Source organism: Companilactobacillus jidongensis, assembly GCF_003946575.1.
Lineage (GTDB): Bacteria > Bacillota > Bacilli > Lactobacillales > Lactobacillaceae > Companilactobacillus > Companilactobacillus jidongensis.
In genome coordinates, this window is sequence record NZ_RHOP01000015.1 from 1 (window position 1) to 57,671 (window position 57,671).

General features: G+C 37.2%; 47 protein-coding genes. 41 read left to right on the forward strand and 6 right to left on the reverse strand.

Annotated features, from left to right (window positions below; genetic code table 11):
* The first annotated feature begins 176 nt into the window (after window positions 1-176).
* The 19 genes from EKM68_RS09580 (at window position 177) to EKM68_RS09670 (ending at window position 17,478) form a co-directional block, all read left to right on the forward strand.
* A complete protein-coding gene (locus EKM68_RS09580; RefSeq protein ID WP_404810803.1) occupies window positions 177-806 on the forward strand; it encodes a hypothetical protein in 630 nt (209 codons plus the stop codon).
* 225 nt (window positions 807-1,031) lie between these two features.
* Window positions 1,032-2,039, forward strand: coding sequence for an LCP family glycopolymer transferase (locus EKM68_RS09585; protein WP_225422993.1), 1,008 nt, complete (start codon window positions 1,032-1,034; stop codon window positions 2,037-2,039).
* A 145-nt stretch (window positions 2,040-2,184) separates the two neighbouring features.
* On the forward strand, window positions 2,185-2,430 hold the full coding sequence (gene mazE, locus EKM68_RS09590; protein ID WP_125590170.1) for a type II toxin-antitoxin system PemI/MazE family antitoxin: 246 nt from the start codon (window positions 2,185-2,187) through the stop codon (window positions 2,428-2,430).
* A complete protein-coding gene (locus EKM68_RS09595) occupies window positions 2,424-2,768 on the forward strand; it encodes a type II toxin-antitoxin system PemK/MazF family toxin (RefSeq protein ID WP_125590172.1) in 345 nt (114 codons plus the stop codon). Before mazE ends, EKM68_RS09595 begins: the two co-directional genes overlap by 7 nt.
* A gap of 133 nt (window positions 2,769-2,901) precedes the next feature.
* Window positions 2,902-3,180, forward strand: coding sequence for a helix-turn-helix domain-containing protein (locus tag EKM68_RS09600; RefSeq protein ID WP_164509416.1), 279 nt, complete (start codon window positions 2,902-2,904; stop codon window positions 3,178-3,180).
* Window positions 3,181-3,264: 84 nt separating this feature from the next.
* Window positions 3,265-4,317, forward strand: coding sequence for an acyltransferase (locus EKM68_RS09605; RefSeq protein WP_125590176.1), 1,053 nt, complete (start codon window positions 3,265-3,267; stop codon window positions 4,315-4,317).
* 101 nt (window positions 4,318-4,418) lie between these two features.
* On the forward strand, window positions 4,419-5,477 hold the full coding sequence (locus EKM68_RS09610) for an EpsG family protein (protein ID WP_125590178.1): 1,059 nt from the start codon (window positions 4,419-4,421) through the stop codon (window positions 5,475-5,477).
* A 167-nt stretch (window positions 5,478-5,644) separates the two neighbouring features.
* Window positions 5,645-6,424 carry a YveK family protein gene (locus EKM68_RS09615; RefSeq protein WP_125590180.1) on the forward strand — a complete coding sequence of 260 codons (780 nt, stop codon included), beginning with the start codon at window positions 5,645-5,647 and terminating at the stop codon, window positions 6,422-6,424.
* Window positions 6,425-6,426: 2 nt separating this feature from the next.
* Window positions 6,427-7,149 carry a CpsD/CapB family tyrosine-protein kinase gene (locus tag EKM68_RS09620; protein WP_125590182.1) on the forward strand — a complete coding sequence of 241 codons (723 nt, stop codon included), beginning with the start codon at window positions 6,427-6,429 and terminating at the stop codon, window positions 7,147-7,149.
* Window positions 7,150-7,196: 47 nt separating this feature from the next.
* Window positions 7,197-7,850 carry a sugar transferase gene (locus EKM68_RS09625; RefSeq protein WP_125590185.1) on the forward strand — a complete coding sequence of 218 codons (654 nt, stop codon included), beginning with the start codon at window positions 7,197-7,199 and terminating at the stop codon, window positions 7,848-7,850.
* 12 nt (window positions 7,851-7,862) lie between these two features.
* Window positions 7,863-8,942 carry a glycosyltransferase gene (locus EKM68_RS09630; RefSeq protein ID WP_125590187.1) on the forward strand — a complete coding sequence of 360 codons (1,080 nt, stop codon included), beginning with the start codon at window positions 7,863-7,865 and terminating at the stop codon, window positions 8,940-8,942.
* Entirely contained in the window at window positions 8,939-10,009 is a 1,071-nt protein-coding gene (locus EKM68_RS09635; protein WP_125590189.1) for a glycosyltransferase, read from the forward strand. The genes EKM68_RS09630 and EKM68_RS09635 overlap by 4 nt, the downstream gene beginning before the upstream one ends.
* Window positions 10,010-10,013: 4 nt before the next feature.
* Window positions 10,014-11,015 carry a glycosyltransferase family 2 protein gene (locus tag EKM68_RS09640; protein WP_125590191.1) on the forward strand — a complete coding sequence of 334 codons (1,002 nt, stop codon included), beginning with the start codon at window positions 10,014-10,016 and terminating at the stop codon, window positions 11,013-11,015.
* 16 nt (window positions 11,016-11,031) lie between these two features.
* Window positions 11,032-11,928 (forward strand): glycosyltransferase family 2 protein, encoded by an 897-nt coding sequence (locus EKM68_RS09645; protein WP_125590193.1) that lies wholly within the window; start codon window positions 11,032-11,034, stop codon window positions 11,926-11,928.
* Window positions 11,929-11,941: 13 nt separating this feature from the next.
* Window positions 11,942-12,880 (forward strand): capsular polysaccharide synthesis protein, encoded by a 939-nt coding sequence (locus EKM68_RS09650; RefSeq protein ID WP_164509417.1) that lies wholly within the window; start codon window positions 11,942-11,944, stop codon window positions 12,878-12,880.
* Between the two features lie 12 nt (window positions 12,881-12,892).
* Window positions 12,893-14,011: a UDP-galactopyranose mutase gene (glf, locus tag EKM68_RS09655; protein ID WP_125590275.1), complete on the forward strand. Its 1,119-nt coding sequence runs from the start codon at window positions 12,893-12,895 to the stop codon at window positions 14,009-14,011.
* Complete coding sequence (locus tag EKM68_RS09660) at window positions 14,008-15,432, forward strand: oligosaccharide flippase family protein (protein ID WP_125590197.1); 1,425 nt, start codon at window positions 14,008-14,010, stop codon at window positions 15,430-15,432. Before glf ends, EKM68_RS09660 begins: the two co-directional genes overlap by 4 nt.
* Window positions 15,433-15,438: 6 nt before the next feature.
* Complete coding sequence (locus EKM68_RS09665) at window positions 15,439-16,395, forward strand: LCP family protein (RefSeq protein WP_125590199.1); 957 nt, start codon at window positions 15,439-15,441, stop codon at window positions 16,393-16,395.
* Between the two features lie 9 nt (window positions 16,396-16,404).
* A complete protein-coding gene (locus EKM68_RS09670) occupies window positions 16,405-17,478 on the forward strand; it encodes an acyltransferase family protein (RefSeq protein ID WP_125590201.1) in 1,074 nt (357 codons plus the stop codon).
* On the opposite strand, the gene EKM68_RS09675 is transcribed toward EKM68_RS09670, so the two are convergent.
* Window positions 17,452-17,658 carry a hypothetical protein gene (locus EKM68_RS09675; RefSeq protein WP_125590203.1) on the reverse strand — a complete coding sequence of 69 codons (207 nt, stop codon included), beginning with the start codon at window positions 17,656-17,658 and terminating at the stop codon, window positions 17,452-17,454. The genes EKM68_RS09670 and EKM68_RS09675 overlap by 27 nt on opposite strands.
* 212 nt (window positions 17,659-17,870) lie before the next feature.
* Between EKM68_RS09675 and EKM68_RS09680 the strand changes: the two genes are divergently transcribed.
* The 11 genes from EKM68_RS09680 (at window position 17,871) to EKM68_RS09730 (ending at window position 29,678) form a co-directional block, all read left to right on the forward strand.
* Complete coding sequence (locus EKM68_RS09680) at window positions 17,871-18,590, forward strand: GntR family transcriptional regulator (RefSeq protein WP_125590205.1); 720 nt, start codon at window positions 17,871-17,873, stop codon at window positions 18,588-18,590.
* 227 nt (window positions 18,591-18,817) lie between these two features.
* Window positions 18,818-19,534, forward strand: coding sequence for a GntR family transcriptional regulator (locus tag EKM68_RS09685; protein WP_125590207.1), 717 nt, complete (start codon window positions 18,818-18,820; stop codon window positions 19,532-19,534).
* Between the two features lie 36 nt (window positions 19,535-19,570).
* The gene (locus tag EKM68_RS09690) at window positions 19,571-20,059 is read left to right on the forward strand and encodes a PTS system mannose/fructose/N-acetylgalactosamine-transporter subunit IIB (RefSeq protein WP_125590209.1); all 489 of its coding nucleotides are present in this window, start codon (window positions 19,571-19,573) and stop codon (window positions 20,057-20,059) included.
* Window positions 20,060-20,080: 21 nt separating this feature from the next.
* A complete protein-coding gene (locus EKM68_RS09695) occupies window positions 20,081-21,013 on the forward strand; it encodes a PTS mannose/fructose/sorbose/N-acetylgalactosamine transporter subunit IIC (protein ID WP_125590211.1) in 933 nt (310 codons plus the stop codon).
* The gene (locus EKM68_RS09700) at window positions 21,000-21,815 is read left to right on the forward strand and encodes a PTS system mannose/fructose/sorbose family transporter subunit IID (protein ID WP_125590213.1); all 816 of its coding nucleotides are present in this window, start codon (window positions 21,000-21,002) and stop codon (window positions 21,813-21,815) included. The genes EKM68_RS09695 and EKM68_RS09700 overlap by 14 nt, the downstream gene beginning before the upstream one ends.
* Window positions 21,816-21,828: 13 nt before the next feature.
* Window positions 21,829-22,254, forward strand: a complete 426-nt coding sequence (locus EKM68_RS09705) for a PTS sugar transporter subunit IIA (protein ID WP_125590215.1) — start codon at window positions 21,829-21,831, stop codon at window positions 22,252-22,254.
* Window positions 22,235-24,229 (forward strand): hypothetical protein, encoded by a 1,995-nt coding sequence (locus tag EKM68_RS09710; protein ID WP_125590217.1) that lies wholly within the window; start codon window positions 22,235-22,237, stop codon window positions 24,227-24,229. The genes EKM68_RS09705 and EKM68_RS09710 overlap by 20 nt, the downstream gene beginning before the upstream one ends.
* 29 nt (window positions 24,230-24,258) lie before the next feature.
* Window positions 24,259-25,428 carry an SIS domain-containing protein gene (locus EKM68_RS09715; protein ID WP_125590219.1) on the forward strand — a complete coding sequence of 390 codons (1,170 nt, stop codon included), beginning with the start codon at window positions 24,259-24,261 and terminating at the stop codon, window positions 25,426-25,428.
* Between the two features lie 148 nt (window positions 25,429-25,576).
* Window positions 25,577-26,731 carry an N-acetylglucosamine-6-phosphate deacetylase gene (gene nagA, locus EKM68_RS09720; RefSeq protein WP_125590221.1) on the forward strand — a complete coding sequence of 385 codons (1,155 nt, stop codon included), beginning with the start codon at window positions 25,577-25,579 and terminating at the stop codon, window positions 26,729-26,731.
* A gap of 116 nt (window positions 26,732-26,847) precedes the next feature.
* Window positions 26,848-27,597, forward strand: coding sequence for a glycerophosphodiester phosphodiesterase family protein (locus EKM68_RS09725; protein WP_125590223.1), 750 nt, complete (start codon window positions 26,848-26,850; stop codon window positions 27,595-27,597).
* Window positions 27,598-27,785: 188 nt separating this feature from the next.
* On the forward strand, window positions 27,786-29,678 hold the full coding sequence (locus EKM68_RS09730; protein WP_125590225.1) for a hypothetical protein: 1,893 nt from the start codon (window positions 27,786-27,788) through the stop codon (window positions 29,676-29,678).
* A 676-nt stretch (window positions 29,679-30,354) separates the two neighbouring features.
* Here EKM68_RS09730 and EKM68_RS09735 read toward each other — a convergent pair.
* From EKM68_RS09735 to EKM68_RS09745, 3 genes are all read right to left on the reverse strand, one after another.
* Complete coding sequence (locus tag EKM68_RS09735) at window positions 30,355-31,740, reverse strand: zinc-ribbon domain-containing protein (RefSeq protein ID WP_164509418.1); 1,386 nt, start codon at window positions 31,738-31,740, stop codon at window positions 30,355-30,357.
* A gap of 154 nt (window positions 31,741-31,894) precedes the next feature.
* Window positions 31,895-33,844, reverse strand: coding sequence for an ABC transporter ATP-binding protein/permease (locus EKM68_RS09740; protein WP_125590229.1), 1,950 nt, complete (start codon window positions 33,842-33,844; stop codon window positions 31,895-31,897).
* A gap of 52 nt (window positions 33,845-33,896) precedes the next feature.
* Window positions 33,897-34,649: a tyrosine-protein phosphatase gene (locus EKM68_RS09745; protein ID WP_125590231.1), complete on the reverse strand. Its 753-nt coding sequence runs from the start codon at window positions 34,647-34,649 to the stop codon at window positions 33,897-33,899.
* Between the two features lie 68 nt (window positions 34,650-34,717).
* Between EKM68_RS09745 and EKM68_RS09750 the strand changes: the two genes are divergently transcribed.
* The gene (locus tag EKM68_RS09750) at window positions 34,718-35,488 is read left to right on the forward strand and encodes a glycosyltransferase family 2 protein (protein ID WP_125590233.1); all 771 of its coding nucleotides are present in this window, start codon (window positions 34,718-34,720) and stop codon (window positions 35,486-35,488) included.
* 71 nt (window positions 35,489-35,559) lie between these two features.
* Here EKM68_RS09750 and EKM68_RS09755 read toward each other — a convergent pair whose 3' ends face one another.
* A complete protein-coding gene (locus tag EKM68_RS09755; RefSeq protein WP_125590235.1) occupies window positions 35,560-36,372 on the reverse strand; it encodes a LysR family transcriptional regulator in 813 nt (270 codons plus the stop codon).
* A gap of 107 nt (window positions 36,373-36,479) precedes the next feature.
* Here EKM68_RS09755 and EKM68_RS09760 point away from each other — a divergent pair, with 107 nt between their 5' ends.
* The gene (locus EKM68_RS09760) at window positions 36,480-37,502 is read left to right on the forward strand and encodes a YeiH family protein (protein WP_125590237.1); all 1,023 of its coding nucleotides are present in this window, start codon (window positions 36,480-36,482) and stop codon (window positions 37,500-37,502) included.
* On the opposite strand, the gene EKM68_RS09765 is transcribed toward EKM68_RS09760, so the two are convergent.
* A complete protein-coding gene (locus EKM68_RS09765; RefSeq protein WP_125590239.1) occupies window positions 37,499-37,738 on the reverse strand; it encodes a hypothetical protein in 240 nt (79 codons plus the stop codon). The two genes, EKM68_RS09760 and EKM68_RS09765, sit on opposite strands and share 4 nt — an antisense overlap.
* A gap of 83 nt (window positions 37,739-37,821) precedes the next feature.
* Between EKM68_RS09765 and EKM68_RS09770 the strand changes: the two genes are divergently transcribed.
* The 9 genes from EKM68_RS09770 (at window position 37,822) to EKM68_RS09810 (ending at window position 57,490) form a co-directional block, all read left to right on the forward strand.
* The gene (locus EKM68_RS09770) at window positions 37,822-38,202 is read left to right on the forward strand and encodes a YueI family protein (RefSeq protein WP_125590242.1); all 381 of its coding nucleotides are present in this window, start codon (window positions 37,822-37,824) and stop codon (window positions 38,200-38,202) included.
* 20 nt (window positions 38,203-38,222) lie between these two features.
* Window positions 38,223-39,206 carry a ribose-phosphate diphosphokinase gene (locus EKM68_RS09775; RefSeq protein ID WP_125590244.1) on the forward strand — a complete coding sequence of 328 codons (984 nt, stop codon included), beginning with the start codon at window positions 38,223-38,225 and terminating at the stop codon, window positions 39,204-39,206.
* A 329-nt stretch (window positions 39,207-39,535) separates the two neighbouring features.
* Window positions 39,536-42,634 carry a hypothetical protein gene (locus EKM68_RS09780; RefSeq protein WP_125590245.1) on the forward strand — a complete coding sequence of 1,033 codons (3,099 nt, stop codon included), beginning with the start codon at window positions 39,536-39,538 and terminating at the stop codon, window positions 42,632-42,634.
* A gap of 259 nt (window positions 42,635-42,893) precedes the next feature.
* Window positions 42,894-45,515 (forward strand): hypothetical protein, encoded by a 2,622-nt coding sequence (locus tag EKM68_RS09785; protein ID WP_125590247.1) that lies wholly within the window; start codon window positions 42,894-42,896, stop codon window positions 45,513-45,515.
* A gap of 148 nt (window positions 45,516-45,663) precedes the next feature.
* Complete coding sequence (locus EKM68_RS09790) at window positions 45,664-48,021, forward strand: L-type lectin family protein (protein ID WP_125590249.1); 2,358 nt, start codon at window positions 45,664-45,666, stop codon at window positions 48,019-48,021.
* A 194-nt stretch (window positions 48,022-48,215) separates the two neighbouring features.
* Complete coding sequence (locus EKM68_RS09795; protein WP_125590251.1) at window positions 48,216-50,921, forward strand: L-type lectin family protein; 2,706 nt, start codon at window positions 48,216-48,218, stop codon at window positions 50,919-50,921.
* 201 nt (window positions 50,922-51,122) lie between these two features.
* Window positions 51,123-51,953 (forward strand): L-type lectin family protein, encoded by an 831-nt coding sequence (locus EKM68_RS09800; RefSeq protein ID WP_125590253.1) that lies wholly within the window; start codon window positions 51,123-51,125, stop codon window positions 51,951-51,953.
* A 12-nt stretch (window positions 51,954-51,965) separates the two neighbouring features.
* On the forward strand, window positions 51,966-54,182 hold the full coding sequence (locus tag EKM68_RS09805; protein ID WP_125590255.1) for a Rad2 family DNA repair protein: 2,217 nt from the start codon (window positions 51,966-51,968) through the stop codon (window positions 54,180-54,182).
* A 221-nt stretch (window positions 54,183-54,403) separates the two neighbouring features.
* Window positions 54,404-57,490, forward strand: coding sequence for a hypothetical protein (locus EKM68_RS09810; RefSeq protein ID WP_125590256.1), 3,087 nt, complete (start codon window positions 54,404-54,406; stop codon window positions 57,488-57,490).
* The last annotated feature ends 181 nt before the right edge of the window (window positions 57,491-57,671 follow it).

Here is a 57,671-nt window from a genome sequence, read left to right on the forward strand (position 1 = left end):
AAGAATAGGTCTTCATGGCCTTTTTGTCTATAGTTGGTCTAGTTCATTGGGTGTTGCACTTCAATTGTAAACTCGGCTTAATATTTAATTTGAAATACTTAAAAAAGTATAGAAGCGTACAGCTAACGTATCTATTTTCATTTTCATGGTTTTTGATACATGGTGAACGAGCCGACATGGCTGGTCTGTTACTAGGAGTTTTATTTTATATACTTATGAGACAAAAAAAAGTTTTTTCTAAAAGAAATATAATTGTGGCAGTTGTTGGCTTGTTAAGTATTATTTTACTTAATACAATTGGCTACCTTAGGATAAATGGACAAGTGCCAAATGTAGCATTAGCACTTAAAAGTGTCATTACTACACCTACTTTGTCAGATGTTGCTTATTTGTGTAATGCGTCAATTGATTATGTATCTAGATTTTCTTTTACGAATGGTAAAATTTTGTTATCAAATATTGTCTCTGTCATTCCATTTATAAGTACAAATGGTGATTTTGGATCATTTATTTCATCTGTTTATAGTAATCCTGGTGGCGAACCATTGATTGGCGAACCATTGATGGATTTTGGGTTCATAGGAATACCAATTATAGCAATTTTTGATTTTTTGATACTTAGGTTAGCGGTTCAGTTTAAAAATAATTTTTTTAGATATGAATACATGGTTTTACTTTTTACTGTTCCTAGAATTGTTTGGTATGGTAGATCGTTTGTTTACACTAGTATAATATTCTTTGTTCCTTTCATGTATTTGACCACTTCACTGCTTAAAAGGGTGACAAAAAAAGATAGATCTATATAAGTGTTTTGTAAAGAAGGTATGTGATTATTCTCCTCAAACCAATACTTTTTATACCAATGGTACCATGGTAATTACCACCCAAAGGAGGCGGATAAAAAAATATATTAAATTCTTCATAAACGGTATAAAATCCGTAATAAAATCGTATAATGAAGATATGAATTGTCAAAAATTATGTTTTTAAATGAAGAATATGGTTTTTGAATCATATTAGGGGGAGAACATATGCAAAATAGACATAAGAGCCACAAGAACCGCAACTTAAGAACTTTGCTAATTGCATTTCTTTTGTTGTTCGTCTTCGGCGGGGCTGCTATGGGTATGTCAAAATACCGTAGCGTTAAAGAATCTGTCAACAGCTCATTCCAATCATCTGGTGTAAGTGCACATGATGTTGGTACTAAGCTAAGCTCGAAGAGACCTATCTCAATCTTGATCATGGGTACTGATACTGGTTCAGCAAAATTAACTAGAGATTACAAGGGTCACACAAACAGTATGATGGTTGTTACTATTAATCCTAAGACTAACAAGACAACTGTTGACAGTATTTCTGGGGAAACCGCCGTAAATATTCCTGGATACAAGAAGGCATCACCTGCACCATTGAATGAAGCTTATGAATTGGGACAAGCTGGAACTAGTGTCAAAACTGTTCAAAGCATGTTAAATGTTCCTATCGACTTCTACATGTTGCTTAATGTTGGTGGCTTGAACAAGGTTATAAATGAAGTTGGTGGAATCGATGTTACACCAACATTGTCATTCAGCTTCGGTGGATACAACTTCACTAAGGGTGTTAAGACACATATGAACGGTGCTAAGGCATTGGCATATGCTGGTATGAACAACGACAAACTTGATGGTGATTATGGTCGTCAAAATCGTCAACGTGACGTCTTGACAGCTATTGTTAAGCAATCAGGTTCAATTTCAACATTGTTGAACCAAGACTTCATCAATTCGTTAACTGACCAAGTCCTTACTGATCTAACATTCGATAACTTGAAGACAATCGGTACTGACTACCGTGACGCAACTAAGAATGTTAATGAAGATCACTTGCAAGGTACAGCTAAGACTGTTAATGGTCAAAGCTTACAAGTTGTAAGTAAGACTGAATTGCAACGTGAAACTAACGTTCTACGTAAGAGCTTAGATTTGAATAGTGCTAAGACTGGTACCATTGAATATGTACCAGCTACTACTACTACAACTAACTCAACATATTAATTTTTGATATTATATTAGCGTTTCTGCGTTGGCAGGGCGCTTTTTTTGTATTAATTTTCAGTTAAATCAAATTTATAAATCAAAAAACACTTACTAAAGTAATTACGCATGTTATAATAATTGTACAAAAAGGAGGCGGGAATTAATGACAGTAAAAGCTCGTAAACAAGGGAATTCACTTATGGTTACTTTACCTAGGTATTTGGAAGTTGAAGAAGGTACTAGTTTTACTGCACGTAAACTGAAAAATGGAACGATTGAACTTATTCCGGCAAAGAAGAAGCCCGCTTCAATGGAAGAACTATTTAAAGACTGGCACGGTGAATATAACTCTGACCCTGAGATGAAAGAGTGGGATAACGTTAAACCGGAAGGAAACGAGATATGGTAAAATATGTGCCCAAATTAGGTCAGATTATTTATATAAATTTTTCCCCGTCTGCTGGGAGTGAGATAGTCAAAAGAAGGCCAGCCGTTGTTTTGAGCAATAATATTTTGATGGAAACAACGGAGTATGTTTGGGTCGCTCCGATATCTCATGGCAGTTACAACGGTGTCGACTATCCCCTGCACATTCAGTTAGATGAAAGGACAAAAATTGACGGTACTGTATATATAGAACAACTAAAATCATTTGATTATTGTGCTAGAGATTGGCAATTTGTGGAAGAGATTCCAGAAGATTTACTTGAAGAAATTAGATATAAAGCGAAATTAACGTTAGGTTAATTTCGCTTTTTTTTGTAACTAAATCTTTTATTTCCAATTTGTACACTCAATGTAAATGAACTTTACAATTCAAAATGTTACCATTGAATGCGGAGCCATTGATTTGAATATGCGACTTGAAAGGATGTTTCAATTGAGAGCAAATGATTTTTCAACTTCCTCAATATTTGCAGACAATGAATATTTGAAGAGAGCAATGGAATCTAAGCAATTTGATTTATCGATGGAGATAATCAAATTGGAACGTGAGCTTAGTTTGTCACAAAAAGAAGCTGCGGCCATTTTGAATATACCTTTGAATAGGTTTTTGAAATATGAAGCAGGCGACCGACGCATTCCTGAGGATAGGTTTCAGAAGATCATCGACGAATTGTCTGATCTACGTGATGATCGTAACGGTGTATTGAGTTAATTTACATTTGAATATTGAGGGCGACTTTGCATGATTGCAGAGTCGCTTTTTTGATTTTATAATTAGATACATGGGGGATGGATCATGAGACAAAGACAGTCTAATTTTGAGTTGTTGAGAATCATCAGTATGTTCCTAATTGTTTTGCACCATTATGGTATTCACGGAACGTTTTATGAAGGAACTTTTTCATGGCAGAAGGTGGGAATCAATCTGGTTACTTCATTTGGAAAAGTTGGCGTTAATATTTTTGTATTGATAAGTGCCTATTTTTTGGTCACCAAGACTTTTAAGTTAGAACGAGTTTATCGATTATTGTTGGAGACGTTATTTTATTCGTATGTTGTTCTGGCCATATTTTGGTTCTTTGACCGCAATAATCCCACGTTGACACATACTAATATTATTCATCTATTGTTCCCAATTCCACTAGAATACTGGTTCGTCAATGCATTTCTGTTCATGCTTTGCTTGTCGCCATTTTTGAATATTTTGATTCGTAATATTTCTAAACAAATGTATATATACTTATTGTTATTTTTGACTTTTATTTGGGTAATAGTTCCAACTGTTTCGACATTGAAACTTGCTGGTTATAGTGATTTTGCCTGGTTTATCTATTTGTACTTGTTAGCTGGATTTTTGCGGAACTATGATTTGAATCTCAGTAGTTCCACTTTGCGTTGGATATTTTATGGTTCGGTAGCTATTACTTTGTTATTGGTAACGGATTTTAATATTCTTGGCCGAAGTGATCAGTTCTTCATGGATCACGTATTGTTTTTCCTTTTTCAAAACAAACTTCCTATTGTATTGATGTCATTTTCATTATTCTTATTGGGTAAGGATTGGAATCTTGGAAGCAATCGCTTCATTAATACTGTGGCATCAGGAATATTAGGAGTGTATCTGATCCACGATAATGTCGTAATTCGTCCGATACTATGGACGGCGGTTAATAATGCTCAATACAAGACATTAGTCAGCACAATTGGTATGGGAATTGTGGCTTCGATAATTATTTATATCGTCTGTACCGTGATCGACTTGATTCGCCAATTATTTTTGGCTAAGTTCATGAATTGGTTAGCTGTTAAATTGGCCAATGGAACTCGCCGAATATTTGGCGTAGATTAAAAAATGCCCTTTTAAATAAGGTCATTTTTAATGCACTAAAATAGAATTGTTTAAACAAATGAGTTATTCTTATTCACAAAGATATTTGTGGGGTAAGAACAATGATTTTTTACTCAATTAATTTAGCAATTTTTTTAATTTACAGTTTATTTACTAACAGCTATTACAAGAACCGACGGGCGTACTTTTGGCTGATACTGATCCATCTGAGCTTATTACTGGGACTTCGCTCAAGTATTGTAGGGACGGATACGCCACAATATGTCAGTTTTTACCTGGAACAAAATTCAGGTTTCAATGGTAATGGTACATTGGTTTATTCAGCAATCAGCAATTTAATTAACCATCTAACTAATGGTAATTATCATGTCTTTTTATTTGTCTTATCATTAGCCACGGTGTTCTGCATTTTGAAGTCGATGGAATTGTTCGGTGGCAATGAAAATCTGATGTTTCTGAGTATTTACATCTATATCACATTTTACTTTTACTTTGAGAGTTTCAATATTCAACGTCAGATGTTAGCTATTTCAATGGTTATGCTGGCAATGGCCTTGTTATATCGGCGTCACTTTGTTTGGTCGATCGTATTATTCACATTGGCAGTTGGTATCCACAGTACGGCAATTTTTGCCATTGTAGGATTTTTGATTTGGATCATCAAGAAGTCCAAGGTGACCTTCAGCCTGGTGATGGTTGTAGCGGCTCTATCTAATCTATTTTTAAATAGTTTGTTGAGTCATTTTTCACAGCTTTTCGATCATTATCAGATGTACACTGATGCAGTTTTGATTTCAGGTGGTGGGACTTTATTGTTAGGAATATTCTTGTTGATAATGGTTTGCGCCGCAATCTTTTTGACAGATATTCTACATGATAAGTCTGCAGGATTCACTATTTTTATGACAGCCATTGGTGCGGTCCTCTACATCGTTGGTTCTAAGTCACAATTAATTATTAGAATGGCGGATTACTTTGCTATTTATTCGATTATTTCTATTCCGCAAGCAATCATCGCTATGAAGAGAAAATTTCACGATCAAAGGATAGTCGAACTTATTTTGACAACGATAGTTATCTTTGTCGGTTTAGCAATATTTTATTACAAGCTAATGAATAATTTAGGGGAGATAATTCCATACAGTCTTAACAGCATTTAGACCTCAGTCTAAGTGCTGTTTTTTTGTCTAATTTCACAAACTAGACGAATCGTAAGATTGGTTCCAAATATTATCTAACCTGTCTAAACATGGTCTATGATTTGGCATAACTACAAGATAGAGGCAAATCTAGTTCTTGCAGTGAAAATGTGTATGGGAGGACGACTGTGAAATCAGAGCAAATGGCTAACACGACTAGTATGATCGAAATTCTGGGCATACTTCGTAAGCATATGAAAATGATTATTATGACGACCTTAATCACAGTATTTGCGACAGGATTCGTTACCTTCTTTGTATTGAGTCCCAAGTATGAATCAACAACTGAAATTCTAGTTAATCGTAAAATGTCAGATGAATTGCAAGCGGCACAATATCAGCAGGTTCAAGCAGATGTTCAGATGATCAGTACTTATAAGGACATTATTACCAGCCCAACAGTTTTGGATGAAGTTAATCAAGAGGTCCAAAACTACCCAGGGTATCCAGGTTCAGAGCAGGCACTTCAAAAGTCGATATCTATTAGTAATCAACAGAATTCGCAAGTGTTCTCGGTGACAGCGAAGTCAACTGATCCTAATACGGCAGCGGCTATCGCTAATATGACGGCTGACATTTTTAAGAAAAAAGTTGGCAAGATCATGAGTATCAATAATGTGTCGATTGTATCAACAGCTTCGCCAAGTAAAGCACCGTACAGTCCCAAGAAGATGCTTAGTTTAATCGGTGGTTTGATAGTTGGATTGATTCTAGGAATTGCTCTAGCGCTGATTCGCGAAGCTACTGATAAGACTGTTATCAATGAGAGCTTCTTAACTGAAGATATGGGTTGGGTCAATCTAGGACAGATCAATGAAATCAGCAAGAAGTCGTTTGAAGAGGTATCTAGTATCGCTCCAACGGTAAAAAGTGTTCGCAGTTCTAATTCAAGTGATCGGAGGGTTTGAAGATGTTTGGTATGAAAAAAAACAAGCTTGATTCCACTAGTCAAAAACGTGGGGTCAACTTAATAACTTACAACCATCCCCAAGATACTGTGGCTGAACAATTTCGTACGATCCGTACGAATATTCAGTTCACGGCGGTAGATAAAAAAATTAAATCAATTGTCTTCACATCTTCGGAACCATCAGAAGGCAAGTCCACCGTCAGCAATAATTTTGCTGTGACATGTGCCAATCAAGGGTCAAAAGTAGTTTTGATCGATGCGGATCTTCGTCGACCAACGATTCATAAAACGTTTGGTTTAGATAACAAAATGGGACTTTCTAATTATCTGTTAGGGAATGCCAAATTGGATGAAATTCTACAACCAGCTTTAGTAAAAAACTTGTACATCATACCGAGTGGACCTATTCCACCTAATCCAGCTGAGTTGCTGGGAAGTTCCAGAGTTAAGGATTTGATCAAGGAATTGGAATCAAAATTTGACATATTAGTTTTAGATGCACCACCAGTCAATACCGTAACCGATACACAGGTTTTGGCTACGGTAGTCGATGGAGTAGTTATGGTCGTGCCACAAGGGATTGCCATGAAGGCAGGCGTGCGACATGCCAGAGAATCATTGGAATTGGTTCATGCACGTATAATCGGAGCCATTTTGAATCGAGTGACGGTTCAAAAGTCAGTTTACTACGGTGGTGAATATTATGGTGCAGAGAAGAAGTAAGGGTATCAGCTCATTTGAATTGTGGGAAATTCAAAGGGGCCTTCTACATGGAATATTGGAAGAATGCAGTTGATGTTGTTTATCAGCAACATCGTTATGTTTATAGGATTTTCAAAAGAAGTTTTGATTTTTTAGCTAGCTTCGTTGGATTGATCGTATTATCGCCAATATTTTTGATTGTATCTTTAGCAATCAAAATTGAAGATCCACATGGTCCAGTTTTTTATGAACAAATCAGAATAGGTCGGGCACGTAAACCGTTCGAGATGTTCAAGTTTCGTTCAATGTGTGTGGATGCTGAGCAACAGCGAGGTAAGTTGATTCAACAAAATGAAGTTTCTGGTGCAATGTTCAAAATGAAGCATGATCCGCGTGTAACTCGTGTTGGTAGTTTTATCCGCAAGTATAGTTTGGACGAATTACCACAACTGTTGAATGTGGTGCTGGGACAAATGAGTTTAGTTGGTCCACGGCCGCCTTTGCCAGATGAGGTCAAAAAATATACTTGGTTTGATTTTCAAAGATTGGATGTTAAGCCGGGGTGTACCGGTCTTTGGCAGATAAAAGGCCGCAGTAATGTCGGATTCAAGCAGATGGTTCGCTTGGATATTGAATATATCAATCGACGCAACTTCTGGTTTGACCTGAATATTTTGTTTCGAACAGTTGCTTTATTTTTCAAACCCAATGGGGCGTATTGATGAGGTGATGATATGAAAGTCTTAGAGATTTGTGAAGCATATGGCGGTGGCGTTAAGCGTCAAATCGATTATCTGAACCAATTCGCCAACAGTAAGAATATCGAAATGACTACATTAGTCAGTTCTAAGCGTGGGGCGGAGATTCCCAAAAAGTATTTAGTAGATGATCGTCTTTCAGCATTTCCGAGGCATCCCTTTAGATATTTGTCGCTCATGAAGTGTCTGCACAGACTGATTGATCAAAAAAATATTCAGTTAGTGCACGCCCACAGTACGATTGCCGGAATTGCGATGGTGGTTTATAAGATGCGCTATCATGATGGACCACCCGTAGTATTCACACCACACGCATATTTTTCCGAAGTCGATCGTGGCTGGTATAAGAATGGTATTTTGAAAATTGCTGAAAAATTTATGAGTCATTTCTTTACTAAAGTCATTCATGTTTCCGCTGATGAAGAAGGATACGCACTCGCTAACAAGATTGTTAAACAGTCACAGTCAGTTGTTATCAATAATGGTGTTCCGTTTCATGAATATGAAAAAATTTCGCACGCCAATACTGATTTTGTTAATGTCGCCAGATGTGATTTTCAAAAGAATCCGCAGTTGTTCATCAAGATTGCACAAAGGATTACAAAGGCTATCCCTGATAGCCGATTCACTTGGGTCGGCGATGGGCCAATGCTTAATGAATGTCGAGCCGAAGTGATCCGACTGAATCTGGAAGATAAAATTCAGTTTGTTGGCTTCCGCGCTAATCCTTATACCTATTTAGAGCAGGCAGATATCTTCTGCTCCACCTCAAGATATGAAGGTCAACCGTTCTCAGTTCTTGAAGCCATTTCAGAGAAGATGCCATTGATCATAACTGATGTGATCGGTCATAAGGAGCTAGTTAATGACAATGGTGTTTTGCTAACAGATGAAATTATTGGTGACGATACTAAGCTGGTGGCGGCTTTTCAAACTGTAATTAAGCATGAAACTGAGTACTCACAGGCGAGCTATCAATTATTTACGAAGAAATATGATGTTATGAATATGGTTGATGCGATTGAACAAATATATTTATCAGGAGTAGCAGCATGAAAACTATCGATGTCATCGTTCCTTATTTTTATCCACCATATATCGGTGGCACTGAAACGGTTCTTCGTAAGTGGAATGAGTATTTCTCCAGTCATCAATTGACTGACATAAAAGTTAGATTCATCTTGCCGTTCGCTTATCGTAACAGCGATGTCTTCGATACTCGAGGTAATTGCTATTATGGCTGGCGTGTTAGTGACAATAAGTCAATGCGAGTTATCGGTGTTTTGAATTTGTTGGTATATCTGATATTTACTCGAGCCGACAATGTCATTGTGTTGTCACCTAAGTACATTAATCTGAGTCATAAGATTCGTAGAATCTTTCATAAGCAGTATCAGATTACAAATTGGATTCATTTTTCATTGGCCAAGATGTTTGTCGGTGATCGGAAGTATTTTAAGCGTGCTGATTATCATTTGGCTATTTCAACTGGTATCAAGGAACAACTGCTGAAGATGCAGATTCCTGATAGTAGAATTTTTTCAGTCTTCAATCCGATCGAGCGAGATGATCGACAAATCCCAGCTTCATCAGATCCCAAATATATTTATGTTGGACGTTTGGAGTATCAACATCAAAAGAATCTGCAGGAGTTGATTCGTGGATTCGAAATGATCAAGCAAGAATTGCCGCATGCTAAATTGGAATTATGGGGTGATGGACCAGATGTTGAAGGGGTGAAGCGGTTGGTCAAGGGATTGCAATTGGACAATAGCGTTAGTTTCAAGGGGTGGCAAAAAGATCCTTGGAGCAAGATCAATTCTGCAACGGCTTTTGTTTTGACATCAACATATGAAGGTTTGCCGATGTCGATTTTGGAAGCTATGTCTCACGGCGTTCCGGTGGTCGCAGCCGATGTTTCGACTGGTCCGGCTGATGAAATTACTGACGACAATGGTTTGTTGTACGAAAGTGGACATTTGAATGAGTTAAAGAATGACTGTATTGAGATCAATGAGAACCGCAAGCACTACGATGCAACGACGATTCAGAAGTCTATTAATAAGTTTTATACACAAAATTATTTTTCTGATCTAATTGAGATTTTAGAAGAAATGGGGTGAGCCGATGGATAAATTATTATCGATTGTTGTCCCAAGCTATAACGCTGAGAAGTTTTTGGATAATGTCTTAGGCCATTTGGTTAAATGTAAGATGTTGAATCGGTTGGATATTTTGATTGTCGACGATGGTTCAACTGATAAGACGGCTGACATTGGCAATGATTATGCAACCAAGTATCCTGATTCTATTCGACTGATATCCAAAGAAAATGGTGGTTATGGTTCAACCGTTAATGCCGGTATTATCAACGCACATGGTCGTTACTTCAAGGTAGTTGACGCTGACGACTGGTTGGATCCTAAAAACTTGGACCGATTCATAGGATTGTTAAAACGAACCGATGTCGATCTGATTTTGACACCGTTTTGGGCATTCAATGATAAGTCCAAGCATAAACATGTAGCAGCTATTAGACCTGATGATATCAAGTGGGGGCAAAAGTATTATTTAAAGGAACAAGGTATCGACCCAGTTCCGAGCATGCATACCTACACATTACGGACGAAGTTACTACAAGAGAACAGTATTCGACTAGATGAACATGCTTTTTATGTTGATATTGAATATATTCTCTTCCCGATTCCTTATGTGAAGACATTTGAGTTCATCAATATGCCGCTATATAACTATCGAGTTAATCAAGCAGTGCAGTCGATCAGCTTGACCAATATGCGTAAGAATCAACAGCAGCATAGTTTTGTCGTCGATCGAGTCAACTCCTATATTCATGAGCACACAGATGGTTTGAATGATAATCAGCGCGAGTTGATGGTTAACCGACTCAGTCGTATGATTGCGACCCAGCTCAAGATAATTTCTTTATCACCAATTCGCTTAGAGACCAAACGGGAGCTTAGTAATTTTTATTCAAAGGTCAAAGATGAATATTACTTCGAAGTGAATGATGTTAATCTGCCAATGCGTTGGTTGATCAAATCACGTTTCTATCTCTTCCCAGTGATTCACTACTTGGCAATTTTAAAAATGCAACTTGTACATTATTAATGAGAAGGCGAGGGTCATGAAAGTTACAGCACTAGTAGTTACGTTCAATCGAATGAAGTTGTTACAGGAATGCTTGTCAGCCATAGAAATTCAAACTACACCAGTTGACCATCTGATCGTTATTGATAATCACAGTTCTGATGGTACTAAGGAGTTCTTAGATGGTTTCGCTGATGACAAATTAGATGTGGTTCATATGTCGCAGAATCTTGGCGGTTCGGCAGGTTTCTATCGCGGAATGGAAGAATTCATTGCTAGTAACAATGATGAACTACTTTGGTTGATGGATGATGATACGATTCCTGAACCGGATACATTACAAAAATTATTAGTGGCTAGTCACAATATTTATGACTTCGGTTTCCTGGCTAGTAATGTTCGTTGGATTGACGGTAGTCCAGCACTCATGAATATCCCCGTTGTTGATCCACTTGATTGGAATCAGAATGCTAGTGGTGAGGACTTTTATCCCGTCATCAAGTCAGCATCGTTTGTCTCATTGATGTTGCCACGGACGGTTATTCAGCAAGTTGGTTTACCATATAAAGAATTCTTTATTTGGGGTGACGATGCTGAATATACTTCACGGATTAGTCAGCAATATACTTCGTATTTTGTACCTGACAGTGTGGTCATTCATAAAATGAAGCAGAATACCGGCGTTGATATCGTAACTGATGACAGTAATCGTCTTGATCGGTATTTCTACTCATTTCGTAATCGGATGTTTCTGGCTCGACAACATCATGGCAAGCTACGTCTAAAGTCATATGCTGGCATGAGTTGGGAATTAGTTAGAGTGGCATGTGGACGAAAGGTAAAAAAGCGTGGGAAGAAGCTCAAGGTAATTACTCGAGGAATGGTTTCGGGGCGCTTCTTCAATCCAAAAATTACATATTTACACAGGAATTAAAGAGATGATTTTTATGTCACAATCATTTTTGCATCTATATTTGACTGGTATTTATAAGTCAGAAGCAGCATTAAAGAAGTTCACTGGTGGAAAGAAATCGATTCTACCAAGTTTTGTTTATGATCCCTACCATTATTTGATTGAAAAAGAAATCAAAAAAACAATTCAAGATGTGCCAACGACTTTTTGGCATGATGAATTAGTAAAGACTAATCCAATATTGACTGACAAAATAGTCTGGGTCATGTGGTGGCAGGTTACTGATATACCAATGTTTGTTCAACGTAATATTACTTTGATGCGAGAACGTCTCAATAAACGTGTGATTGTTTTGAATCAGGAGAATCTCAGTGATTTTTTACAAATACCAGAGGATATTATAGAACGTTTGGATAAGCACCAGATCAGCTATCAGACTTTTTCCGATTATATTCGGATGAAGATCCTGTTTGAATACGGCGGGGTTTGGCTCGACAGTACGATCTATGTAGGTGAACATGATAATTTTTTGAACCAATTGAATTTTGCCGATCATGCACTGATCACAGTCAAAGGTATTCAAGATTTTGGTAACAAATTCATACCTAAGGGGCGCTGGGTCATCTATTGTATCGGTGGTCATTCCGGACAGATGCTCTTCAAGTTTGTCGACGATTGTCTGTCTTATTACATCGAGAATGACATTGCGACACCGGATTATTTTTTAACGGATTATTTATTCGATATTGCCTACAAAAACAATATTGGTGGTTTCTACGAGAAACTGCAAAAGGTACCTTCAAATAATGTTAATTGTGAAAAATTAGCACCGCTGATGAACCGTAAGTTTGATGAAAGTGTTTTGAAACAGATCACTAGGAATACTAGTGTTTTTAAGCTATCAAACAAAATATCGTATCGTAGTCGTACTACTGATCAAAAGAAAACTTTTTACAGTTATTTATATGAATAAATGAAGGTGAAGTTGATGGAATATTTAGTTGTTGGTTCAGGATTATTTGGAGCTGTCTTCGCAAATGAAGCAGCCAAACGTGGTAATCACGTGACCGTTATTGAGAAGCGGGATCACATTGGCGGCAATATTTATACTAAGCCAATCGAAGGTATTCAAGTTCACATGTATGGAGCACATATTTTCCACACTCGTTCTAAAAAAATCTGGGATTACGTTAATCAATTTGCGCAATTTAATAATTACATTAATTCACCGATTGCAAATTATCATGGCGAAATCTACAATCTTCCGTTCAATATGAATACCTTCAATAAACTTTGGGGAGTAATAACTCCAGCACAGGCTCAAGCAAAAATCAAGGAACAACGTGCTGAACTCAATCTCATGAAACCTCCTAAGAACTTGGAAGAACAAGCTGAATCTCTTGTTGGAACTGATGTGTATAAGAAACTGATCAAGGGATATACCGAGAAGCAATGGGGCGCTAAAGCAACTGAATTGCCAGCCTTTATTATTCGCCGTATTCCAGTGCGATTCACGTATGATAATAATTATTTCAATGATCCATATCAAGGCATACCAATTGGTGGTTATACCCAAATTATTGAACAATTGTTGGATAACAAACTGATTGATGTCAAAATTAAGACAGACTTTTTTGCAGATCGAGAAAGATATTTGAAGGATTATCAAAAAATTGTTTTTACCGGCATGATCGATCAATTCTTCGATTATGAATTAGGTGAGTTGTCATATCGTAGCTTGCAGTTTGAGACTGAAGTCAAAGATATTGATAACTATCAGGGTAATGCAGTTGTTAATTATACGGATGCTGAAACACCGTATACTCGGATTATCGAGCACAAGCATTTTGAATTTGGTGCTGGCAATAAACATAAGACTGTGATTACTCGCGAATATCCGAAGACTTGGCAACGCGGGGATGAACCGTATTACCCAATCAATGATTCGGTAAACAAACAATTGTATGCACGATATTTAAATTTGGCTAGGAAGACATGTCCCGATGTTTTGTTTGGCGGCCGTTTGGGATTGTATCGTTATTACGACATGGATCAAACCATCATGGCTGCACTTGAGTTGGTTGCACATGAATTTGGACGATGAAAGTCGTTAAAAATTATTTGTACAATGCCTTCTACCAAGTTTTTATACTATTAGTTCCACTAGTTACGACACCGTATTTGGCAAGAGTTTTGGGACCGACTGGCGTGGGGATCAATTCTTATACCAATTCAGTTATTCAATATTTTATCGTCTTCGGTAGTATCGGTGTTGACCTGTATGGCAATCGTCAAATAGCTTTTGTCAGAAGTAATAAACAACAATTGACTCAGACATTTTATGAAATATTCTTCATGCGGATAATTACCATCATCATTGCCTATGCCGCTTTTGGATTGTTTCTTTTGTTTAGTGGTCAATATCAAACTTATTATTTAGCACAGTCAGTTTCACTGATCGCAGCAGCGTTCGATATTTCCTGGTTCTTCATGGGCATGGAAAATTTCTACGTGACTGTAATTAGAAATTTTGTCATCAAGATATTAACGTTGATCAGTATATTTACTTTCGTCAAATCATACTCTGACCTAGGAATTTATATCTTTATCTTATCAATGTCGTTGTTATTAGGTAACTTAACGTTGTTCCCAAGTTTGAAGAAGTATTTGGTCAAAGCAGATTTTCGACACTTGTCGATCTGGCGTCACTTGAAACCATCATTAGTCTTGTTTTTACCACAAATAGCTATGCAGATCTACGGTGTGTTGAATAAGACTATGTTAGGTGTGATGGTGTCAGTTCAAGCAACTGGTTATTTTGATCAATCTGACAAGATGGTTAAAATGGCTCTAGCAATTGTCACTGCGACCGGGACGGTCATGTTGCCCCATGTTGCGAATGCTTTTGCTAGAGGGGAAGTTGAAAAGACGCGCCATTACCTATATCAGAGTTTCCGGTTTGTCAGTGCAATTGCGATTCCGATTGCCTTTGGACTGATGGCAGTGACTGCAAAGTTCGTCACACTATTCTTTACAAAGCGGTTCTTGTCAGTCATTCCCATCATGATCATCGAGTCAGTCGTAATCATCTTAATTGCCTGGAGTAATGTTTTGGGGATTCAATATTTGATTCCGACTAAGCAGATGAAATCGTACACTATCTCAGTTGTGATTGGTGCAGTTGTTAATATTATTTTTAATATTCCATTGATCATCAAGTGGGGTGCAGTTGGTGCCACGATTGCGACTGTCTTATCAGAATTATCGATCACTATGTACCAGTTGTTTTCTATCAGGAAACAGGTCGATTATCGAGAGTTATTCGGTGATCTATCGAAGTACTTGATTGCGGGGGTTTTGATGTTTGAAGTTGTCTTTGAACTCGATCGAATCTTGCCCATTTCTTGGAAGATGCTGATATTGGAAGTTATCGTAGGTATGATTTTTTACACAATGCTATTAATTCTATTTAGAACGAAGATCATCGATGAAGCAAAGTCGTTGATTCACAATAGAAAGAAGTAAATAGATATGAAACGTTATAACAAAAAACATATTTTGAGAAATGTTTTATTATCGTTGATAGCCTTCGTGTTAGTCGGCGGCTTAGGCTTAGGGTTATCACGTTATCGTGATGTTAAGAGTGCAGTTAATAGTTCATTTGATCCAGTTGAAGTATCTGGAAGTCGTAACACGAATGCGCTATTAAAAGCTAAAAAGCCAATTTCCATCTTACTTATGGGTACCAATACAGGTGACTTTACTCGTTCATACGCTGGTAAGACCGATACAATGATGGTTTTGACGATTGATCCTAAGTCTGAAAAAACTACTATCACAAGTATTCCTCATGACTTAGCTGTAAAGATACCTGGCTACGACAAATCACCTGCTCAAATTAGTGAAGCTTATGAACATGGTCAAGCAAAGTCCAGTATCACAACGGTTCAAAAAATGTTGAATGTACCAATTGACTACTATGCTTTGATTAATATTGCAGGTATGGAAAAAGTTATCGACAAGATCGGTGGAGTTGATATTACACCTTCAAGTAGTTTTAGTAGTGATGGATATAGCTTCGAACAAGGAGTTAAAACACATATGGATGGGGCTAAGGCTCTAGCATACTCTCAAGAAACAAGTTCAAGTTCTACAGGCTACTTAGCACATGAATCTCGTCAAGGAGCTATGTTAGCTGCAATTATGCACAAATGCACATCAATTAGAGCTTTGATGAATCAAGGTTTCATCAAGACTTTGAGTGATGAAGTTCAAACTAATATGACCTTTGATAATTTGACTACTATCATCAAGAACTACAAACACTTCACTGAAAAAATCGATGATACTCATATTTCAGGAACAACTAAGAATATTGATGGTGAAACATTTGAAGTTGTCAGTCAAAAAGAATTACAACGTGTGAGTGACTTCATTCGTGGTGGTTTGGAATTGAAATCTGAAAAAACTGGAAATATTCAATATTAGGTGAAGCTAATGGCAAAGAAACGAATCGATTGGATCGACATTGCCAGATGTATCGCAATTTTGTCGGTCGTCATTGGACATACAATGGCAGGTTTGAATGGGACGTACTTATACAATGTTATCTACTTGTATAGTTTGCCAGTATTCTTTGTTTTGAGTGGTTACTTGTATCATCAAAAAGGTTACAAAAAATTACTATTGAATGATGTGAAGTTTTTGCTGATACCATATTTGGCGGTTAATTTAATCAAACTAGGCATATTATTCAGTCTCAAACATCATTTTGGAACTGGTATTTTAACAATCAACTTGCATACTTTTCAATCATTGATGATAGCAACTTTATATGGTTATGGCATGAAGTTACGAGACTTTCCATCGGTCAATGCAATTTGGTTCTTGGTGGCAATGTTTGTTGCCAATCAAATTTTTAATGCGGTTATGAGGATCGATTACCGTAGTCATAAGTTGTTATGTCAAGGAATACAGGCAGTGATATTGACTAGTGCCGGATTTGCCATAGCCCATGTGTACGAATTACCATTCTCGATCAACTCAGCTTTGATTGCGCAAATATTTTTGTACTTTGGATACTTGATGCATCAAAAAAATTTGTTGTCGGAGTTGAAAGATAAGTATTACATTGCTTTTGCGGGAGCTTGGTTGTTTGTAGCCTCGTTAGGAACGTTCTATATGGCATCGGCCAAAGCTCCTAATGAATTGATGGCGGTGATTGGTTCCATTTCGGCTAGTTTGTGTATTATCAAATTGTCTATAGTAATTAATGATTATCTGCAGCTTCATAACTTGCTGAGATTCAAAAGGTTACTGTTATTCATCGGTGCTCAGTCGTTGACGGTTCTATGTTTTCATTTATTAGATCTAGATGGTTTGAAACTATACAGTGATATTATTTTTGGATTATCAGGTAAAGTTCCTCATGGAATTCCAGTTTTAATCGGAATGTTATATCGGATGATTTTTGCAGTAGGGATGACTTGGTTGGTAAGATATTTGCCAATTGTCAGAAGCTTGTTCATGCCACGAAGTTTTCCATTATTCAAGCATCATGCTGCGGCATGATGCTTTTTTTGTGTGCCGCCTCCGTTTGTCAGTGATTTCACCTGCTGTGGGATCAGTACCAGCCAAAGTACGGTCTGGTACTTCGACTTGAAGCTTTGCTTCGCAAATCTTCAAGCCCGTCCATTTTGTAAGGCCGGAGGTTCGCCGACCTAACAAAATTTTCACGGCTGGTTGCTTCACTGACAACCTCCAGCTAACTTAGGCCATTGAAGTAATGGAATCTCTAAAAAAACGTAATGGTTTCCAAATAGGCAACGTATAGCAATTCAACTAGGCATTCAAGCAATGAATGCCTTTTTTTGTACAAAAAAGTAAATTTATCATTTGATTAGTAAACGTTTTCAATGTAAACTTAACAAAGTGGTATTTACCAGTTTATAGGAGAGGGTATTATGGATAAAAAAGAATCGCTATCTCAACACTTAATCGATTTTTTATCTAATCAAATTCTTACCGAAATGCGACCCAATGATCGACTACCATCAGAACGTGACCTAATGTTGCAATTCAACGTTAGTCGAACGACGGTCAGAAATGCTTCGGATAAGTTAGAGTTATCAGGGTTAGTGACGAGAATGCATGGTAAGGGGACCTTTGTCACAAAGCGTTCGGAGAGTCTTACTAACTTAGCAGACTTATTTAGCTTTTCCAAAACTATGGAATTACAGGGAAGAACGCCAAGCGATAGAATAATTAAATTCAAAAAAATTTCGGCCGATGAGGAATTGATTCAACGACTTAACCTGAAAGAAAATTTAAATGTCTTTGAAGTCGATCGTATTCGTATGGCCAGCGGTAAGCCGATGATGTTCGGCAAGAGTTTTTTGCCAGCTGGAGTTTTTGAAGGACTCACAAGGAAGCAATTAGAAGAAAATTCAATGTATCGTACCTTTGAGGATGATTACGATGTTCATATCAAGGAAGCTGATGAATCGTGTCGAGCATCGATCTTGAATGATAAAATATCGAATTTGTTGGATGAGAAACCCGGTGCAGCGTGCCTAAGACTTGAGAGAGTCACTATGGATAATAGTGGACGAGCAATTGAATATACTATCAGTTGGGCTCGAGCGGATGAATTCAATTATCGAATCAAACATTTGTATAGATAAGCAAACTGGTATTAACCAGTTACATATTTTAGTAATATTTTTATAAAAAAACGAAAGTGGTATCTTTTACATAAAAAAGTACCACTTTTTTAATTTGCCACACAAATACTGATATATCAGTATAATTGTTATATACCATTGAATAATTGGTATAACCAATTTGTTGAAACAAATGCTGCAAGCGTATACAATAAGCTTGTGGTTGATACCAGAAAGGGACCAGTAATATGAAAATCACTCTTCAAGAACAGCTAATCAACTTATTAACCAACTACATTCAGTCAATGCCGGCTAACGCAAAGTTGCCTTCAGAAAGACAGATATCAGATAAGTATCAGTTGTCTAGGACAACTGTTCGTGCGGCGTTGAATGAATTAGAGGTAACCGGTCTTATCCGCAGGGTTCACGGTAAGGGAACATTTGTTAATCGTGTTGATCTGAACAGTGACCTCAATAGTAGTTATAGTTTCAATAAGCAGATGGTGTCCATTGGCAAGAAACCACAGACGAAAATTCTTAGCTTTGAGAGAAAGGAGGCTAATTCATATTTTTCACGTAAATTGGACGTTGGTATCGGCGATCAAATTATCAAGATCAAGCGTTTGAGACTTGCCGATAATATCCCAGTTATGTTGGAAAGAACGTATCTACCAGCGAGTCACTTCAATCTTTTGACTGAAGATATGCTTGAAGGCAGGTCTTTATATGAGATCTTTGCGAAAGAATTCAATGAACAAGTGTACTACGCTGATGAATATTTTTTGGCGGGTATTACCAGTAAAAGGGATAGCAGTTATCTTGATATTAGAGAAGGCACACCTTGTTTGAATCTTAAACGTTCAACGTATGACCCTCACAATCAAGTAATTGAATATACACTTAGCGTTGCGAGAAGCGATCAGTTCGCGTATCACATTCGTCACGATATTAGTAAAAAATCTTAGAGAGTGATTTTTATCACCAAATTTGGAGGAATAATTATGTCAATTGTTGCAGTAAGAATAGATGAAAGATTAATTCATGGACAAGTTGCTAATTTATGGACAACTAAATTGCAAGCATCAAGAATCATGGTAGTTGATAACGATATTATAAAGAATGACATTCAAAAAACTGCCCTTAAATTAGCTAAACCAGCCGGAGTTAACCTAAGTATTTTAGGTGTTAAGAAATCTTCAGCTAATATCTTAGCTGGCAAATATGATTCACAAAAGGTATTTCTTGTTGTTAAGAGACCTTCAATCCTTGTAAGCATGATGGAAGAAGGAGTCAAATTCGACACTATTAATGTTGGAAACATGTCACAAAAAGATACTACACAACATTTGACACAATCTATCAATGTTACTGATGACGACTATCATGCATTCCATCAATTATTGGATGCTGGAGTTAAAGTAACAGCTCAAATGGTTCCTAGTGACAACATCAAGAACTTCGAAGATATCTTGAAAGATTACAAGATTTAAAATTAATAGGGGGAAAAAACTATGAGTTTTACAATTGTTCAAATATTGCTTTTAACGGCATATTCTATGTACAACATTTATGATGAATTACAAATGAACTCATCATTGAGTCAACCAGTTTGGGCCGGAATGATTTCAGGTTTGATCATGGGTGACATGAAGACAGGACTTATCATTGGTGCTGCTCTTCAATTAACAGTCCTAGGTGTTGGTACATTCGGTGGTGCTTCAAAAATCGATGCCAACTCAGGTACTGTTCTAGCTACAGCATTTTCAATTGGTACAGGTATGAAAGCTGCTACAGCTATCGCTGCTATCGGTGTTCCTGTTGCCGCACTTCTAACATCATTTGATATTCTTGCTAGATTTACTAACACATACTTCCAACACAAAGTTGATAAGGATATTGAAAACTTCAACTATAAAGGCATTGAAAGACATACTATTGCCGGTGCAATTCCATGGTGTCTATCACGTGGTATTCCTGTTTTCCTAGCTTTGGCTCTAGGTCAAGGTGTTGTTAAGACAATGGTTACATATCTAAATGGCGACTTACAATGGTTGAACACTGGTCTACAAACAGCCGGTGCTACACTTCCAGCAGTTGGTTTCGCTATCTTGCTTCACTACTTACCAGTTAAGAAACACATCGCTTACTTGATCCTTGGTTTCACAATTACAGCTTTGCTATCAACACTATTCACAAGTGTTCAAACACTTGGTACTGGTTTAGCAGGTGCAAGTAAAGCATTTACAACAACATTCAACGCTCTTCCAATGTTGGCTATCGCTTTGATCGGTGGTGCTTTCGCTATTCTTGAATACAAGAAGTCAATAGCTAAAATGAGTACTGCTACAAATGCGGGTCCAAGTACTACTTCTGATGATGAAGATGAAGAAGACGATGAAATTGAAGACGCTAACGGGGAGGTAGACGGTGATGAAGAAGAATAAAGAATATGAATTAACAAAAAAAGATTTTACCCAAATTAACAAACGTAGTTTGTTTGGATTCCAAATGGGTTGGAACTACGAAAGAATGCAGGCTTCAGGTTATCTGTATACGATCTTGCCACAACTAAGAAAAATTTATGGTGATGGTACTCCAGAACTTAAAGAAGCTATGAAGACACATAACCAATTCTTTAATACAAGTAATTTCTTCAATACAATTGTTACAGGTATCGATCTTGCCATTGAAGGCAAGGAAGGTGCCGATTCACTAGACACTGTTTCAGGTATTAAGACAGGTCTTATGGGACCATTTGCTGCTATTGGTGATTCACTTTTCGCTGCTTTGGTACCAACAATCATGGGTGCTATTGCCGCTACAATGGCTGCTCAAGGTAATCCTATTGGATTGTTCCTATGGTTAGCAGTTAACATTGCAATCATGGTTTTCCGTTGGAAACAACTTCACTTTGCTTACAGAACAGGTACAAAACTTGTTTCTGAAATGCAAGGTCAATTGAACGCTTTAACAGATGCTGCTACATTGCTTGGTGTCTTCATCGTTGGTGCTTTGATCGCAACTATGATCAACATTCAAGTTCCACTTGTTGCTCACATGGGTAAAGTTCCACTAGTTGTTCAAACAAACATTGATATGATTCTTCCAAAGCTAGTTCCAGCCTGTGTCGTAGGTCTTGTTTACTGGTTATTAGGTAAGAAGGGTATGACATCAACAAAGGTTATCTTCATTGTTATTATTTTTGCAGTTCTATTATCAACAATCGGTTTACTTGGCAAAATCTAGGAGGATATAAATTATGGCATTAATCTTGATCAGTCATGGAAATATGGCTATTGAAACAAAGAAATCAGCAGAATTGATTATTGGTGAGCTACCAAATTCAGCAGCATTGGGTCTTCAAAAATCCGATGGTCCAGATACTCTCAAGGAAAAAGTAGAAACAGAAATTAAAAAATATTATGGTAAGGAGCCAGTCTATGTAATCGTTGATTTATTAGGCGGAACTCCCGGAAATGTTGTAGTCAATTTAACACAAAAATATCCAGACATTCATGTTGTTTCTGGTTTAAATCTACCGATGGTTATTAATTATGCTAATCAAATGTTTGTTTCAAAAGAACTTGATATCAATGCTTTGATGAAGGAAGCCAAAGACGGAATCGTTGATGTTAATGCCTTCTTAAGTCAAGACGCGGATGACGATGATGAAGAAGAAGAGTAATTATCGTTATACATTGAGATTAGCCATAGATAAAAGTATTTATGACGATGATAAAAGAAAAGATATGATCGATTTCATAAAAAATGCTCATATCGATGATGTAGCCTTTTTTATCAATCAAGAAGAACTGTCAGATTCACATATTACTCTAGAAAAAGCTAAAGAATTGGTTACTGATATAGACGAAATTGCTCAACCTCTCAAGGAGATGGGAGTAACAATTAGTCTTAATCCTTGGACCACTATGAATCATTCTGATCGTGGACTTGGTATTCGACCTGAACTCGATATCAAACCAATGGTCAACTATCAAGGTATCAAAAGTACTTCGATGGCTTGCCCAGGTTATCATGGTTGGATGGAATATGTCTCCGATATCTATGCAGTTTATGCTGGCATCAAGCCACATGAATTATGGATTGAAGACGACTTCAGACATTATAAGAATGCACCGTTTGAATTAGGTTGCTTCTGCGATGATCACATGAAAAAATACAATGCCATTGCTGGTACTGATTTATCACGTGAGGAATTCGTTGGGCAAATGCTAAACGGTGGACGAAACAAATATCGCGATGCTTACCTAGAAGTAGCGCGTGATGAAATATTAGAAGCAGCAAGTATGATTGAAAAGAAAGTTCATCAGGTTTCTCCAGAAACGACGTTGGGTCTCATGAGCTCATGGCCAGAGATTCATGCAATGGAGAATCGTGATTGGCGGATATTACTCGATACTTTGAGTGGCGACGGCACCCCTGCTGTTTCGAGACCTCATTTACCAGCGTACAACGAGGTCAGTTCACTCAAGTATGCCCGTGACTTCGAAAAATATACGGTTGCAACAAGAACTTTGATTGGGGATAAACACAAAATTTATCCAGAACTAGAAAACTTCTTATATTCTCAATATGCTAAATCAAATCGTTTCTCACAATTTCAGTTGGAAACAACTAGCTCAGTTAGAGCCGCCGGATTGTTGATGAACTTGTTCAGTATGATGGGAATTGGGATCGACAAGACTTATCAATATGATAAGATGCTGGATCAAAGTAAGAAGTTTGTGGATTACTTGTACGAAAATGGTATTTCATTGGAAGATCGAGACGGAATCGTTGTTCCAATGACTCAAGAAGTTGCTAAGTACAAAGTTACTGATGGGACATTACATAGTTTGATGGCATCTCAGACACAATGGTTGGAGTTGTTGTCAGTCTTTGGATTCGCAACTAAACCAGTTAATTTTACTGGTCAACGAATTAATAATGAAACTGTTGCTTTGACAGGTAATTTCTTGAATACCTTAAGTGATAGTCAGATTACTGACTTAATCCAGAATAATTACGTCCTGCTCGATGGGGATGCTGTGATCGTACTCGATTCACGGAAATTGCTGGGATTGATCAATGCTGATTCAATCGAAGTAACAGAACCTCGAACTGGTCATCAAGTATATGAACAGTTCGACAGTACAACTCTTGCTGGAGTTACCAAGTCACGAATAAGCATGCAGACACATATTGGTGCCTACGTGAAGATTCATTACCAAACAGATGTGTTGGCAGATTCGAATGCCTATAATCGTTATGGCGAAAAACTTGGTCCAGCAACTGTTGCTACTGATAACTTCTATATCATGCCACTGACAGAACATGTTAAGTATGGTTGGGAAGCTGAATACATCGATTATCGTGAACGTAACTTGAAGCAACATATCAATGTCGCACATTTAGTTGACATGTATAATTGCAAAGCTATTTTCAATGACCGGAAGATTCTGATTAGCAATTGGTCACTAGATGATGTAGATGGGATCAGCTTTAAGCTAGATAAGAATATTTCTAAACTATCGATCACATATCGTGAAGGTAGTGAAGTTAAGAATCAGATAATTGATGTAACAAAACAAAATGATATTTATCACGCTAGTTTCCCAGTTCCAGGATTAGCTGTGGTACTTGTAGAATGTTTGGAATAAAAAATAGATAGAGAAGGGAACTTATACCATTGTTTAGTAAAACTGATAAAGAACTAGAAGAAATGGGCGCACAAATTACAACCCGTGAAATTCAACAACAACCTGATTTGTGGAAAGAGGCTTACGATAATTTCGTAGGTAATCAAGACAAAGTTAATAACTTTTTGGACGAAATTATCTCAAACTTTCCTGATAAAAAAATTCGTGTAATTTTCACAGGTGCAGGTACGTCAGCTTATGTGGGAGATACATTAAGACCATATCTAAATAAGGTCGGCGATACTTCTCACTTCAATTTTGAAACTATTCCAACAACTGATATTGTTTCTGCACCATTAGATAATCTTAGAGCTGATGATCCAACTATCTTGGTATCATTTGCTAGAAGTGGTAACTCTCCAGAGAGTGTTGCAACTGTAGAATTAGCTGAAAAGATCATCAAAAATCTTTACCAAATCACTATCACTTGTGCACCAGAAGGTCACTTGGCTAAGAAAGCTGAAAATGAAGATGGCAACTTGTTGTTACTTCAACCAGCTGGCTCAAATGATAAGGGATTTGCCATGACAGGTAGTTTCTCATGTATGACACTGACAGCAGCTTTGATCTTTGACCAAAGTGTAGCTGACAAGAAGCCATGGATTGATGCTATCGTTAAGATGGGACAAGAAGTAGTTAACCGCGAGAGTGAAATTCAAGCTATCGCTGATCTTGACTACGATCGTATCGCTTATCTTGGAACAGGTTCATTGGCCGGTCTAACTCGTGAAGCTCAACTTAAGGTTCTCGAATTAACTGCCGGACAATTAACAACTATCTTTGATTCTTCAATGGGATTCCGTCATGGTCCTAAGTCATATGTAAATGGCAAGACTGTTGTCTTCGACTTCTTAAGTAACGACAAGTACAGTCGTCAATATGACGTTGATATTCTTGAAGAGATCAAAGGGGACGAGATTTGCAAGAAGGTCGTTGGCGTTGGAACTTCTGCTGACAATAACTTCTCAGGTGACGGTTTCTTAATTAAGGCAGGACTCCCTGACTTGCCTGAATTATACCAAGCATTACCTGATGTTATGTTCGCTCAAACATTTGCTTTACTTAGCTCGATCAAAGTAGGCAATACACCAGATACACCTTCAGCTAGCGGTACTGTTAACCGTGTCGTAAAGGGCGTAACTATTCACGATTATGAATAATTACATTGCCAACATTGCATCTTCCCTTTAATTGAGGGAGGATGTTTTTGTTAGTAAAGGCCATTTTTCTGTGGTATAGACCACTAAAAACTGGTATAATGAATCATGCAAATAGAACTTGTTTTGATATACTTTTGGAGGATTGAAAATGACATATTATATTCATGCTAAGAAATTCTTTTTACAGAACACTACTGAAAATGGTGGTTATCTAGAAGTTACTGATGGTAAGTTCGGAGACTTCTTTACTGAAGACAATAAGCCAGAAGGCAAGATTGTTGATTATTCTGATAAGTACATCGCACCTGGATTGGTTGATACACATATCCATGGTCTCGTTGGCGATGATGTTATGAATAACAGTTGGAAAGAACTAAACGAAATGTCAGAAGGCCTACTAAAGGCTGGTGTTACTTCATGGCTACCAACAACACTTACAGCTTCACACGAACAATTGGACGAAATCTGTAAGACAATTGGTGATCACAAGGGTGAAGGTACGGGTGCTAAGATTCAAGGTATCCATTTTGAAGGACCTTTCTACACAGAGAAGCACAAAGGTGCCCAAAATCCTAAGTACTTCAGAGATCCTAGTGTTGAAGAATTTACAGAATGGCAAGAATCTGCTAAGGGTATGATCAAGAAGATTTCTATCGCCCCAGAACGTAAAGGTTCAGTTGAATTCACAAAAGCTGTTGCTGCCACTGGTGTTACTGTTGCCTTGGGTCACAGTGATGCAACATTCGAACAAGCTAAGGCCTGTGTTGAAGCTGGTGCTACAGGATTTACACACACATACAATGGTATGAGTGGTTTGAATCACCGTGCCCCTGGTATGGTTGGTGCTGCTATGTCAATGAATCTTGTTGATGATGAGTTGATCTGTGATGGACATCACGTTAGCCCATATGCAGCAAGAATCTTAGTTGATAAGAAGACTCCAGAACACGTTGCACTTATTACTGACTGTATGAGTGCTGGACTAATGCCAGATGGCGATTATGTCTTGGGTGAATTCCCTGTTACTGTTGGTGACGGACAAGTTAGACTACAACAAGAACCACATAGTTTGGCTGGTAGTATCTTACTATTGAAGGATGCTATTAAGAACGTTGTTGATTGGGAAGTTGCTAAAGAAGAAGATGCTATCACAATGGGTAGTTACGTACCTGCTAAGAGTACACACATCGATGATGCTTGTGGTGCTATTTTGCCAGGTCGTGATGCTGACTTCATCGTCTTGAATGATGATATGAGCTTAGACCAAACATACCTTGATGGTGAGTCACGTTATCAAGCTTAATTTAATTAAAATTTAGAATCCTTCAATTTAGCTATTGAGGGATTTTTTATATCATGATAATATAATGAAATTGTATTAGAGTAGTTCTATAATTTTCCTTGGAGGATTTGTATATAATGTCGAAGAAAGTACTTGCTCATAGAGGAATACCAACCTTAGCACCTGAGAATACTATGGCTGGTTTTAATACAGTGATCGACTGTGGCATCGACTGGATCGAAACTGATCTCAGTATCACCAAAGACGAAAAAGTCTTTGTGATTCACGATGACAAATTAGATAGAACTACTAATGAAAAAGGTTCAATTGAAACTTTGGACAGCTCATTGGTAGAACAAGCTGATGCTGGATCTTGGTTTGCCGAAAAGTATCGTGGCGAAAGGATACCAACCTTGGATCAATTGATTGATTTCTTGAATATTCATAAGTTGAATGCCAATATCGAGCTTAAAGGTGTTGTTGGGGATGATGCTGATCATTTGGCAAACAGCTTAGTAACACAATTTGCTGAAGCGATTGATAGATTGGACCCAGACGTTCAATTGATTATTTCTAGCTTCAATCCCATCATGTTGTTGAAGATGCATGAACTAAAACCAAATTTGGATTATGCGGTATTATTTGATGTATTCGGAATGGGTGAAGACTGGAACTTGTATATGCAAGCTTGTCACGCTAAGTATATCCATCCGGACAGTCGTGGTTTAACTGAAGCCAAAGTTAAGAAAATGAAAGACTATGGTTATCAGATCAACGTTTGGACGGTTGACGATATTAATCGAGCTCAGGAGTTGTTTTCTTGGGGCGTAGATGGTATATTTACTAACGTCGCAGATCGTATGCAGTTTTTAGTTGAAAACAAGTAATAAATAATATTATAAATAGCAAAAGTAGCACGCCAAATTCGTTTTTGGCGGGCTACTTTTTGTTTACAAAAGATTTTAAAAAAATATTTGTGATAAATAAATAAAAATAGAGAATGAGGAATATGACTTTCATGAAGAGAATAATATATATCCTAGTAATGATAGCGGTATTCATTGTTACAGGGGGAATGATAAAGGATAATACACAGGTTGTTAAAGCATCGACGCAATATTCTAACACGCATGTTAAACCAAAATCAGAACCAACGGAAGATGTTAGAAAATTTCTGGGAATGTGGCTTAACAGAGGGTATACGGTCCAACCACCAGATACAACATTTACAGTGGTTGGACATACCGTGAAGTTGAAGACTCATTCAGGACGTTCCACTCTGGGTGCATCTTTAACGCCATTCGCATCACCTAAATATCAATGGTATAAGTCCACTGATGAGGGTGAAACTTGGGTGGAAGTGCCCAAAAATGAAGATGGCAATAAATCTAATCTTAATGTTACATCAAATCAATCAGGGGCAATCTATTATCAACAAAATGTTACTTGGTATCAGGCTGGTGGTTGGGGTCTTTCGATTGCTGAAGTTTGGTCGCAGGTGGCGGCGGTTTATGTTAATGACAAAGATAAAAATGCTGAAAAGATTCGAGTATCGGTTGATGATGACTATCTATACAATAATCCAAGTGAAATAGCCATGAACTCAACCGTGGCAAGAGCTGAAGTTTTGCCAGAAGATTATACAGAGGATATTGTGTGGACGGTTGATAATAATCAATTGGCTTATATCGATAAGGATACTGGGGAGATACAAGCTAATAATCGTGGAGTCTCAGGTGTAGTTAAAGTAACTGGTACAATTAAAAATGCTGACAATACAATTGTGTCAGACAGTACTTTTGTTCAGATCGGTGGTGGTCTGGAGGATAAAGAAGTAAAATCCGGAGATTCCACTTCTTTTGAAATGCTGGGGCACATTGGAAAATTAGATAATATTGATAATGATTACACGGTCAAATGGTACAGACAACCTGTGGGCACTCACAAGCGTGAATTGGTGGAATCCAACAAAAAAGATCTGTCATATCTAGTCAATGAACCACGTGTAAAAAATGATAATGATTTGTATTGGGTGGAAATCAGTTTAAAACTGGGTCGAGATTCATATGAATATATTTCTAATAAAGCCAAGTTAAAGGTTCTACCTGCGGATAAGCCTGAAATCACTTTGAATAATTCAGTGATTAACGAAACCTATAATAACGACAATACTGAAGATGTTCTGAATGATGTTGCGAATGGAGCTATTGTTTCTTATCGGGATGAAATAGTAGTTGGAACTGAAAGTGGTAATTTAAAAAATGGTACCTATGTGTTACCGATCTATGGTGGAACTGAGATTGACAGTGTCAAAATCAATGATAAAGAAATTGACCAAGATAGATATACGGTAGTAGATTATTTTGGCGGTATCTCAACTGTTTTGGTTATCGATAAAATTAATCGTATTGCTGGTGAAAAATTTGAAATTAAAGTCAGGACCAGAATTGATGGGATATTTACTAATGAACAAATGATTTCCCAGCCGTTTATATATTCTGGTGAAGAAGATAATGCCTTTCGATTTGAAGGTACTAAAAAAACTTTGAATTATGTAACTAATGTATTACAAAAAGATGTACGTGATATTAGTTACGGATCGATAAATACTTATGCAAAAGATGAAATAATATCTCGAACTGATGATACTAATCAGCCGAATAACGTTGTATCGGTTGATGATCAGCGAAGAGTTAAGGAACCAATCAAAGTATTTGTTAATCAAGAGAAGGAATTCGTTAACGAACAAGGCGATGTTCTACCAGGATGTCTGCGTTTATATGATAATGGTAAGTTTGTTGAACTGGTCGATCAACGAGTTAAAGTGACAGAAACTAAGAAGGACGAGCCATTAGGCTCAATCGGCTGGAATAAGAACAATGGATTGTTATTACATATTCATGATGCTGCCGTTGCTCCTGGGCAATATGGTACTACTTTGAATTGGACGTTCGAGAATAGTATTTAGAACCAACAAAAACCCGCCCTCTACATGATTAATGTGGAGAGCGGGTTTTTGTTGTGTAAGCAAACACTATTGCTTACGAAGTGTGTGTTTAATTCCTAAATAGGTCAAGCCTATCGTAATTATCATCAAGAAGAGACTTAAAATTATCATAGAGACGTTATATAACATTGTTATCACCTATTTCGGAGTTTTTTAATGAAATTGTGTATCTCGGGAGGGTTTTATTTAATGATTAGGCTGGCAATCAAATGACTACAGCTTTTATTCGAAAGATTTGTCTTTTCAATCGATCCGCCAGCTCTACGGATGACTGAAAAGAATGAATCCTTGGATTGTATGGTATTGATTCTTATTCATCCCCGTACATATATATTTAAATTTCAAAAACAAGGAGGATAGCCCCCTTGTTTCATCCCATTCATTGAGGTGCTTCGGTACACCATCCACAACGGCGGTTTTTTTAAACCGGTGAAGAAGTGGAAGGTGCAAACCCAGTCTTTGTATAAAAGAAATGAGTTTTCGAAAATCGAATGTGTTTAAACATATTTGACTTTCTTAATACAAATTATAGCAGGGTAGATTGGTAATGCAAACAAAAAAGCCACCCAGAACGTGGATGACTTAATGCTTGTACTTAATGTATATCACTGACGACCAGAAGCGGAAAAGCAGAATTCTAAATCCTAACTCGAGGATGCAATGAATATGCCATTATTAGTGACACGATTGAGGTAACTAACAGAATATAGAAGCTAGCACCAAATTGTGTTCCACCGACGGCGGTTTGGCCAGTGATTACGGCAGAATTAACAGCACCAGAGTAGAAGATACCAAAGACTAGAGCATAGATAACAGTTGGTAAGACGGTAAATATTCTGACCATTCTAATAGTACCTTTGTTTCTGAAGCAGGCAGCGATTAAAGCTATAACTGGCGATAAGAAACAAATTAGGCGAATTGCTGAAGATAAGTTCACGATCAAAGTACTATATTGATAACCAAAGTTAGCCGTATAATTTGCTGCTGAAGCTATGGTGCTTGATAATGAAACACCATTGATAAAGGGACCACCAACTGATGCCGCAAAGCCAACAATTGATGAACCAATGATTACTTTTTGACGAGTGTTTTTACCACGAGAAGCATCGGTAACTTTTTGTTTCTTAGGTTTTCTGTGTTCCTCTTGGTATTGTTGAGGTTGATTATTTGTTTCTTGGTTTTTGTCTCTATTATCACGCTTGAATTTTTTGTTGGCATTCATTTCATTGCCATGACTGACTTGTGAAGCTAAGAACCACAACAATAGGACAATCGCTAAAGCAATAAAACCATAGTTTCGTTTGACGACTAGTAATATGGCAACGATGATCACGGCAAAAATTCCAAGATACGCGTTGTTTTTTGCGAATTTACCCATATTATGAATTAAACCGTCATTTGTATCATTTTCTGCTTGTTCTTGTTTTTTGCGTTCCTTGATTTTTTTCATTTCACTCTTGGTTGGTTTGAAAGGATCCTCACCATTTTTGAAGAGTTTATTCTTGAAATCTTGGGTAGTATTCAGAGCCGCAGACTCATGCTGTTGTTGTTCTGAGTGTGTCGGATTCGAAGTCCGTGAGTCAGAATAAGGCTTCTGTGTGGTTGCCTGCTTAAAGGCGTCCTTGTTATAAGCAACGGTGCGATCATCGAGTGCTTCGTCAGGGACTTTTTTTGTACTGTCAAAAGTTCGCACAGAATCATAACTTGGAGTAGCTGGTTTGGATACTGGTTCTGATTTGTGTTCAAATTCGGCAGCCGGCTTTACAGAGCTGTATTCACGTTGCTGAGCTGGTGCTTGTTCGTATTTTGGCTTGGCTACTGGTGTTGGTTCTGACTTCACAGGTTCAGAATCATTTAACTCAGCTTCGATGTCAGCCAATGACTTGATAGTATCATCGTCTTTTTTTGGTGTTTCTTTTTCTTCATCATTACGTTTACTTTTAATTGAAGTTAGATCATAGCCACAGTTGTCACAGAATTTTTGTGATAGGTCAACTTTATGGCCGCAATTTGGACAAAACATTCTCATTCCTCCATTGTATTAACAGACTTTAGTATACAAGATAAATAAACTTGTATAAAGACGTTGGTATGAAAGTTCATGAAACTTTCACATATCGAAACTCTATTATACAAAAAAATCCCAGCTTACGCTGAGATTTGGTGTTAAATACAAATTATTCGTCTGTAAGTGAATCACGTGGATCTAATTTAGCTGCGCGTCTTGATGGAGCTAAGGCGGCGAGCAAACTGATTATTACACTGATGGCGACTCCGAAAATAGCATTGCCAGGTGAAATTGAAATTATTGTTGCTTTAAATGCATTCTGAGTGGCATTATTGACGGCCATTTGAACTAAGTATGCTATCAAAATAGCAAACCCACCGGAGACTAAACCAATTAAGAATGATTCAGAGATAAACATATTTCTAATATCTTTCTTTCTAGCACCAATGGCACGCAAGATACCAATTTCTTGGGTACGCTCGGAAACACTGATGTAGAGGACAACGATGATCATAATAGCTGATACGATCAGTGAAATACCTGCGACTCCAGCTAGTACATAGAATGCCAAACTCAAGTAAGTATTGAGCTGATCGATGACGGCACCGACACCGGTGATCATATATTTATTATGTGCTTTACCTTTAACAGTAGTCTTGTATGATTTGATCTTTTGTTGAACTGCTTTGACATTTCTAGTGTTATCGACTGTCAAAGTCACGAAGTTAGGTTTGATCGTCACGTTTGATTTGGCTGCGGCTGTCTTCAACGTATCAAGGGTAATTGCCGAAGAACCAGACTTGATAATACCAGAGACCTTCAGGTCAATAGCAACTTGAGCAGGTTGTTTATTGTCATCAAGCGTGGTGATATACATCTTAACGGTTTTTCCAACCATGTTTTTGTAATTCTTCTTATTTAATTTTTGAGCATCAGATTTTAGAAGAATGATCTCACCGTTACTTGGCTTACTACCCTTAGTGATGTCACCAGTTTTTTCGGTGGCATTCCAAGTTTGGAAATATTGAACGGAAACATTTTGTTTATCGTAATTGATTTTTGGAGATTGAACGAAGTAAGCTGGTTCAACCTTATTAACGTGTTTCAGATTATCAAAAGTTTTCATGTCTGACTTGGTAATGTTGATCGAACTAGTGTCACCAGCTTGGTTTTGACTACGAGTGAGATTCTTCGTAATCTGGATGGCATTCGGATTCACTTGTGATTCCATCTGGTCGTTGATATAACCCGTTACACCTGATCCAAGTCCCAACATGAAGATAACAGAGAAGATACCAATAGCTGCACCGATAATGATCAGGATGTTTCGTCCCTTGGTGTAGAGCATGTGCTCCCAAGCTAGTCGGAAAGTGTTGCCAAAGCTTAAATGAGTTATCGTCTTATTAGACGTATTGTCCTCAACTGGAGGATAACCGGGACGTAATTGTTGATCAGAGTCAATCACACCGTCTGCCAAGTGAACGACACGTGTACCAAAGTCAGCCACTTGTTGAGAGTGAGTAACGGCAATGACTAGTTTACCTTCTTTGGCAATATCATCTAAGATTCGCAGAACTTCTTGAGTGTTTTGAGAATCTAATGCGCCAGTTGGTTCGTCGGCAATAATGATCTCAGGATCATTAGCCAGTGCTCGAGCAATCGCAACACGTTGTTTTTGTCCACCCGATAATTGGTTAGGGTGCTTATCAATGTGTTCAGTTAGACCGACTTTTTCTAGTAAGTCTTTGGCACGTTTTACTCTATCTGCCTTTTTTAGGGATGACATTTCCAACGGAACTAGCACGTTTTCGAGGATAGTCAGATGACTAATTAAATGGAAGCTCTGAAAGACGAAACCAACAGTGTGGCTTCGGTAATTATCTAGAGCTTTGTCGGAGCCCTTTTTTAATGATTTTCCATCTATGAAGATATCGCCTTGAAACTGTGAATCTAATCCGCCGATCGTGTTCAATAGAGTGGTTTTACCACCACCTGATTCACCAAGAATTGAAACGAACTCGCCTCGATCCAATTCTAGATTAATACCCTTTAAGACAGGAAATTCCTTCTTACCCAATGAGAATGATTTTCGGACGTCTTTTAATTCTAGAAGACTCATGAATATTCTCCATTCCTATAAATAATTATTTTGTAAATTGAGTATAAGTTTTTTAGTTCTCTAAGTAAATATTTTTTAGTTGGTTTAATTTATTCTTATCAAAATGCAACGCTTGGGCCAAATAATTCTCAAAACTTCCATAATAATGTTTGATAGCATCGAAGACGGAGGTGATACTCTCAAGATCAGCTTTGGTCATATTCATCTTATTAATGTTTTGATTTCCATCTTTATCATTGAGAGTCTTTTCGATGGTATCAGAATCGGAATACATCAGATTAGTTAGAAGGTAGTCACGAGCAATTGTTTCGTCACCGACTCCCAAGGCCTTGAGAATTAAAATGGCAGCCATGCCGGTTCGATCTTTTCCGGCGGCACAGTGGAAGAGTAGGGATTTATTTTCTTGATTATTTTCTAGTAATAATTCAAATAATAATGCATAAGCACGTTGGCCATATTTATCCAATAAGACACTTTGATAAATCATCCCTAAGTAGGAGTTTGTGTTGCTATATGCACTTGCCAACTTGTCACCATTGCCCATTAATGGATAAACAGGATCTGAATAAATTTGATAAAAGTCCGTATTCTTATCTGCCCAAACTTGTTGTTCACGGTCACCACGAAAATCGACCACGTACTTTAAGCCGTATTTTTTAAGGTAATTTAAAGCTTGTGGAGTTAAATTACTTATATCTCCTGAACGAAGGAGTTTATTATATTTAATTTGTTTACCATCAGTGGTTATATATCCTCCCAATTCACGTAAGTTTATGGCTCCGTCAAGATTTAAGATTCGTTTCATGTTTTTTCCTCCCCGGATTCGTTGCGTATTGTAGGTCTTTCGAAGTAAAATACTATTAAGGTGATTTAATGGTAAAAAATAAACTTTCAATCATAATGACAACTTATAATGTTGCCAGCTATGTTGTATCGACACTGGATTCATTGGTCGCTCAAACTAATAAAAACTTTGATCTTATTATTGTGGACGACTGTTCGACTGATACTACGTTGGATATTATCGCAAGTTATGAGGATAAGTACGATTGGATATCGTCGTACCCCCATACTCATAATTCAGGTGTTTCAGCAGCTAGAAACACCGGATTGCAACATATCTCTGGCAATCTCGTTACCTTTATTGATGGCGATGATTGGTTAGAACCGGGATATGTTGATTTCTTTTTAACAGTTTTTGAGAATACTGACGTTGATCTTGCAACGTGCGGTTTCTTTACTGACACCGAAAATGGCAAGAGCAAGGTCAAGACGAATAAGCGTCAAAATGGTTTTGTTGATCGTGATGAGGCTATCAAGCAGATTACAAAGATCAGTGGAACAATCATGGGATATACTTGGAATAAGGTATATCGCCGTAAAGTAATCGAAGATAATGCGATTCATTTCCAGACAGACTTAGATCTGATGGAAGATCAAGTCTTCAATGTAGAATATGCGACCGTCGCTAAGAAATTCTATCTTGATAATATTCCGTTGTACCATTATGTTTCTCGTAAAGAGAGTATCACGAGAAAATTTGCGATGGAAAATGTGCGCGACGTTGGCGTGGCCAATCTGCGGGTCTACAAAACAATCAGAGAGTCTCGATCAGATAAGGATAATCGAGAACAGATCGAATAAAATTGTATACACTTACATTTTAACAAAAATAGACTCAAAACTTTCATTTGAAGAAAGCTTTGAGCCTTTTTTTAGAACAAACTGCGACATATTTTAATTGTGTAGTTGATACATTCGTCAATGTCGTCGAAGTGATGACTTTCTGAACGCATCAAATAAAATTTTCGTTCATACTTGTAATTCAAAGTTTTATAATTCAATCCTTCAGCTGCACGTTTGGAAATGATCGATGTGCCAAAATTCTGATTTAATAGTCTAACGATCATTTCGTTATTTTTTACTTCCATCTTTGGTTCTGTAATATTGTTTTCAGCTAAATATTGCTTAGTATAGTAATAAACTCCTGAAGCTGGTTCACGAACTAACCAGGGGTTGCCATTGTCTACTAAGACTAATTGGTCGTCACAAAGGCTTGTTCGTTTGATATTACTGGCAGCAAGTGGTTTTTCGATGAAACCAAAGTCGAGATTATCAGTTTCAATACTTTCGAGAACTTCCATGGAATTCATCATGCGAATCGTGAAATGAATGTTCGGAAACTTTTTATATAATTTAGGCAATAAGATAGGCAGCAAGTAAATGGCAAAGGTATGTGATGCGCCAAGTTCGCAAGAGATTTTTTTGTCGGCATCATGTCGTATCTCTTGCTTCAAATCTTCCCAGTCATCGATTAAATCAATAGCCCGTTTGTAGAGAATATCTGCTTGGGGAGTAGCGACGATTTTTTGGCGCCCATTGCGGATGAATAGTTTGATATTCAAGTCATTTTCTAATTGCATTATTTGTCCAGAAACAGTTGGCTGTGAGATGAAGAGGATTTTGGAGGCTTTGGAAAAACTTTTTGTTTCATAAACTGTTTTGAAGGTCTCAAGTAGTTTAAGCATAGTAATCAACTCCTATCAGAATTATTAATAAAAGCTATTAGGTTATCGAATAATTTAATTATAACTATACCGATATACTTAAGAGACTGTTATAGGAGGTTAAGTATATGGATTTAGAAACTAGTAAGGATACAAGAATGCAAAAAGTTGTTGCGACCTTGCCAGGTCTCGGATTATCAATTGTAGTCGCAATTATTGCCAAGATCGTAGCAATTTGGTTGCCTAGTCTTGGAGGTGCAACGATTGCAATATTATTAGGAATTATTTTGGGAAATACTTTTTTCAAACAAACTGGACTAGCAGTTGGTACTAAATTCTCAGAGAGCAAGTTGCTGGAATACTCAGTTGTGTTATTAGGTTTCACTGTAACATTTCAGACGATTGCAGAAATGGGTCTGCGTGGATTGGTATATATTCTCATGATGATGACTACTGTCATTATTTCAGCTTATGCCATTGGACGCAAGCTTGGGTTTGGTGAACGAATGTCACTGATGATGGCAGGTGGTAATGCCGTCTGTGGTTCATCAGCCATTGGTGCGATCGCACCAGCAATTGATGCGGATGATGAAGAAAAAGGTCAGATTATTACGTTAGTGAACTTATTAGGAACAGTGATGATGCTGACACTGCCGTTTCTTGGTTTGGCAGTTTTTGGGGATGATCTGTTGAGTAAGAGTGCTCTACTTGGTGGGACGCTACAGTCGGTTGGACAAGTCGTTGCCGGTGCTAGTTTAATTGATGCACAAACAGTCAAATATGCCATGCTATTCAAGATCACACGAATTATTATGTTAGTAGTCGTAGTATTTTTATTTGAAAAAAAAGTCAATCATAATAGAGTAACAGTTACGAAGCAGAAAAAAACAAGAATGCCGATTCCGTGGTACGTCTTGGCATTCTTGATTATTTGCGTTATTAATAGTACGACCATGATGCCCTCAATCTTTGGAAATAGTGCCCATGTGATCAGTACTTGGTTCGAAACAACTGCTCTAGCCGCCATTGGTTTGAGACTTAACTTAGCGAAGTTTCTAAAAGAAGGTCCGAAGTTTTTGATATACGGCGTGGCTGTTGGTAGTGTACAGACAATAGCAGCGTTATTATTTATTACACTATTGAAAATTTAGATTTTTTTCTTCAAGTGATAAGGAATAACTGATTTGTCTGAATCTTTTGTATGTGATTTCTCATCCTTTGCGAAGTAAACAACAAAACTCTTGTTGTCAGAAACGTCTTCAGCAATAATCAAGGATGATTCATAAGGATCTTTAGCTTTATAAATTTGTGCTCCACGAACTGCCTCTCCAAAATCTTTTGAGTTAGCAATTGCGTCACCAGGGTTAAAAAATACCATTTCGTCCATAGATAACACATCCTTTCTTTATGACCATTATACCGTTATCATAGTAGATATAATAGGAATGACAGTCCGAAAGGTGGAAATCAATGACTAGTGTTGAGGATTATATTAAGAAAAATGTTTTTGGCAAGCCGCAATTAAAGCCGGACGAAAAAAATAGGTTTTTGGGTAATTTTGCGGAGCGAGTCGGAATTGCTCTGACAATAGCACAACTAAAAAATTCAGCTAATATTACGACAGTTGAAAACGTTATGAGAAAGTATCCGCAATATCATTTGTACTTAAATGGTAAAATTGACTCGTATATACTGGATAAGTACCTTCAATTAAGTGTAAAATTGAACTATAAGTTTACAATCGTCTCGCAGTCTGCCGTACGCAACAAGGAACGTGTCATGACGGATAATGACATGGGTCTTGTGATTGCGGACGAAAGTAAGCCCATTGATCGACCAGTATTAATATAATTTTGGAGGACAGACCAGATATGTCTAATACATCATTAGATAAAATTGCTTTACTTTCTTTGAATGGTAATACACCATTAGCCAAGAGAATTTCTGAATATATGGACGTTCCGTTGTTGGACGCTTCCGTTTCTCACTTCGCAGATGGAGAAATCAATATTCAAATCAACGAGAGTATTCGTGGAAAAGATGTTTACATCATTCATTCAGTTTCAGATCCAGTTAATGATAACTTCATGGAATTGATGATTGCCGTTGATGCTCTAAGACGTGCAAGTACAAAACAAATTATTTGTGTATTGCCTTACTTCGCATATACACGTTCGGACAGAAAGTCCCGTGCACGTGAACCCATTTCAGCTAAGCTATTTTCAAATATGCTAGAAATGGGTGGAGTAGATCGTGTGATCGCACTTGATATGCATGCCGATCAAATCCAAGGATTCTTTGATATTCCTGTTGACCATTTACGTGCAATGCCAATCTTTGCTAAGTACTTCATGGACAAGATGGATGACAAGCAAGACGATTTTGTCTTCGTTGCTCCTGATCACAATTCAATGAAGCGTGCTCGTTCATTGGCCGAAGTATTCGGTTCACAAATCGCCATTGTTGATCAAAGATCAACTGAGATGGAAGATATTGTTCCTGGAGTCATCGGTGATGTTGAAAACAAACATTGTGTCATTGTTGATGACTTGATTGATACTGGTACAAGAATGATAAATAGTGCAGAAGCTTTGAAGAGAGCTGGAGCAATCGACGTATATGCCGCTGCTACTCACCCAATTTTCTCAAAGAACGCTGCCAAAGACTTACAAAATTCAGAATTGAAGGAAATTGTAGTAACTGATTCAATTGTTGTACCTGACGATTGCAAGTTCGACAAGTTAAAGATCCTTTCAGTAACTGAATTGCTTGGAGATTCTATCAGAATGACAGAAATGGATGAGTCAACTAGCTCATTATTTGAAGTTCGTGATGGATATACAGTTATTAAATAGATAAGACAGATAAAAAATGTGCCCTCGGTATTTTACCGGGGGCATATTTTTTATCTGTTCTTTTATTAAAAAGACTGGATATTAACAATATTTTGAAAATAAATTTGAAGAAATAAATCTTTTAAAACTATTTTAATAATTTTTACTATAATTGAATATTCTAAAGTTCCATTTTTAGATATAAAATCTTAATTTTATTGACTCATATTTTATCTATACATATTGTATTATATAAATAATGATTTATATATTGATAATTAAATATTTATAGAGAGTGCTTAATGAATCTGAGGGGATCGATTAAGTACGGTTAAAGCGAGGATGAATCTATGAAAAATAATATAACGAAAGTTAGAGCACTGTTATTAGTAATACCGTTTTTGGTTTTGATTTTTTTCAGTGCTAATACAAAAGTTAATGCAGCTAACGTTCTTACTGAAGATCAGGTTTTTAAGGCAGCACCTCCAGGGATGAAGTTAGATGATTATTTTCAGTATCCTAGTAGTTACAAAGGAACAAGTGGCACGACTGTACCCAACAGCATTAAGCTATTAAATAATAATGAATATCCTAGTGATATCGTTAAGATGACTGGTAGTCCAGGTCAACTTGCATCAATCTGGGGCAAGGCTGAAGAGAACGGTGGTAATGATAATGATGGTAATTATGATTACAATTATTTGGACTTAAGTAAGAGACAAACAATATCAGGTTGGATGTATTTCGGTCAAGGAGTTAACACTGATGGAATGGCTTTTGTCCTACAAAACGATGCTGATGGATCTAATGCTATAGCCAAATCGATTAATTCTAATGGAACCACACCAGATACTGGTGAGTCGTTAGGTGTATGGTCTGGTGGTGGTAACCCTACTGCAGCGACTACGGTAGATGATTATGCTAAGGGCGCTATTCAAAATAGTATTGCTGTTGAATTTGATGTTCATAATAATAACGACACTATAACTAGCAAATCCAATGTGTTTAATAATTATTTAGATGGGTATATCGATCGTGGCGGCAGTCAAGTAGCCAAAGGGGAACATATGGCATGGAATTATCCCGGGGATAAGAGTATTTACCAACAGTATAGTTATTCTTATACTCCTTTTCTAAGTTCAAAAAAAACTGTCTATTATTATAGTATGAATTCATTAGATACTAGAGGAAATATTTATATTGTTGCGGAATCAAATGACACTATACAAACTGCTTGGAAACATGTCACCTTCAATTATTATCCGCCAGCAAGTGGCAGCACTTATGCGTCTATGTCCATGGCCTTTGGTGAGAAAAACTATGATGGATCTATTAAACCGTATAGAGAATGGGATGGTATTGGTGTAGGAAAGGGATTAGATGGTTATAAGACTCCAGTTTCAATCGATTTAAGTAAGCTAAATCTTAAATCTGGTCAAACCAAAATTCGTTGGGGAATTACTGCTACCGATGGATCTTACAATACGGTCGATCAACCTCAAGCTGTTATCTTTGAATCGATACCAGCGGTTGCTGATATTTTATCCAGTACTGATTTATATGATTTAAGTCAAAACAGAGATATTCCTGATTTGGATAAAGATGCTTCTGCGGATGCTAATGTCAATGATAAGGACGAACTTAGATTTGATTATTCTCTGAATTATGATTCAGGACTTATCGATACGGGCGATATAACAACGACTATGAATTTGCCTAAAAATGTAGACTTTACACCAGATGGTGATGGCAATATCGGTCAAATTGTTTATGGAGATAAGACTGTAAATATTCCAAGTTCAGCCTTGAATAGTGATGGTACAGCGGTAAATATTACATTAAATAGTTTGAGTGAAACTAATTCTTCAGTGAAAGTTGAATTATTTGGAACAGCCGTTGCTCCAGATTCGACTACGGTTACTTCAACGACAGTAGATCCCGCCCATACCTCTTATAAGAGTAAGCATTACACTGGTGATGTGATGACACCAGAATTTGTCATTAATAATGAAGTGTTACAAATTTCAAATACTGATAGCTTGAGTAAAACTATCAAAGCAAATGAATCCACCCAACTAGCTGGAACAGTTAGCTATCAACGGGGAAGTAAGTTTGATGGTAAAGATTTGACAGTACATACCAAAGTCGATGGAACATCTCTGTCAGATGGGACTTTACCGGTTGCTGCTGATGCTACTCAAGGTGATTATCTATTATCACTTAGCGGCAGTGTACTGGGTGTAGGTGATCACAAAGTTGAAATCTATTTGACTGATTCAGGTCACAGGATTTCAAATCCGATAACTTATGACGTTACTGTTAACCCAGATAATTCATTGGTTATTACACCAACCACAGATTTGACGCGAACGGTTAATGATAATAAGAGTCAAACCATCTCGGGTACGTTTATTCATGAAGATGGGACTTATCTCGAGAGCGGCGATCGGACAGTTACTTACCAAGTAACAAATGAGGGACGTACTCCACAGGATCCAGTTACAACTACGGTAAGCGATGATCAGTTTAGTTTTAAGTTGAATCCAGTGGCGGCACAGGATGGCATCAGTAATATCGATGACTTTATGGCCGATGATAATAACTATAAGGGCTTGATATTAACTGAAGGGAAAAATACCATTAATGTTAAAGTTACCGATAGTGCCGGACATTATGGAACTATTACTTACGTAATAAATGTTCCTAAGATATCGCCGGTTATTTCATCTAAGAACTTGAAACCAACAATCACGGATGTTTCAAATAGTAATTTGTTCCTTAATTACGAGTATGTAGATAATCCTGACTATGTTCTTGGAAAAGATGATCTTACTTTTTATGAACAAATTGATAATAGCAGTAAGAATGTGAAATTTGATAATCCTACTGGGGATGTTAAGACACCTTATGATATCGATCCATCTATTTCTGATGCTCTTCAAGGAAATACCGCTTCCGGTCAACATACATTGACCATGTATGGAGTAGATCCGTATGGCAGGAAGACGGCTGAAATAACCTATGACATTACAGTTTTGGAAAAATATCTAAAGCTGGACGTTGATGACTATAAGTTCCAAACTATAAATGCTGGTGCAGAAAAGATGGGTTACATTCATCGTTCAGGAAATTGGGATGTTAATGTAACTACCTTCAAATCAAATTGGTCATTGTCTGCGACCGGAGGTAGCTTTGTTCAAAGCTTCAGTGATGGAAGGCCTTCAGAAACACTAAATGGTAACATGGTTTTCATCAAAAATAATGATACTCAAAATCTTGATAATACATTAATTGCGACAGGTAAATATTCTGGTGACAATATTCCACAAACTATTGATGTTTCAAATGATTGGGGATATAACGATGGGATTCTGTTGAATCTTCAATCGTTTAATGAACCAGGTAAATACAACAGTACGATCAAATGGGATTTGGTAGAGAGTGTTTAATTTGGTTAAAGATACTTCTTAGGAAGTATCTTTTTTTGTTATAAAAATTGATTTATATATTTGGTATAAGTATTAAAATAATAGTGTTCAGATAGATATAATATTTTTTATAAACTACATTTTAACTAAAAAATGTCACATTCGGTAATTTACAATTACCGCTAATGGACCCTATCTCCGCATGATATACGTTATGTTAATAATGAACATATTTCTACCACATAATTCACTAATATGTTTGTCAATGGGAGGGAGCCCAATGAGGATCAATAAAAATTCTGTAATGCTGATTTTAGGCACTATTCTATTTTGTATGCTTTTAGTTTTGAAGTTTTCTACCACATATGTTCGAGCTGAACTATTGGCCGATCAGCAAGGACGTGCGGCAACTCCACAAGGATTGTCGCTGACAAATAGCGACGATAGTGATTCCTATTTCACGTACGTCAATAATTTTTCTTCTACTATTCCTAATAATGCCAAGATAATCCGAGGACAGAATCCTAATTATCCAGATTCAGATGCTGTTCAATTGACTAATTCCACAAAACAATTGAGTTCGATTTGGAGTGACAATGACAAAGGTAATTATATCGATACGGCTATTCCACAGACATTGTCCATGTGGTTGTATTTTGGTCATGCAGTTAATCCCGCTGACGGAATTGCTTTGGTATTCCAAAATGGTGGTCCGGAAGCAATATCTAATTACAAGGGTGTTCCACAATCAGGCGAGACACTTGGGGTTTGGGGACCGGATATTGACAGAAATCAAACCGAACCTTCAGTAGTTGCTGCAGGTGCGATTCAAAATTCGTGGGCATTAGAGTTTGATACATTTCTGAATCGGAATACAACTTCCGGTTTAGCCAGTAATTTTGATTATATTTTTGAAATTGGTTCTGTCTCTGGGATTATTGGTAACCAACATATGGCGTGGAACTATCCGGCGTTGGCTGATACTTATATATATGAGTGGACAAATGGTGCGGTATATCAGATGGTGCACAAGGATACCAAACAACTTTTGAATTTAACGAATAGTCCAACTGGGGATAGTTCATGGCATCATTTGACTATTAATTATTTGCCGCCAGCTACTGGATCAACCAAGGCAACGCTGACTTATTCATTTAATGATAAAAAAACCAATGGTGAACCAGGATCGATGCTGACGACAGTTAATGATCAGCCATATTCCAATACAATTATTTTGGAACTGGCAAACTTTAATTTTAGTAAGGATGAGAACGGTGTGACTGATACTAAGCTACGTTATGGTTTCACTGGAGCAACTGGTGCCCAGGCATCTCTGAACATGGCAGTGTTCGAGACTATGCCATCCTTGGTAAATGCTAATTCAGAAGTAAAGGCTTATAACGTAACTCAGGGTAATCGAGAAATCACATCGGGTGATGCCAAGAGTTATACCGATAATGTAATTCAATTCAGTTATAACTTGGATTACTTGTCTGGACAAAACGATTTGATGAATACAGTGGCGACAATTGATTTACCAGAGCACATGACTTACGCAAACACTGGCAATATTGGTAAGGTTGTATATTCTGATGGCGCTGTTGAAACAATACCAGTTAGTGAAGTGAGTAACGGGGTCGTTAGTCATAGATTAGGACGTAGTCTAAATAATGGATTGAAAGGTGCCAAAATCGAAATATTGGGTGTTACCCAAATAGATCCTGCCGATGACGCAGCTGGTAAATCCACCACAGTTGCAAGTGCACATGCTTTGATTAAAGGTGATCTGTACAAGGATGACTTGAATACACCTGATTTCAAAATCATTCCTCAACCGAGACATTTAACAATCAAATCGACGTCTGATAAAGATCAATCGGCATCACTGGGTGATGCAGTTCATTTTGCCGGAACAATGGCTTATGATGATTCGACAGTTATTAAGAATGAAAATATGTCGATACTGGTAACTGCGAATGGCACAACAATGACAACCAAAGATACTGCAAGCAAGGATTCGGTATTCTCTCTGGATATGATTGACGAAGAACTTTTTCCAGTGGGATCATATCCAGTGACGATTCAAGTAGTCGATCAAAACGGGATTGTTTCTAATGCTTTAACTTACAACGTAACAGTAACGGCCGCTGATCCAATTTTATCAACTGATAATTCTAACTTAACGGCTATTCAATCAGTGGGAACGGTCAAGATACCAGCACATATTACATATGATGGAAGTCTGATTTTTAGTGATAGTGATTTCACCTGGCATATGACAGTGCTGAACGAAGATGGAACAGAAGTTATCAAAGACAATATCAGTGCTCCGATACAAAACACGTTTACTGATGTAACGGCACAGGATTTTGTTCAGACTTTTAACGTGGAGAGTCTGGGCATAACTACTGCCGGAAAATATCAAATACAGGCATATGTGGTAAATCAACAGAATAGGGCATCCAATACGGTAGATTATAATCTTGGATACATTGCTAAATCGGCTAGTTTAACTTCGAGCAAAAGTTATTCATTTGCACCGATCAATACTAGTGGAGAAGCTAGAACCGTTAATCGTTCGGGACCGTGGACATTGTCTGTCAGTAGTATTGAATCATCCTGGACTTTATCCGCTAAGGCAACCGATATGGACGGTAAAGATAGTTTGGGTAACAGTATAGGAAGTTTAAATGGAAATATGATCTTTGTTGATTCGGATAAAGTAGTCCAAAATATGAAATCATATGTCTTGATTGACGATCAAAAAGAGGCCATCACGCATGAACGTGATATAGGTAGTAATTGGAAGTCAGACGAAGGAATTCTATTAAGTGTATTACCCAATCCTGTTGGTGGCCACTATACTGGTATGATCGATTGGTGCTTGAGTAATACACCGTAATTTATATTGTTGCATTAAGATACTTCTTAGGAAGTATCTTTTTATTTATGTCAAAATACAATAACTTCGTTTGGATATTTTGTATATATTTCATGTTGTATGAAGTAACATCTAAGTATGGATATATAAATATTTCACGAGGATATAGATGATTATGAATAAGCAATTGAGAAGGAACTATGGATCATTGATCGTTGCCTCAATACTTCTTCTTTTCCTCATAGCAACGACAACTACCACTGTTGAGGCTGGACCAAGTGAATCTGAGGCACTTAAAGAAGCACCGTCAGGCATGGACCTTGAAGATTATTTTCAGTTGCCACAAACATTTATTGGTCAAACTAAAAACATTAATAATAGTGCGACAATTCTAAAAAAAGGCGACACTACTTCGACTGATATGGTAAGAATGACCAATGGGGACAAACAATTGGCTTCTATTTGGGGGAGAATGGCAACTGATGATGCTCCTGATACACCGTATAATTATTTTGACGTGACCAAAGAACAGACCTTTTCTGCCTGGTTGTATTTTGGAGACAACTTCAAGAGTTCAGGAGATGGTATGGCCTTTGTGGTTCAGAACGACAAAAATGGTGTTAATGCAATTTCGAAATCATTAGATTTAGGCAATCATTGGAATCCACAATATGGTGAGACTTTGGGTGTTTGGGCGGGCTGGAGTTATCCTGAATATACAAGCGATATCAATCAATTTGCGTCCGGGGCAATTCAAAATAGTTGGGCATTGGAATTCGATACCCATCATAATGATTCGAATCCAGCCTTTATGTTTACATCTCAAGATAATTATTTTGATGGCGCCAAAATGGAAGACGGAAGTACTTTTCTTTATAAGGGACAACATATAGCCTGGAATTATCCTGCTCAAGCGGCTACTTACCACCGGAATATGAATATTATGAACATATATTATGATATGAAACATAATAATATAATGCAGAATTTGGAGATGTCTGGGAATGATACTGGTAGTACATGGCATCATTTTTATTTGAAATATCTTCCGCCAGATACTGGTAGTACAATGGCACATATTCGGTATGTCTTCGATGATAAGAATTACGATGGATCGATCAGATCGTTTAACCAATGGAATCGGCGACCGAGGAAGAAGGGAACTTATCTTGATATAGATACAAAAAATTTCAAGTTGAAATCTGGACAAACTAAACTTCGGTGGGGATTCACAGCGGCTACGGGTTCTCCGAATGTCAAACCGACAACCAATGCAATTGTTTTTGAATCGATACCAGCTGTTGCTGATATAAGTAATAATTCCAGTTTGTATGATATTACTCAAGAACGAGAAATCCTGGATTATGATCAGAACGACACAGCCGATGTTAATGTCAACAATGGTGACAAATTAGAATTCGATTATGATTTGAATTACAATTCTGGTTTGGCAGAATCAGGTAAGATTGATACGAAAATAAAATTACCGCAACATGTCGATTTTGCGCCTGACGATAAAGGTACAATTGGAAAAATTATTTATCATAATAAGACTGTCAATATAACTTCATCTGACTTAGGTCAAGAAGTGGATAATCAGGTTAAGATAAATTTTGTTTCTATTAAACTAGATAGTTTGGGTAACGATAATAGTAATATCAAAATAAAACTATTTGGAACGGCTGATATAGGAAGCAATATTTCTTCTAAAGTAACTAATGTTCCTCAAGCCCATACTTCATTCATCAGTTCTCACTATACTGGGGATGTCATGAGTCCTCAGTTTAGTATCAATCCAGTTTTGGATACATTAAAAATGACCAGTGCCCCGTCAACTAAGATACAGATTCAGCATAGTCAAAGCTATGAAATGAAAGGCACAATTGAATATGAATATGGTTCTCCGTTTGATAATGACAAGTTAGACCTACATACTTTGATTGATGGTGTTGATCAGGGTACATCTGACTTCGCAGTAACTAAGAATAGTAACAAAGCAAAATATGACATAATAAAAAAAGCTTCCTCATTGAGTTTGGGAAAGCACAATATAACGTTATATGTTTCAGATGACAAACATCGTTTTTCAAATAAGGTGGTCTATAATATTACGGTTGATCGAGACACTTCAATATTGAGGCTGCAAAGTGAACCGGAGTATAAATTTCAAGATACGAATCAAAGTCAAGAGACACGTATCGTTCATCGAACTGGCAATTGGAATTTGAAAGTTGAGAGCCTTAACTCTGTTTGGAGTTTAAGAGTTGAATCATCTGGTTTGGTTAACTCCAAGACAAACGCTCCATTAGCGGGTGGATTGGTTTTTCGAAAAGATGGCAGTGAGCTTCCACTGAAGGATAATCAAGTACTGCTAGATTATGACAAAGTTTTAAGTAATGACGACCATGTAACAGATGTATCTGGTAAATGGTTAAAAGATTGGGGGATTTTATTGAAGCTCCAAGCGAATTCGTCTAGTGGAAATTACACGGGGGAAATATCATGGGATTTAACTAGTTCATTATAATAGAAGGGAAGATGCGACTTGCTGATAAGTTGCATCTTTTTTATATTAAATAGTAATATATATGTAACATTATTTTTTCTAATAATAGAAATATATTTTAATTATTATGATAAGATAATCGATATTACAACTTTAACGCCAGTTCGCATGATTTTTTGGGGAATGATTTCGAACTGGTTGAGGCGGTGTTAATAATGAGGATACGACGTTCACAAATATACTTGGGGATATTTGTTACATTGTTAATAGGTTTATTTAGTATACTTTCAGATTCAACTGAGGCGAGGGCTTCTACAGTTCCTGATGTATCAGATGTTTTGAAAGCTGCGCCAGTTGGTATGGACTTGAGTGATTACTTTGAATATCCATCGAGTTATACCTATGATACAAGTAAGACTATAGCTAATTCAGCTCAGGTAATTACTAAGGGTAGCACTAGTCCAACTGATTTGATTGAAATGACTAATGGATCGAGTCAACTAGGATCTGTCTGGGGCAAGATGACGGATGCTAATGGCAAAGATTATAATTATTTTGATGTTACAAAGAATCAAACATTTTCAATGTGGATGTATTTCAGTGGTAAAGAAGGCACATCTGGAGATGGAATGGCGTTTGTCATTCAAAATGATGCTCGTGGAGCTAACGCTATATCAACATATGCAACAAGTTCATCCAGTCTTTTTGGAGGAACTATCAGAAAACCAATTGGTGGAGAGACGCTGGGAGTTTGGGGTGGAGATGGATCAGGCACTGATATAGTATCCACTAATACAGCTATTGCCAGTGGTGCTATCAAAAACAGCATCGCGGTTGAATTTGATAGTTTTATGAATACTACCGCGGCTGATGGTTTATTATTAAGTGGAAGTAAGACAGATAGTTATTTTGATGCTGCTAAAGATTCTTCAAATACTCTACAAGTTAAAGGACCACATATTGCTTGGAATTATCCTGGTGAAGCAAATACATATATTCCCAATATCGGTACAATCTGGATGTATTATGGCATGAATCATAACAATCCAATTCCTAATACTTATTTGGCTGGTTCAGATGATATTACGAATACTACTCAGAATGCTTGGCATCATGTTACGATCAAGTACACTGCTCCAGATTCTGGCAGTACAACGGCACACTTACAATATATCTTCGATGATAAGGATTACGATGGTACGGTTAAGCCTTATAGTCAATGGGATCAAAGAGGTGATGGTGCCGACAGTGGTACCCATAAGATAATTGATCTTGATTTAGGTAAATTAGGTTTAGCAGCTGGTCAAACAAAGGTCCGTTGGGGTATTACCAGTTCTAGTGAAAGTACTGCAACAACCAATGCTGTCATTTTTGAATCGATCCCAGCTGTTGCTGATATTTCAGCTACAACTAATCTTTATGATTCGACTCAGGAGCGTGATATTCCTGATGGTGATAGATATCCAGATGAAGATCACAATGTTAATAATGGTGACAGTTTGAGATTTGATTATAATTTAATTTATAATTCAGGCTTGGCAGAAACTGGTGATATTACTACAAAAATCAATGTGCCGAAGAATGTTGATTTCACTGCTGATAGTGATGGTAACATTGGTGAGATTGAATATTCAGGTACTACTCAAAAAATCAAGGCCACAGATCTTAACTCTGATGGCACAATTAATCTAACGTTAAACAGCATGAGTAGTACAAACTCTATCGCAAAAGTTCATCTATATGGCAAAGCTGACATCGGTGACAACACTACGGCAAAGGCTACGACTGTCGATCAGGCACATACGTCTTATGACAGTAGCCATTATACGGGTGACGTTATGAGTCCTAAGTTCACAATTAATCCAGTCAATGATACTTTAAAAATCAAGAATAGCGATGATTTAACTAAGACAGCAAAACTTGGTAGTAGTGTTAGTATGGCTGGTACGATCAGTTATGATAAAGGCTCAACTTTTGGCAGCAATAGTCTAACTGTTCATACACTTGTTGACGGAGTACAACAAGCAGATTCAACTCTTTCGGTTGATTCCACAGCGACAACTGCTGATTATGCTTTGAAGTATGATGCTGACACTTTGGGTGTCGGTAAGCATACCGTTGAAGTTTATGTATCTGACGCGATGCATCTGATGTCTAATCACATAACTTATAATGTGACAGTTGAGGATAAGAAGTTGATGTTGACTTCGAATAATCAGACTAGTTATACTATTTCACCTGAAGATTCTATAACCTTCAGTGGGACAATGAGTTATGATGATAATTCGGAATATGATCCAGGATCTGCGAAGGTTGCTTATCAAGTTGATGATAAAACGCCACTGTATGATATGCCAAAGACATCTAGTTCGGGTGATATAACTTCATATGATTCCTCGGATGTAATAACTGGTAGTAGTCTTGGTGTTGGTAAACATACACTTGTGATCTATGCCGAAGACTTAGATGGAAGAAAATCAGCAGTTTATACGATAACGATTAATGTTACAACCAAAGTGCTTTCACTAGAAAGCAATAAGTCATATAGTTTTCAAACGACTAATCAATCGGCCGAGAGCAAGCTGATTCAACGGACCGGTAATTGGGATCTGAAGGTTACAAGTGCTAAGACCGCTTGGAGCCTTACAGCACAATCTACCGCCTTAATGAATAGCAGTACAGGATTGCCGATCACTGGTGAAATGGTTTATCGGACGAATACAAATGAGTATTCACTTGAAGATAATCCAGTTTTGATCGATTCCGATTCCACGGTTAGTGATGATACTGTAACTACTGATGTAACGAGTGATTGGACTAAGAACACCGGAATTTTATTGAATGTTCAACCTGATACATCTGCTGGTACTTATACTGGACAGATCGATTGGACTTTAACAGATAGTATTGATACTAATTAAGATAATATTTAGAGAGCGTAACAAAACACGTTTAGCTTCTGAGTATAGTTTAAAGAATCCTCACATTTACTACGTAAATGCGAGGACTTTTTATTTTCAAATTTATATTTCATAAATAATTTTTTCTTTATCTGACTTGTATAGACAAATGAACGTGTCATAATAGATGGTGAAAGAGTAGTTAATTGTGAGGGGATAATTTTGAAAAAATTAGGTTTATTTGTTGCTACTTCAATAATAGTTTTTTTAACATTAATCAATATTAATACTACGAACGTTAAAGCTGGTTACTACAGTGATTCTGACGCCATGGCATATGCTCCGTATGGATTACCTCTAGGTGATTTAGGAAGTGATTCTTTATTTATAGATGGAGCACATACTACTGGCAATGATGCTTCGATTGATGGGACTGCTCTTCAACTGACACAAGCTGGTCAGACTAATGAAGTAACGTCTGTATGGAGTAATACTTCTAAGGATAACTACATTGACACTGGTAAAAAGCAAACCTTGTCCGTTTGGCTATATTTTGGATACTCGCTTGAACACTCTGAAGGAATGGCTTTTGTATTGCAAAACGACTCTAGAGGTCCTTTAGCGATTTCTAAAAACGGTGATGAGATTGCCGGTGGTGAAACTATCGGTGTTTGGGGTAGTGATCTGACTAATAAGGATACTACTCAAGATGTAGCCGATTCTGCTATCCAAAATAGTTGGGCGTTGGAATTCGATTCTAATGTTGAGGGCTCTAAAAACTATGACGATATTACTAATAATACCGGTAATGGACCAGGGGAGTCACTTGACAGTTATCAGCTTCCTTCGAATAGAGGTATTAATGATCAGCATATTGCCTGGGCATATCCAGGGCTAGCAACTACATATGCTAATATTGGATCAGTTACAAAAACTATATGGAAAAATGTTGGGATCATTAGTATGCCTACTACTGTCAAGACTAATTATTATGAAATGCTACATAATGATCTTGAAGAGTTAACTTTATCACCTGCAGCAACTCCTGAATGAGCTTGGCACCATATGGTTATTTCTTATACACCACCAACGGATTCAGATCCAAATAATGCAAAATTAACTTATACTTACAACGATAAAACCCTAGCTGGTTACCGTAATAGTACTGATACTGGCCAACATGAGGTATCTAAGAAGAATTTGAATTTGAGTCTTTCAAATCTTGGTCTAAAAAAAGGTGATCCTCTTCGGTTTGGATTTACTGGGGCTAATGGTGCCGATGGCAATCAAACAGAAACAAACACAGTTGTTTTTGAAACAATTCCCTCTATTGTTGATGCTGATGCGAATGCCTATGTAGTTGATAAAACTAATAAAACCAAAATAAGTTCAAGTACTGATGTAATGGATGATACCGATAAAAGTTACAATGATGCAACTTCGGTTCACCCCAATGATGATTTACAATTCAATTATATGCTCCGTTATAATTCAGGTAAGCAAAGTATGAATCCTATAACCGCAGTTGTGGGGATACCGTCTAATATTACGATTAGTAAAGATGATAATGATTATGTTGGTAAAGTTGTATATTCAGATAATAGTTCCGAAAACATTCCTGCTTCAGCAATCAGCACTGATGGAAAACAGTTAACCTTCAAACTGAAAAATGGCTTAAGCACGACTTTACCAACTGCAAAAATCGAACTTAATGCCAAAGCCAATGAAGTTCCAGATGCTACTTCAGCATTGACCGTTGATACTTCACACGCTAGTTTGGAGAGTACAAATTATAAGACAGATACGCAAACACCAACGTTCAATATTCAAGAACCGCAAGATACTTTGACGATTGCCAAAACTTCTGTCGATCCAGCAACTTCGTATGATGGGAAGACGATCAATCTAACTGGTAATATGAAATTCAAGAATCAAAGTACGATCGACAATAATGATATGGATATTTATTATTCCATTGACGGTGGTAAAGCTGTTGATTTCAAGGATACTGCTAGTGCTAATGGTAACTTTACAATTCCATTCAGTAGTACTGTTGAAGGCAAACACACAATTGATGTACAAGTTGTGGATAGTAGTTATGTTTCTTCAGATGGAACCAAAGATGTGATTTCATCTAATAAGTTAACATATACAGTTAATGTCAAAGCTGTTTCTTTAGTAGCGACCGCAGATACGTCACCTATCACAGTTTTGAATAATACCAGTGTGGCAATGCCGGGTATAACAATTGGTCATAACGATGGATCGAGTCTTGAAGATGGTAGTGATCCAACCGTAAACTATACCGTTTCTAATTCTAATTATAATAGTGGACAGGCTGTATCTGGTGAAGCTGATTCACTTCAAATAGGGCAAAGTGGTAGTCAAGACACTATTTACTTTAATATGAATAAAGCAGTTGATGATAGTACCGCTGGCTTAAGAGTAGGTGAGAATACTATTAATGTAACTATTACTGATCCTGGTGGCCATGTATCTAACACATTGAAGTTTGTTATAAATGTCCAGGATATAAATCCAGCTCTATCATATGGTGATGGGACCGATGGTAATATAACCGTCGTTGCTACGGATGATAGTGTTAGCTTACCAATTACTGTAGCTTATGATGGTACGACAGAGTTCAAGCCGTCTGATTTAACTTGGAGTATGACGGTTGATAAAAAAGCCGTTAGTTTTTCAAAACTAGACAGCAGTACGAATACAACTTCATATGATTTCACTAAGAGCTTCACAAGAGCGGAACTCGGAATTGATAAGGATAGCACTTCACCAACGCATACGATTGTAATCAAAGCAACCGATCCTTATGGGCGTGTCTCGAATGAACAAACTTATACCCTAAAAATGGTTTATAGTTCCGCAAGTATAACTTATGACAATAGTTATTCATTCGGAGAATTTAATCAAAGTCCAGAAGCTCGAGTCATCAAGAGAACTAGTGACTGGGATATTGGAGTCAAAACAGTTGATTCACCATATCTGTTAACGGCTGATGCTAGTTCATTGACGACAAATGATTCAAATAATAATCAAACCTTAGCCGGAGGATTGATCTATGTTGATCCCAATACTGGTACTAATAAACCAATGACCGATCCAGTTACATTGGGTGAGAATGACTCTGATACGACTGGTAATTACGGTATCTCTAGCGGTTGGAAATCTGATCAAGGTATTTTATTACAAGTAGATCCAAATGCACTAGCTGGATCTTATAGTGGTAAGATAAATTGGATTTTGACTGATAGTGTTAATTAAATAAAATGACAAACTTTGGATTTGCCCTCGGGTAAGTCCAAAGTTTTTATTTTGCAAAATTATAGCCATTATATATATATATTATTTAAATAATTATATCTAAACAAAAATTCTTACAATAATTGAGCTATGTTAAAACGATATATATGGCATAATATCCATATTAGTTAATACACACATTTCTTGAATCTGTGGCATAAGTCAAATTAGGGGGGCTAATTATGTTGAGAAAAGGGAAAGTAATGTTTCTATTCTTATTCTCATTTTTGTTGACGATAGGGTTATTTTTTGGACATACAAACGTCGTAAAAGCCTGGAACGGATATTATGACAGTGATGCTATGGGAGTAGCCCCAACAGGAATTGTTCTTAATAATTTAACGGATCCGTCTACGTCATTATTTGTTGGAGGTAGAAGTACAGGCTTCACTCCTACTGTAATTAACGATAATAATGGTAATGCATCGGTTCTTAAGCTTGGTGGTTCATCTGGTGCCGTGACGAGTGCTTGGAGTAACCTTAATGCTGGTAATTATATTGATGTTACAAAAAAACAAGATTTATCGTTCTGGGTTTATCTTGGTGATTCAAGTAGCAATACAGATGGTATGGCTTTTGTACTGCAAAATGATAAGAATGCTACAAATGCTATTTCTGCTGATAGTTCTGGTATTGTTGGTGGCCAGACTCTGGGAGTCTGGGGTGTGAACTCAAGTGCAAATAAAAACGCTACTGCAATTGCTGCTTCAGCTATTCAAAATAGTTGGGCCCTAGAATTTGATAATTTTCGTGATGGCCCTAAGGAACTCGTTGATAGAGGGACTGCCAGTTTAGGAAGCTCTTTTGATACGTATTTTGGTGAGGACAGTAATGGTTATAATGGTAGATCTTTAGGTGATCAGCATACAGGATGGAATTATTCAGGTGATCCTAATTCATATAGATTAATTTCAAGTGCTAGTAAGGGAATATTTCAGTTAACACACAATAATGCTGAAAATCTAGAATTAACTGGATTAAGCTCAGCTGCATCGGGATGGCACCATGTAATGATCGATTACACGCCCCCAGCAACAAAGGGTGGTGATGCCATCTTGAAATATTCGTTTAATACTAAAGATGCTAATGGTCATAAAACTAATCCCAATAATGGTGCTCCAACTGGACAGAATCCAGTATATGAAAATATTCCTGATTTGCATACTTCTGTATTTAAACTTGGGGATAGTGATAAGTTGCGCTTTGGTTTCACATCTTCAACAGGTACAAGATCTCCTGGAAGTACTTGGGTAGTATTTGAATCGATCCCTGCAATTGTTCAAGCACAGTCAACTGCATATGCAATTGACAAAACATCTGAATCTAGAATTGATACGGATACTTCAGATACTTATCCAAATTACATTGAAGATGAAGATCAAGCTCTGCCAACGACTGCTAGTGTTCATCCTGGTGATGACTTGAAGTTCAAATACGGTATTAAGTATGAAAGTGGTAAACAACCAGCAAAAAGTGTTGTTGCAACTTTGAATTTACCAGATAACGTCACTTTTGGCTCATCGGATGGTACTTCGATTGGTAAAGTTACGTATGTAAGTAAAGATGGAAAATCTACCAAAAATGAGTCATTGATGGCTAGTGATGTTTCTGGATCGACACTAACATATGATGTTGAAGATCTTGATGATACCAATGATACTGATTGGGTTGCTGTAAAAATTGAACTAGATGGAACTGCAAACGATATACCTAGTGAATCCACTTCACTGAAAGTTCCAGTATCACATGTTAATTTCACAGGAACTAATTATATTTCTGATGCGCAAACATATGCGTTCAATATTGTACAGCCATCAGATACATTGAATATCACCAAAGACGATCCAGATCCACAGACTATTTATACAAATGGAACGGCTAATTTGAATGGTCATTTGTCATTCGCAAGTGGTAAGGCCATCACTAATACTGAGGATTATGATATTCACTACTCCATCAACGGCGGAGCGGATGTTCTTGGTCACGGCGATAGCACTGATCCTACTAAATTTTCAGTTCCTATTAATGGATCTGATTTAAAAGTTGGTACAAATGATATAACCGTTCAAGTCGTGTATACCAACTATAAAAATGCATCTGGAAATATTGAAACTATAGCTTCTAAGAAAATCCATTATACAGTCAATCTAAAAACGATTGCTTTAGTAGCGACCGCAGATATGTCACCTATCACAGTTTTGAATAATACCAGTGTGGCAATGCCAAGCATAACAATTGGTCATAACGATGGATCGAGTCTTGAAGGTGGTAGTGATCCAATCGTAAACTACACAGTTTCTAATCCCAATTATAATAGTGGACAGGTTGTATCTGGTAAAGCTGATTCACTTCAAATGGGGGAAAGTGGTAGTAAAGACATTATTCACTTTAATATGAATAAAGCAGCTGACGATAGTACCGCCGGCTTAAGAGTAGGTGAGAATACTATTAATGTAACTATTACTGATCCTGGTGGTCATGTATCTAACACGTTGAAGTTTGTTATAAATGTGCAGGATATAAATCCAGCTCTATCCTACGGTGATGGGACCGATGGTAATATAACCGTCGATGCAACAGACAACACTATTAGTTTACCGATCAATGTAAAATACGATGGAAAAGAGAATTTCAAACCATCTGATCTAAGTTGGAGTATGACGGTCGATAATAATTCGGTTAAATTTCCAACGCAAACAAGTAGCACAAGTATGACTTCGTATGATTTCACACAAGACTTCACACGTGCAGAACTTGGAATTGATAAGGATAATAGCTCGCCAACACATACGATCGTTGTTCAGGCGACCGATCCTTATGGACGTGTTTCAAACAAGCAAACCTATACCTTGAAAATGAATTATAAATCTGCAAGTATAACTTATAACAATAGTTATTCATTCGGAGCATTGAATCAAAGTCCGGAAAAACGATTAGTTCATAGAACGAATGACTGGGCTATTGACGTTGACACGGTCGATTCACAATACAAATTAACCGCAGATGCAAGCTCATTGACGACAAGTGATCCCAATAATAATCTAACTTTAGATGGAGAATTAGTTTATGTTGATCCCACAACAGGAAATGTCGAATCTATGACTGACCCAGTTGAATTAAGTGAAAATGATACTGATACGACTGGTAAGCATGGGATTTCTAATGGTTGGGAACCAAATAAAGGTATCCTATTACAATTGAATGCCAATGCTCCCGCTGGTTCATACAGAGGCAAGATTAATTGGAATTTAGTTGATAGTGTCGAATAAATTAAAAGAAGCCAAACTCGCAGTGAGCTTGGCTTCTTTTAATTGTATTTAAGTATACGTTTTCATAGATATTTTTATATTACGATAAAATTTCTTACAATAAACGAAACCAATTTACGAGATGTATATGTAATAATGTGTCTAAACAAGATAATACACACTTTTACTAAATTTGTGGCAT

What these genes read in the sequence shown, in the direction of transcription:
- EKM68_RS09580 (WP_404810803.1), top strand. Translation starts at nt 177, where the DNA reads ATGGCTGGTCTGTTACTAGGAGTTTTATTTTATATACTTATGAGACAA.
- EKM68_RS09585 (WP_225422993.1), top strand. Translation starts at nt 1,032, where the DNA reads ATGCAAAATAGACATAAGAGCCACAAGAACCGCAACTTAAGAACTTTG.
- mazE (WP_125590170.1), top strand. Translation starts at nt 2,185, where the DNA reads ATGACAGTAAAAGCTCGTAAACAAGGGAATTCACTTATGGTTACTTTA.
- EKM68_RS09595 (WP_125590172.1), top strand. Translation starts at nt 2,424, where the DNA reads ATGGTAAAATATGTGCCCAAATTAGGTCAGATTATTTATATAAATTTT.
- EKM68_RS09605 (WP_125590176.1), top strand. Translation starts at nt 3,265, where the DNA reads ATGAGACAAAGACAGTCTAATTTTGAGTTGTTGAGAATCATCAGTATG.
- EKM68_RS09610 (WP_125590178.1), top strand. Translation starts at nt 4,419, where the DNA reads ATGATTTTTTACTCAATTAATTTAGCAATTTTTTTAATTTACAGTTTA.
- EKM68_RS09620 (WP_125590182.1), top strand. Translation starts at nt 6,427, where the DNA reads ATGTTTGGTATGAAAAAAAACAAGCTTGATTCCACTAGTCAAAAACGT.
- EKM68_RS09625 (WP_125590185.1), top strand. Translation starts at nt 7,197, where the DNA reads ATGGAATATTGGAAGAATGCAGTTGATGTTGTTTATCAGCAACATCGT.
- EKM68_RS09630 (WP_125590187.1), top strand. Translation starts at nt 7,863, where the DNA reads ATGAAAGTCTTAGAGATTTGTGAAGCATATGGCGGTGGCGTTAAGCGT.
- EKM68_RS09635 (WP_125590189.1), top strand. Translation starts at nt 8,939, where the DNA reads ATGAAAACTATCGATGTCATCGTTCCTTATTTTTATCCACCATATATC.
- EKM68_RS09640 (WP_125590191.1), top strand. Translation starts at nt 10,014, where the DNA reads ATGGATAAATTATTATCGATTGTTGTCCCAAGCTATAACGCTGAGAAG.
- EKM68_RS09645 (WP_125590193.1), top strand. Translation starts at nt 11,032, where the DNA reads ATGAAAGTTACAGCACTAGTAGTTACGTTCAATCGAATGAAGTTGTTA.
- EKM68_RS09650 (WP_164509417.1), top strand. Translation starts at nt 11,942, where the DNA reads ATGTCACAATCATTTTTGCATCTATATTTGACTGGTATTTATAAGTCA.
- EKM68_RS09660 (WP_125590197.1), top strand. Translation starts at nt 14,008, where the DNA reads ATGAAAGTCGTTAAAAATTATTTGTACAATGCCTTCTACCAAGTTTTT.
- EKM68_RS09665 (WP_125590199.1), top strand. Translation starts at nt 15,439, where the DNA reads ATGAAACGTTATAACAAAAAACATATTTTGAGAAATGTTTTATTATCG.
- EKM68_RS09670 (WP_125590201.1), top strand. Translation starts at nt 16,405, where the DNA reads ATGGCAAAGAAACGAATCGATTGGATCGACATTGCCAGATGTATCGCA.
- EKM68_RS09680 (WP_125590205.1), top strand. Translation starts at nt 17,871, where the DNA reads ATGGATAAAAAAGAATCGCTATCTCAACACTTAATCGATTTTTTATCT.
- EKM68_RS09685 (WP_125590207.1), top strand. Translation starts at nt 18,818, where the DNA reads ATGAAAATCACTCTTCAAGAACAGCTAATCAACTTATTAACCAACTAC.
- EKM68_RS09690 (WP_125590209.1), top strand. Translation starts at nt 19,571, where the DNA reads ATGTCAATTGTTGCAGTAAGAATAGATGAAAGATTAATTCATGGACAA.
- EKM68_RS09695 (WP_125590211.1), top strand. Translation starts at nt 20,081, where the DNA reads ATGAGTTTTACAATTGTTCAAATATTGCTTTTAACGGCATATTCTATG.
- EKM68_RS09700 (WP_125590213.1), top strand. Translation starts at nt 21,000, where the DNA reads ATGAAGAAGAATAAAGAATATGAATTAACAAAAAAAGATTTTACCCAA.
- EKM68_RS09705 (WP_125590215.1), top strand. Translation starts at nt 21,829, where the DNA reads ATGGCATTAATCTTGATCAGTCATGGAAATATGGCTATTGAAACAAAG.
- EKM68_RS09710 (WP_125590217.1), top strand. Translation starts at nt 22,235, where the DNA reads ATGATGAAGAAGAAGAGTAATTATCGTTATACATTGAGATTAGCCATA.
- nagA (WP_125590221.1), top strand. Translation starts at nt 25,577, where the DNA reads ATGACATATTATATTCATGCTAAGAAATTCTTTTTACAGAACACTACT.
- EKM68_RS09725 (WP_125590223.1), top strand. Translation starts at nt 26,848, where the DNA reads ATGTCGAAGAAAGTACTTGCTCATAGAGGAATACCAACCTTAGCACCT.
- EKM68_RS09730 (WP_125590225.1), top strand. Translation starts at nt 27,786, where the DNA reads ATGATAAAGGATAATACACAGGTTGTTAAAGCATCGACGCAATATTCT.
- EKM68_RS09735 (WP_164509418.1), bottom strand. Translation starts at nt 31,740, where the DNA reads ATGTTTTGTCCAAATTGCGGCCATAAAGTTGACCTATCACAAAAATTC.
- EKM68_RS09740 (WP_125590229.1), bottom strand. Translation starts at nt 33,844, where the DNA reads ATGAGTCTTCTAGAATTAAAAGACGTCCGAAAATCATTCTCATTGGGT.
- EKM68_RS09745 (WP_125590231.1), bottom strand. Translation starts at nt 34,649, where the DNA reads ATGAAACGAATCTTAAATCTTGACGGAGCCATAAACTTACGTGAATTG.
- EKM68_RS09750 (WP_125590233.1), top strand. Translation starts at nt 34,718, where the DNA reads ATGGTAAAAAATAAACTTTCAATCATAATGACAACTTATAATGTTGCC.
- EKM68_RS09755 (WP_125590235.1), bottom strand. Translation starts at nt 36,372, where the DNA reads ATGCTTAAACTACTTGAGACCTTCAAAACAGTTTATGAAACAAAAAGT.
- EKM68_RS09760 (WP_125590237.1), top strand. Translation starts at nt 36,480, where the DNA reads ATGGATTTAGAAACTAGTAAGGATACAAGAATGCAAAAAGTTGTTGCG.
- EKM68_RS09765 (WP_125590239.1), bottom strand. Translation starts at nt 37,738, where the DNA reads ATGGACGAAATGGTATTTTTTAACCCTGGTGACGCAATTGCTAACTCA.
- EKM68_RS09770 (WP_125590242.1), top strand. Translation starts at nt 37,822, where the DNA reads ATGACTAGTGTTGAGGATTATATTAAGAAAAATGTTTTTGGCAAGCCG.
- EKM68_RS09775 (WP_125590244.1), top strand. Translation starts at nt 38,223, where the DNA reads ATGTCTAATACATCATTAGATAAAATTGCTTTACTTTCTTTGAATGGT.
- EKM68_RS09780 (WP_125590245.1), top strand. Translation starts at nt 39,536, where the DNA reads ATGAAAAATAATATAACGAAAGTTAGAGCACTGTTATTAGTAATACCG.
- EKM68_RS09785 (WP_125590247.1), top strand. Translation starts at nt 42,894, where the DNA reads ATGAGGATCAATAAAAATTCTGTAATGCTGATTTTAGGCACTATTCTA.
- EKM68_RS09790 (WP_125590249.1), top strand. Translation starts at nt 45,664, where the DNA reads ATGATTATGAATAAGCAATTGAGAAGGAACTATGGATCATTGATCGTT.
- EKM68_RS09795 (WP_125590251.1), top strand. Translation starts at nt 48,216, where the DNA reads ATGAGGATACGACGTTCACAAATATACTTGGGGATATTTGTTACATTG.
- EKM68_RS09805 (WP_125590255.1), top strand. Translation starts at nt 51,966, where the DNA reads ATGGTTATTTCTTATACACCACCAACGGATTCAGATCCAAATAATGCA.
- EKM68_RS09810 (WP_125590256.1), top strand. Translation starts at nt 54,404, where the DNA reads ATGTTGAGAAAAGGGAAAGTAATGTTTCTATTCTTATTCTCATTTTTG.